Below are 56,595 nucleotides of genomic sequence, written 5' to 3' on the forward strand. Positions count from 1 at the left end.
TGCCGCGGCGGGCCGGCAGCGGGCCGCCGAGCGCCTTGCGGCGCTCCATCAGGTAGGTGTGCTCCGGCGACCCCTCGGGGAAGCGGATGAACGGGATCTCGGCGATCTGGTCGTCGTTGAGGTCGATGCCGAAGCGGTCGCGGAACTGCTTGAGCACCGCCTCGCCCATCTTCTTCTGCTGATGGGTGATGTTCTGCGCCTCACCGGCCTCGCCCATGCCATAGCCCTTGACGGTCTTGGCGAGGATGAGGGTCGGCTGGCCCTTGTGCTTCACGGCCGCGGAGTACGCCGCGAACACCTTGCTCGGATCGTGGCCGCCGCGGGTGAGCCGCCAGATGTCCTCGTCGCTCCAGTCCTTCACCAGGGCGGCGGTCTCCGGGTACTTGCCGAAGAAGTGCTCGCGGATATAGGCGCCGTTCTTCGACTTGAAGTCCTGGTACTCGCCGTCGACGCATTCCTCCATCAGGCGCGCCAGCATACCGGTGGTGTCGCGGGCGAGCAGCTGGTCCCAGCCCGAGCCCCACAGCACCTTGATGACGTTCCAGCCGGCGCCGCGGAAGTTGGCCTCCAGCTCCTGGACGATCTTGCCGTTGCCGCGCACCGGGCCGTCGAGCCGCTGCAGGTTGCAGTTGATGACGAAGACCAGGTTGTCGAGCTTCTCGCGCGAGGCGAGCGAGATCGCGCCGAGGGACTCCGGCTCGTCCATCTCGCCGTCGCCCATGAACGCCCACACCTTGCGGCCGTCGGTATTGGCGAGACCGCGATGGTGCAGGTAGCGCAGGTAGCGGGCCTGGTAGATCGCCATCAGGGGCCCGAGACCCATCGAGACGGTCGGGAACTGCCAGAAATCCGGCATCAGCCAGGGATGCGGATAGGACGAGAGACCCTTGCCGCCGACTTCCTGGCGGAAGCTCAGCAGCTGCTCCTCGGTCAGGCGGCCTTCCAGGTAGGCGCGGGCATAGATGCCCGGCGAGGAGTGGCCCTGGACGTAGATCAGGTCGCCGCCTCGCTCCCCCTCGGCGCCGTGCCAGAAATGCATGAAGCCGGTGTCGTACAGGGTCGCGGCGGACTGGAAGCTGGCGATATGGCCGCCGAGTTCCGACGAGTCCTTGTTGTTGCGCAGGATGATCGCGATCGCATTCCAGCGGATCGCCGAGCGGATCCGGTGCTCGATCGCGCGGTCACCCGGATGGGGGGGCTGCTTGTCGGCCGGGATCGTGTTCACATAGGCGGTGTTCGCCGAGTAGGGGACCGGCGCGCCCTTCTTGCGGGCCCCCTCGATGACCTGCTCGATGAGGAAGTGCGCCCGGTCCGGGCCCTCGACCTCCAGCACGCCGTCGAGCGAATCGAGCCACTCCTGGGTCTCGACCGGGTCGAGATCGCGACTGCGTTCCACGTTGTCCTCCCTTAGGTCATACTCGATCGGCGAGTCGAGCTGCCGCAGGCGTCAGCATTGTTCGTGCCACCGCTATGCTTTCGCAACCCGACTGATATTGCAAGGGTTTAGCTCATCCGGCGGCGATCGGCGTTCTGAGCATCCGCACACTTCGTTTTGCTGCGGTGCGGAAAACCGGAACCGGCTCCGAACCGGTGAGAACCGGACGTTCCGACTTGGATCAGGGCTTGGCAAGGCCCGGATCAAGGCTCGGATCGAGAATCGGACTTGGCCGGCGGCGGAGACGCGCCGAAGCCCTGCTGGAACATCTTGAGAAACATGTTCTGCATCTGGTCCGCCCCCTGGGGAAACACGGTGAACCAGCTGCGCATGATCGCGTCGGGCGAGAAGCGGTCCATCTCGGCCATCATGCGCCGCTCGACCTCGGCCATCACCGCCGCTTGCAGCGGCTCGACGTTGGGAAGACCCACGAACTGGCGTGCCTCGACCGGGGTGCAATCGACCTCGACGCGGAACTTCATCGCATTCTTTCCTCTCGGCCCCCGCACCGAGCTTAGAGCACCTTTTGGCCCGTGGGGGAACCCAAGCGGGATGCAAAAAATGCGGTGATTTCAACGACCTAGTCTAACAGACCGGAGAGCGGGCGCGCGTCGTGCGCCCGCTCTCCGGTCTACGACGAAGGTCGTATGCGCCCCCTCGGCCATTCCGGCGCCGTTGTAAAGCCGCATTGTTACGTCGCGTCGATTTTATTGCCTGCGGGGACGGCCCGAGGCTCCGATCCCCAGGATTCCAGTCTCCCATTCGCCGTCGCCCAAGGCGCCGCCGCGAGCCGGCGCTCCAGGAACGCCACCAGGGCGGTGACCCGGGCCGGCCGGGCGGCGCCCGGCGGCATCAGGAGATTGAGCCCGACCGGCGGCGGCGACCAATCCGGCATCACCCGCTCCAGCCGCCCGGCGCGCAGGTCGTCCCAGACCAGGAAATCCGGCTGCACCGCGAGGCCGAGACCCGCCTTGAGCGCCGGCGTCAAGGCGTCGGCGTTGTTCGCCCTGAGGCGCCCGGCGGGCGTCACGGCGACCTCGGCGCCGGTCGCATCGTGAAAATGCCAGCGCTCCGGGTTCGGCAGGTAGGCGTAGCCGAGGCAGGCGTGGCTGCCGAGGTCGCGCGGGTGCTCCGGCCGCCCGGCGCGGTCGAGATAGGCGGGAGCCGCCACCAGCGAGCGGCCGACGGCGCAGAGGCGGCGCAGGCGCAGGCTCGAATCGGCGAGCGCCGCGATGCGCAGGCCCAGATCGAAGCCGTCGCCGACGAGGTCGACCTGCGCGTCGCTCAAGTGCAGGTCGACGGCGACCTCCGGATGCGCGGCGAGGAAGTCGGGCAGGAGCGGCGCCACATGGGCGAGGCCGAACGACATCGGGGCGGCGAAGCGAACCAGCCCCCGCGGCGTCGCCGATTGCGCCAGGGCCTCGGCCTCCGCCGCCTCGCCGGCCGCCAGGATGCGGGCGGCACCGTCGAGGGCGAGGCGCCCGGCTTCCGTCAGCGCGAGACGCCGCGACGTGCGGTGCAGGAGGGAGGCGCCCAGGCGCCGTTCGAGCCGGCTCACCGCCTTCGACACGGTGGCCTTCGACAGGCCGAGTTCGGTCGCGGCGCGGGAGAACGAGGCGGTCTGCGCCACCCGGGCGAAGATCGCCCAGGCCTCGAAATCGGGCAGCGGCATGGTCCGTGTCCGGAAACGATGGGTTTCGATTGTTTCTATTTCTGGCCGCCGGGGCAAGTCCTAGATTGTCTCCATCGCGGCGACCCCGGCGGCTTTCCCCGCCGGCCCGCCCACCGGGAGTTCCCGACCATGACCATGACCATGACCACCGCCTCCGCCGGAATCGTCTCTGCCGGCTTGCACCACGTCACCGCCATCTCGGGGCCGGCTCGGCGGAACGTCGATTTCTATACCCGCGTCCTCGGGCTGCGGCTCGTCAAGAAGACCGTGAACTTCGACGATCCCGGCACCTACCACCTGTATTACGGTGACGCGGACGGCGCGCCCGGCACGATCCTGACCTTCTTCCCCTGGGAGCACGTCGCCCCCGGCCGGGTCGGGATCGGGCAGACCGAGGAGACGGCGTTCCGGGTTCCCGCCGGCTCGATCGGCTACTGGACGCATCGGCTGGTTGCGGCCGGCATCGCCTTCGAGGCGCCGGCCAAGGTCTTCGGCGAGACGGTGCTGCCGTTCCGCGATCCCGACGGGATGCGGCTCGCGCTCGTCGGCGTCGCCGGCGCGGAGGCCGAGCCGGCCTGGGCCGGCTCCGAGGTGCCGGCCGAGCACGCGGTGCGAGGCTTCCACGGCGTGACCCTGATGCTGCGCCAGGCTGCGCCCACCGCCCGGGTGCTGACCGAGGTGTTCGGCTGGGCCGAGACGGGACGGGAGGGATCGCTCACCCGCTACGCCGGTACGGCCGGGCTCGGCGGTCACGTTACCCTTCGGGAGGTCGGCGACTTCCTGCCCGGGCGCTCCGGCGGCGGCTCGGTCCACCACATCGCCTTCCGGGCCGCCGACGACGCAGGCCAAGCGGAGATGGCGGAGCGGGCGGAGGCGCTGGGCCTGCAGGTGACCGAGCAGCGCGACCGCAACTACTTCCGCTCGGTCTATTTCCGCGAGCCGGGCGGCGTGCTGTTCGAGATCGCCACCGACGCGCCCGGCTTTTCCGCCGACGAGCCGGCGGAGGCCTTGGGCGAGGCCTTGAAGCTCCCGGCCTTCCTCGAGCCGCACCGGGCCGAAATCGAGCGGGTGCTGCCGGTGCTGGCGTAAGCGGTAGAGGCGGCCCGGGCCAGCGCGGCCCGGGCCGCCCCACGTGCCGCCCGAGCGCGGTAACCAATGGTTAAGCAAACATGGTTACCCAATCCTTCCTGGATTTCTGGGAAGCTCGGGTCATGGTGGATCAGGACGACGTTGCCGGCGCGCCGGCTCCGGCCGGTGCGGCGGCTGCCCCGGACGACGTGGCACCCAACTCGGCCAAGGTCGAGACGGCGAAGATCGCAACGGGCAAGATCGCGACGGGCAAGAGCCGTTTCGCGGGCTTGTCCGGGTGGCCGAAGCTGACGACGACGACGCTTGCGGGGTTTCTCTGCGCCGGATGCGTCGGTGCGCTGGCGGGCGGCGCCACGGTGGCACTGATGGGGGCTGTCCAGGGTGGCGGGGCCGGCATCCCGCAGGCCGCGTGGACGCGGCTCGGCAGCCAGATCGAGGCCGGCACCGCCGAATCCGCGCGGCTCGCCACCGACCTGTCGCTCCTGCGCGACCGCACGATCCAGGCCCACGATTCCGCCGACAAGGGCCGCGCCGAGGCCGGTGCCCGTCTCGGCCAGATCTCCGAGCGCCTGGAGCGGCTGCAGCGCCAGGACGGCGACCTCGCCGGCAAGGTCGCGGCCCTGGCCGAGCGCCTGACCGCCATGGCCGAGCGCCAGGACCATGCCGACCGCGAGCAGGCCGGCCGCCTCGCGGCGCTCGTCGAGAAGCTGGAGAAGCGCCAGGGCTCCGTCGTACCAGGTCCCACCGCGCAAGCTCCCGTCTCGGCCGCGCCGGTTGCCGCCGCTCCCGTGCCCGCCCCGACGAAGCACGTCGCCGCGGCGGAACCGGTCCTGACCGGCAGCCTGCCCGACAAGCCGGCCAGCGCCGCCAAGCCCGCCGCCATCGAGGGCTGGGTGCTGCGTGACGTCTATGACGGTATGGCGATGATCGAGAACCGCAACCGCCGGCTCGTGGAGGTCGGCCCGGGCGACACGCTGCCGGGTGCCGGTCGGGTCGAGGCGATCGAGCGCCGCGGCCGATCCTGGGTCGTCGTGACCAGCAAGGGCGTGATCACCCCGCAGGCCTGGTAGACGGCAAGCTCGGGCGGTCGTGAATCAGGCGTCCTGCAGCACCGAGACCGGTTGCCCGCTCTGGGCGGGGCCCTGCTCGGGCAGGAAGCCGGCCGCGGCGCGACGGCGCCCGCGGGCCTTGGCCTCGGCCCGGGCGATCTTGGTGGGATGAAGAAGCTCGGCGAGGCGGGCGAGGCTCTCGGCGTCGTCGAGGTTTCGTGACTCGAAATCGGGCATGGTGGTCCCCCGGGCGCGCGGCCCGTGGTTGGCGGGGGGTACGCATACTCACGCTAGAGAACCAGTAACGGTGAAGAACTTGTACAGTTCCGTACCGCGCGTCACCGTGCAAGAAAAAGTTTCGGCCTACCACCCAAAGACGGTGGCACCACACGGCGACAGTGCCCAGTGTTCTAGCAGCACGCGCATGGGGTCAGGGTGCGCCAACGCACCCCGGGTATGATGCGGCGCATGACAATCTTGCGTGCATTGCAGCGAAGACGCGCGGCGGCGGATTCCGGGAGCCGGTCAAAACCGAAACGCCCGTGAGACGCCAGGCACGAAACCTTGTTCGAGTGCTTACCTCCGGGCCGGGTTCGGTGCGGTCGTCAATGACCGCCGACGCGAACCGGGGCGGCTCTCGAATACAGTCCTGCCGGATCGTTCCGCTCCCCAACCCGCATCGATGCGTGCCGGTTCCGCCGGTCCATGCCGCGCCGCTCAGGACACGATGGAGGAAGCGACGGGGAGCGGGAGCCCCTACCCACACGGGAGGAGGTGATCCTCGCCCCGCCTCGGTCATCCGACACGGAGCTGCAAACCACCGTTCGGCATTCGCAGGACCGAGGCCGCGCCGGCGTCAGCCCCGCGGTTCGGTCGCAGCACGGGCGGACTGGGCCATGCGGATCAGGTCCCGCACGGTGAGCTCGTGGTACTCGGGCGGTTCGGACTCGGCCTGTCGAATCGTGGCCTCGCGGGCCAGGATCGTGCGCTGCGTGCGCCGGGTGAATCCGGCCCGCCATGCCTGCGCCAACGCTATCATGGGTGCCCTCCCGTGATCGTCCAATAAAGGCTAACAAACCTTCACCGTACGATAAAGTCTTGACAGGAGGATTGTCGGCTCATCCGGGTCCGCGAGGGGCGCCGCCCGGACCGTCAAGCGCTTGCTGCTGCCGCGTTATTGGCGCTGAGGCGGCACGGCGCGAATCGGAAGAATTTTGTCCTGGCCTATGCTGATCCGCGCGCGACGGCCGAATCGGCGGCCGAATCAGCGTGTGTCCTCGCGCAGCAACTCGGTGTTGATGGCAAACGCCGCCATTGCCCCCTCGGCGGCCGCCACGATGGCGAGCTGGACCCGCCGTGACGCATCGCCCGCCACGTAGAGACCCGGCACGTTCGTCTCCTCGTAGTCGCCGGTCGGCACCGTGCCCTTGCGCGACAGGTCGCAGCCGAGCCGCGCGACGAGCGGGGAGGGGATGCACGGGCCGGTGGTGAAGAACAGGGCGGCGCATTCGAGCGCCGTGCCGTCGCGCAGGCGCACCGTCGAGAACCGCCCGTCCTCGCCCTCGAGCCGGGCGACCGCGCGCTCCTCGATCCGGATACCGTTCCGGGCGAGGCGGTCCCGCTCCGGTTCGTCGAGGCCGCAGGGGCCGTCGGTGAGCAGCGTCAGATCGCGGCTCCAGGCGGTGAGTTCGAGGGCGAGACCCATGCCCGCTCCCTCGGCCGTCTCGCCCGGGCCGTAGACCGCGAGCGGCCGGTCGCGGTTCTCGTAGCCGTCGCAATAGGGGCAGTGGTGGACGCCGTGGCCCCAGAACTCCGAAAACCCCTCGATGGCCGGCAGGTCGGTGCGCAGGCCGGTGGCGAGGATGATCCGGCGGGCATCGGCCCGGCGCTGGTCCTCCATCACCACCCGGAAGCCGTTCGGCGCCCGCACCGCGTCGACGGCGCGCCCGTCCCAGATCTCGACCGTGTCGTAGCCGGCGAGTTCGCGCCGTCCCTCGTCACGGAGGTCACCCGGCGCGCGGCCGTCGCGGCCGAGGAAGCCGTGCATGCGCGGCGTCACCGCGTTGCGCGGATGGCCCGCATCGATCAGCAGCACCCGGCGCCGGCAGCGCCCGAGGATGAGCGCCGCCGACAGCCCCGCCGGACCGCCGCCCACGATGATCACGTCCCGCATGTCGCCGTCCCGAAAGCCGTCACCTGCGAGGTAGACGCATCGGCGGCTCGCCGGGTTCGCCGCACGGCCAACGAAAAAGGGCGCTCGCGCGCCCTTCCTCGTCCGTCCGTGGGCCTTGAGATCAGGCCGCGGCGGTGCTGGTGGCGATGCCCTTCTCGGTGAGCAGCTGCTGCAGCTCGCCGGACTGGAACATCTCGCGGGTGATGTCGCAGCCGCCGACGAACTCGCCCTTGACGTAGACCTGCGGGATGGTCGGCCACTGCGAGAAGGCCTTGATGCCCTCGCGGATCTCCATGTCCTCGAGCACGTTCACGCCCTTGAACGGCACGCCGAGGTAATTGAGGATCTGGGCCACCTGGCCCGAGAAGCCGCACATCGGGAATTGCGGCGTGCCCTTCATGAACACGACCACGTCCTGGGACTTGATCTCGGTCTCGATGCGGCTGGTGACGTCGGTCATGGTTCTACCCCTGTGTGGGCTCTAGCTAGTGATGGTCGTTCGGGTTTTGCAAGATGGAGGCGAGGCGCAGGAGCGCCCAATCGAGGGTGAAGTCCTCGGCCACGAGTTCCTCGGGCGTGAACGGGCTGCGGTCGGGCAGGCCGACCGCCAGTTTGTCGCCCCACACCGCCAGATCGCCGGCGGCCACCGTCTTCGCGTCGCGCCAGAGGCCGTCCCAGTCGATCCGCTGCCGCATCGATCGCGTGTAGCGGCGCCTCGCCGTCGCGTGGGATGCGACGATCTCGGCCCGCCACGGGCGCGTCGACTGCGCACTCGGAGCCGACAGGTACTTGAGGACGTGAACCAGCATCACCCGCAGGGTGCCCTCGAAAGCCCTGATCTCCGACAGCCCCACCGACTCGACCTCCTCGATGATGTTGTCCCAGTCGAGGGTGTTCGAGAGGTCCGGGCGCGCCCCGAGGGCGCGCAGAGCCGCCGCCTGCTGCTCCGCCCAGGCGACGACGTCCTCGTCGTAGAGGCTCGGCCGATCCGTGCGGATCTCGTCCATGCGGCGGCTCTCCGAGGGCATCGATCCTTGAGGTATCAATCCTGCGGCACGCCCGTGGTCAGGGCAAGGGCGTGCAGCACGCCGCCCATGCGCCCCTGCAGCGCGCCATAGACCATCTGGTGCTGCTGCACCCGCGACTTGCCCTTGAACGCCGCCGACACGACGGTGGCGGCGTAGTGGTCGCCGTCGCCGGCGAGGTCGCGGATCTCGACCGTCGCGTCGGGCAGGGCCTCCTTGATCATCGTCTCGATCTCGCGGGCATCCATCGGCATCGGGGTCGTCTCCTACTCGGAATCGGGTTGCTTCGAAGATATCAGGAGCGTGTGAACCCGTTCATTCCTGCCCGCAACCTCATCCTGAGGTGTGGGCGATCGAAGATCGCTGAGCCTCGAAGGAGGGCTCCAGTTAGCTCGGAGACTTCTGGAGCCCTCCTTCGAGGTCAGTCCATCTTCGATGGACTGACACCTCAGGATGAGGTCGTGGGTGGGACAGGTTGGACGAAGCGCTCGAACGAACCCTCAGGCCGCATCGGCCGCGGGACCCGCCATGAAGCCCGGCAGCCAGCCCTCATGCGCCTTGCGCAAGGTCTCGAGGTCGACGATCTCGTCGCCCGGCAGGGTCAGCGAATCGGCGCCGGTGACGCCGATCACCGCCGCGTCGATGCCTTGAGCGCTGGCGCTGTAGAGCAGGTCGGCGACCGCGTCGGGCTCCACCGCCAGGAGGTAGCGGCCCTGGTCCTCGCCGAACAGGTAGGCGTGGCAGGCCACCGGCAGCGGGCATTCGGGGAGCACCGCGCCGATGTTGCCGGCGAGCGCCATCTCGGCCACCGCCACCGCGAGGCCGCCGTCGGAGAGGTCGTGGACGGTGTCGACGATCCCCGAGGTGATGAGCCCGCGCACGAAATCGCCGTTGCGCTTCTCGGCGGCGAGGTCGACCGGGGGCGGCGCGCCTTCCTCGCGGCCGCAGATCGTGGCGAGATACGCCGACTGGCCGAGCCAGCCCTTGGTGGCGCCGATCAGCACCAGGGCGTCGCCGTCGCGCTTGAACGCCACCGTGGCGATCTTCTCGACATTGTCGACCACCCCGACGCCGCCGATCGACGGGGTCGGCAGGATGCCCACGCCCTCGGTCTCGTTGTAGAGCGAGACGTTGCCGGACACGACCGGGAAGTCGAGGGCGCGGCAGGCCTCGCCGATGCCCTGGATGCAGCCGACGAACTGGCCCATCACCTCCGGCTTCTCCGGGTTGCCGAAGTTGAGGTTGTCGGTGATGGCGAGCGGGCGGCCGCCGACCGCGGTGATGTTGCGCCAGGCCTCCGCCACCGCCTGCTTGCCGCCCTCGACGGGGTCGGCCTCGCAGTAGCGCGGGGTTACGTCGGTGGTGAGCGCCAGGCCCTTCGGCCCGTCCTCGACCCGCACCACCGCGGCGTCGCCGCCGGGCTTCTCGACGGTGTTGCCGAGGATGAAGTGGTCGTACTGCTCGTAGACCCAGCGCTTCGAGCACAGGTCCGGCGAGCCGACGAGCCTCGTGAGCGCATCGACGTTGCGCATCGGCGCCGCCACGTCCTCCGCCTCGATCTCCGGCTGGTGGGCGTTCTGGCGGTGCGGCCGGTCGTAGAGCGGCGCCTCGTCGCCGAGCTCCTTGATCGGCAGGTCGGCGACGGTCTCGCCGCCGTGCTTGATGACGAAGCGGAGCGTGTCGGTGGTGTGGCCGATGATCGCGAAGTCGAGGCCCCACTTCACGAAGATGGCCTGCGCCTCCGCCTCCATGCCGGGCTTGAGCACCATGAGCATGCGCTCCTGGCTCTCCGACAGCATCATCTCGTAGGCGGTCATGCCCGGCTCGCGGGTCGGCACCGCGTCGAGGTTCAGCTCCACCCCGAGATTGCCCTTGGCGCCCATCTCGACCGCCGAGCAGGTCAGGCCCGCCGCACCCATGTCCTGGATCGCGATCACGGCGCCGGATGCCATCAGCTCGAGACAGGCCTCGAGCAGGAGCTTCTCCGCGAAGGGGTCGCCGACCTGCACGGTCGGGCGCTTCTCCTCCGAGGAGGCGTCGAAGGCCGCCGACGCCATGGTGGCGCCGTGGATGCCGTCGCGGCCGGTCTTCGAGCCGAGATAGACGATCGGGTTACCGACGCCCGTGGCGGCGGCGTAGAAGATCGCGTCGGTCCTGGCGAGGCCGACCGCCATGGCGTTGACCAGGATGTTGCCGTCGTAGCGGGTGTGGAAGCCCACCGCCCCGCCGACCGTCGGCACGCCGAAGGAATTGCCGTAGCCGCCGATGCCCGCGACCACGCCCGAGACGAGGTGGGGCGTGCGCGGATGGTCCGGCGAGCCGAAGCGCAGCGCGTTCAAGGCCGCGATCGGCCGGGCGCCCATGGTGAAGACGTCGCGCAGGATGCCGCCCACCCCGGTGCCCGCGCCCTGATAGGGCTCGATGAAGCTCGGGTGGTTGTGGCTCTCCATCTTGAACACGCAGGCGAGCCCGTCGCCGATGTCGATGACGCCGGCATTCTCGCCCGGGCCCTGGATCACCCACGGCGCCTTGGTCGGCAGCGTCTTCAGGTGGAGGCGCGAGGACTTGTACGAGCAATGCTCGTTCCACATCGCCGAGACGATGCCGAGTTCGGTGATGGTCGGCTCGCGCCCGATCAGCCCGACGAAGCGCTGGTACTCGTCCTCGGTCAGGCCGTGCTGGCGCACGAGCTCGGGCGTGATGGAGACGTCGTTGCGGATCATGCGGCATCCTCTCGCCGGTCGGGCGGCCCTGCTGCCCGTGCGCTTACTGCCTGACGGGGCCGAAAGGCAACTCGCGCCAGCGAGACTCAGGCCGTCTGGACCGCCGCGGCCGCATGGCGCCGCCGGCTGCGGCGCCGGCCGAGATAGAGCAGGAGCCCCGTCACCCCGAAGAGCGGCATCGCGAGCGCCGCCAGCATGAAGGCGATCCAGCCGACCGGGCCGAAGAATTTTCCCTCGTGCAGGGCGAGCATGCTGCCGGTGAGCCGCGCGCCCAAGGCCCGCTCGGCGTAGAGGTCGCGGGAGACGGGGCTGCCGTCGGGGTGGAAGCGCCACTCGTCGCGGGCCTGGAAATGGGAGGCGTCGGCTGCCACCGCCCGGATGCGGATCGTCTCGCCCTCGCGGGTGGGCGCCAGGGAGGCGGTGGCGTAGCGCCCGTTCGTCGCCGTCGCGAAGGCCGCGAAGGCGGGATCGAGGGGGACGGGCGCGCCGTCGCGCTTGCCCATCTCCCGAGGTTCCTTGCCCCGGGCCGGCGCGGCGGCGGTCGATCGGCCGGTGAGTAGGAATGTCGCCCCGTCGCGGTACCAGCCATAGGACCACCACAGGCCGGTCAGCGCCATCATCAGGTAGAGCACCAGCATCCAGGTGCCGACGACCGCGTGTAGCGACCAGTACAAAGCCCGGCCGCGGCGGTTGAGCGCCGGCTTCAGCCAGATCCGCCAGTCGCGTCGGCCCTTCGGCCAGCGCAAGTAGAGGCCCGACAGCGCGAGATAGACCAACGCCAGGGCCGAGGCGCCGGTGAGGGTGCGGCCCCAGCCGTCGCCGTTGCCGGGAAGCAGCAGCCAGCGATGCAGGCGCCGCACGGTGTCGAAGACCTCCTCGCCCCGCGCCGGCCCGAGGACCCGCCCGTCGTAAGGATCGACATAGGTCTCGGTGCCGCGCCCGGGACCGTCGGCAAGGCGCACCCGCGCCGCCCGGTCGGGCGCGCCGTTCAGGACCATCAGCGTGACCCGCCGTCCCGGCGCCTCGTCCTTGAGGCGGGTGACCAGCGCGTCCGGCGTCAGGCGCGGTCCCTCGCGGGCCGGGACGGTGACGATGCCGGGGCTCATGAGGCCCGTGACCTCGTCCTCGACGCTGAGGATGCCGCCAGTCACCCCGACCAGCATCAGCACGAGGCCGGCGGTCAGGCCGAGGAACCAGTGGAGCTGGAACAGGGCGTTCCTCACCGGCACGGCCCCGCCTCAGGCAGCAGGGGAACGTGTACGAGCGCGGCGCCGGGTCGACTCATGATTCGTATTCCCGTGCCGCGCACCGGGCCGACCGATCGCTGCCGCAAGATCGCCGGCCGATATTCCTCGTCATGCCGACGCTTATGGCCCGAACGACGAGGGTGTCAACGATTCCGCCGCAGGTCGCAGGCGAAACATCATTATAACGATTCCAGCTTGGGCGTGAGCCCAAGATCATCGGGGCTCGTTTACTTCGATCGTGAGTGCTGCTCACATGTGAAACGCGGACAGGGGCGAGCCGCCGCAGTTTCTCCTTGACGAGTCTCTCGCCTCCGCCGGACTCTCCCATCCGGCAACGCGACGCCGGCCTCCAGCCAGAGACGATCGCGGCCGAGAGGAGAGGAAGCATGACGTCCATCCGCGAGGCGCTGCGTGGCGCCGTCATCGCCGTGTCCCTGTGCGGCCCGTCCGCGATCCTGATGCTCTCCGGCCCGGCCGCCGCACAAGAGGCGGCCAAGCAGGAGGTCGTGAAGATCGCCTTCATCGATCCACTCTCGGGCGGCGGCGCGCCGACCGGCGAGGCGGGTCTGCGCCACTTCCAGTACATGGCGGAGGTGCTGAACGCGCGCCAGAAGCAGTTCCGCTTCGAGGTGCTGGCCTACGACAACAAGGTCAACCCGCAGGAGACTCTGATCGCCGCCCAGAAGGGCATCGACGCCGGCGCCCGGGTGCTGGTGCAGGGCAACGGTTCCTCGGCGGCCGCCGCGCTCACCGATTTCGTCGCCAAGCACAACGAGCGCAACCCGAGCCGCCAGGTCATCTACATCAACTACTCGGCCGTCGATCCATCGCTGACCAACGAGAAATGCAACTACTGGCACTTCCGCTTCGATGCCAATTCGGACATCAAGATGGAGGCGCTAACGAACTTTATGAAGGCGCGGCCCGAGATCAAGAAGGTGTATCTGATCAACCAGGATTACTCGTTCGGACAGTCGGTGCGCCAGCAGGCCCGCGCCATGCTGAAGGCCAAGCGGCCCGATATCGAGATCGTCGGCGACGAGGTGACGCCGTTGCAGAAGGTCAACGACTTCGCGCCCTACATCACCAAGATCCGCGCCTCGGGGGCGGATGCGGTCATCACCGGCAACTGGGCCCAGGACATCAACCTGCTGCTGAAGGCCGCGGCGGAAGCCGGGCTCCAGGCGGGCTTCTACACCTACTATGCCGGGGGCACCGGCGGCCCGACGGTGGTGCGCCAGACCGGGCTCGCCCACCGGGTGTTCGAAGTCTCGCAGGGCGCCGCCAATGAGGGCGATGCCGCCGCGCAGGAGTTCGAGGCGACGTTCCGGGCCCGCACCGGCATCGGCTCGACCTACCCGCGCGCCTTCAACGCGATGAACGCGCTCCTGACCGCGATGCAGGAGGCCGGCTCGTCCGAGGCGCGCAAGGTGGCGCCGAGGCTCGAACAGGCCCACCTCAAGCCGCATGTCGGCAGCGAGGGTTACGTGCGCCCCGACGACCACCAGTATTTCCAGACGATGTTCGTCCACTCCTTCGGCCCGATGGAGCCCGGGATGCGCTTCGACGAGGAGGGGACCGGCTGGGGCTGGAAGATGGTCGGCCGGGTCGAGACCAAGGACACGCTGCTGCCGACCACCTGCAAGATGGACCGGCCGAGCTGACACGGGGAGCGCGGGACCCTTACGGGGCCCGGTCCGCCTCCGTCAGGGCATCCAGGAAGGCGTCGAGCATGGCGGCCGCGAAAGCCTCCATGTTGGCGGCGCGGTCGCTGGCGCCGGTCTCCAGGGTGTGGCGGCGGGCGACCGGGCCGGCGACGGCGAGGCAGGTATGGCCGGCGGCATCGCCGTAGCGGTTGCCGCCCGGCCCCGCGGCACCGGTCTCGCACAGGCCCCAGACTGCGCCGTGGCGCTCGCGCACGAGGGCGGCCACGCGCTCGGCATAAGGTTCGCTGGCGCTGCGCAGGCCCGCCATCCCGGCCGCGTCGAGACCGATCAGGGCCTCGCGCGCCTGGGCGGTGTAGACCACCGCGCCGCCGAGAAAATAGGCCGAGGCGCCCGGCACCGCGAGCAGAGCCGCGGAGACGAGGCCGCCGGCGGAGGATTCGGCCACCGCGACGGTCTCCCGCCGGGCCGTCAGCCGGGCGGCGATGCGGCCGGCCCTGTCCATCAGCGCTTGCAAGCGGCGTCCTCCTGCCTCGAAGGGCGGAAGCGTAGCCGGTCGGGCCCTACTCCGCCAGCGCGCCGTCGTCGTCGGCGCCGTTCGGTGCCAGCCGCACCCAGGCGTCGAGAGCCTTGCCGATCCCGAGGCCGACGAGGCCCACGAAGCTCAGCGACAGCGCGATATGGAGGAAAAGGGACGCATCAGACATCATACTCACCCGACATGAAAGGTTTCGAGGAGAACCGCGGAGGCTACGCGCCCCCCGGTCCCGGTTCATGGGCTCCCTGTGGCTGGGAATGCGGCCGGAGGGCTCCGACCTAAGAGGGTCGGCGGCGCCGGCTTTCGGGACGACGTCATCCCGGTTGGACGGGGTGTCGCACCGCCTTTGGGCGGAACGATGGTCCCGGTGTGGCGGGACGCTACTCCTGGTGGAGACTGCCCCGGTCGCGCCGGCCGGGCGGTGCGCTCCCGCACCTCGGCCGGGGTTCGGGCCTGGATTCGGGCTGGAGCCTGGGAGGCCGTCCGGGTCGTCATGCCGCCTCCGCGAGCACGCGCTCGGCCAGCGCCAGGCCGCTCAGATAGGCGAATTCCACCCGGGGCCCGAGGCAGCCGTCGCCGGCAAAGCCGAGGCCGGTCCCCGGCGCGAACAGGCAGGGTTCGCCGACCGCCCGCTCGACCGCGGCGTAGCGCCAGCGATGGGCGGCGCAGTGGCGGATCCCGCCGAGCGGGACGATGTTCCGGAGGGCCCCGACCAGCCGCTCGGCGACATCGTCCGCCGCGCATTCGAGATGGACCCGCGACCAAGCCGGTGAGGCATGCGCGACGATCGTCCCGTCGCCGGCGCGCCCCGGCTTGCCGCCGTTCTCGGCGATCCAGGCGATCGTGGCACTGGAATCCCGGTCCTCCCGGACCGGCCCGCCGGGCAGGGGAGGGCCGTCATGGGCCAGCATCAGGGTCCAGCACGGCGCGTAGGCCACCTCCGCCACGCCAGGGAGAGCCTGGCCCGCGCTTTCGAGAAGTGCGAGGGTCTGGGGCGACGGGCAGGTCAGGAGCACGGCCGAGAACGCCGCGCCGTCCGCGAGCGCGGTGCCGTCGGCCTCCGCCAGACGCCAGGCGCGCCCGTCCCGCGCCAAGCGGCCGACGGCGCGGCCGCATTGCACGTCGAGGCCGTCGAGGAGGTCGCGTACCGGCGCGGCCATGCCGGGGGTCCCGACATGCCGGTCCGGTCCGCCCCAGGGGGCCGCGACGCCTCGCGTCGTCCAGTCCTCCACCCGGGCGATGAAGCGTGGGTCGCGGGCGGTGAAATACTGTGCGCCGTGATCGAAGCGCAGACCGTCCGGGCCGCGTCGCGTCGCCATCCGGCCGCCGGGCGCACGGCCCTTGTCGAGCACGACGATCTCTCGGCCCGCCTCGCGCAACCGACGCGCCGCCGCGGCACCGGCAATGCCCGCCCCGATGATCGCGATGGTCCCGTCCCGGCTCAATCCTGCCGCTCCCGCATTCCGGCCGCGTCCTTGGCGGTCGCTGCGTCAACGCGCGACAATTCGCGGTGGTGCCAATCAATCGCGCGAAATCTCTCACGTCAGGCGCGGAACTTTTCGTCGCCGGCTTGAGGCCTCGAACTTGCAGGCTTAAGGCCGCGCTTCGTCTTCAAGTCCGGGATTGCCGATCCGTGCCGAACCTCGAAACCGTCGTCAGCGAGATCGTCGACGAGATGCGCCAGCGGACCGATCGCGGCGAGGTGGCGCGCTACATCCCGGAACTCGCCCGGGTCGATCCCGGCCATTTCGGCCTCGCGGTGATCGGCGCCGACGGAACGGTCGCGGCGGCGGGCGATTGCGACGTGCCGTTCTCGATCCAGAGCATCTCGAAGGTCTTCACCCTGACGCTGGCGCTCGGCATGGTCGGCGACAAGCTGTGGCGGCGGGTCGGGCGCGAGCCGTCGGGCAGCCCGTTCAACTCGGTCGTGCAGCTCGAATACGAGCGCGGCATCCCCCGCAACCCGTTCATCAATGCCGGCGCCATCGCCGTCACCGACCTGATCCTGTCGGGCCACCAGCCGCGCGAGGCCTTGGGCGAGATCCTGCGCTTCATGCAGTACCTCGCGCAGGATGCGAGCATCACCATCGACGAGGCGGTGGCGGCCTCCGAGCAGCGCACGGGATTCCGCAACGTGGCGCTCGCCAACTACATGAAGTCGTTCGGGGTGATCGACAATCCGGTCGAGTACACGCTCGGCGTCTATTTCCACCACTGCGCCATCAGCATGACCTGCCGGCAGCTCGCGGTGGCGGGCCGGTTCCTCGCCCATTCCGGGCGCGATCCCAGCACCGGCCTGTCGGTGGTGCAGGCCGAGCGGGCCAAGCGCATCAACGCCGTCATGCTGACCTGCGGCCATTACGACGGCTCGGGCGAGTTCGCCTACCGGGTCGGCCTGCCGGGCAAGAGCGGCGTCGGCGGCGGCATCCTGGCGGTGGCGCCGGGGCGTGCCTCGATCGCCGTCTGGGCGCCGGGGCTGGATGCTGCCGGCAATTCCCATCTCGGGCGCATCGCCCTGGAGCGGCTGACGAAGCGCCTCGGCTGGTCGATCTTCGGGGAGTAGGGGCTCAGCCCCGGTCAGGGCTTGCGCGCGCGCTCCTCGCGGATCGCCTCGTCGTGGTAGCCGCCGCTCGCCGGCATGATCTCCGGCCCGCGCTCCCGCGCCGCCGCCCCGGGGGCCGTCCAGTCGTTGCGGCCGCCGCGGCTGCGGCCGCCGGCCGGGAAGGCGTAGATCTTGGCGGTGATGCGCGGTCCGGTGTTGCTCATCGAGGGGTCTCCCGTGAGGGCCGTCGCGTCGCCGCCGCGGCCTCTGAGATCGTAACGAAGTGTGCCCGGGGAATGCGCGGTTTGACCACGGAAAAATCAGTGGTTGGCTACAATTCGTGCATGCCTGCGCTTGCGCCGTCGCTCGACTTGGCGGGTGTGGCGCGTGCTTGGGCGTCCTGGCGCCGTGGCGCGCAACCGGGCAGTGCGGCGCGTGATCGACGACGGCGGGTGTCGTAAGGGCGCCCTCTCCGGCCCGAGCCGTCGAAAACGCCTCGTCCCGACGATCGTTCCGCCCCCGCAGGAGGGTTGGCACGGGACCTGCTAGCACGGGGATGCCGCTGGCGGGTGATGGGCGCCACGAGAAATCACGGGCTCCATCGGAACCTGATAGAGAGACGCGAGATGACCAAATACAAGCTCGAGTATATTTGGCTCGATGGTTACACCCCGACCCCGAACCTTCGCGGCAAGACCCAGATCAAGGCCTTCGACAGCTTCCCGACCCTCGAGCAGCTCCCGCTCTGGGGCTTCGACGGCAGCTCGACCCAGCAGGCCGAGGGCAGCTCCTCCGACTGCGTGCTGAAGCCCGTCCGCCACTTCCCCGACCCGGCCCGCACCAACGGCGTTCTGGTCCTGTGCGAGGTCATGATGCCGGACGGCGTCACCCCGCACCCGTCGAACAAGCGCGCCACCATCCTGGACGACGAAGGCGCCTGGTTCGGCTTCGAGCAGGAATACTTCTTCTACAAGAACGGCCGCCCGCTCGGCTTCCCCGAGACCGGCTACCCGGCGCCGCAGGGCCCGTACTATACCGGTGTCGGCTATTCCAACGTCGGCTCGGTCGCCCGTCAGATCGTCGAGGAGCATCTCGACCTCTGCCTGTCCGCCGGCATCAACCACGAGGGCATCAACGCCGAGGTGGCAAAGGGCCAGTGGGAGTTCCAGATCTTCGGCAAGGGCTCCAAGCGGGCCGCCGACGAGATGTGGATGGCGCGCTACCTGATGCAGCGCCTTTGCGAGAAGTACGAGATCGACATCGAGTACCATTGCAAGCCGCTCGGCGACACCGACTGGAACGGCTCGGGCATGCACGCCAACTTCTCGACCGCCTACATGCGGGAAGTCGGCGGCAAGGCGTATTTCGAGAAGCTGATGGCGGCCTTCGGCGATGCCCGTGAGGACCACATCGCCGTCTACGGCCCGGACAACCACATGCGGCTGACCGGCAAGCACGAGACCGCCTCGATCCACACCTTCAGCTGGGGCGTGGCCGATCGCGGCGCCTCGATCCGCGTGCCCCACAGCTTCGTCAACAACGGCTACAAGGGCTACCTCGAGGATCGCCGCCCGAACTCGATGGGCGACCCCTACCAGATCGCCTCGCAGATCCTGAAGACCATCTCGACCGTCCCGACCGAGGTCTCGGCCGCGGCCTGAGCCTTTTCGAGACTGGTTTGAGTGAACGAGCGGCGCGGGCCTTGAGGCCCGCGCCGTTTTTCTTGGAGTCTGCTTGAGCGGCTGTGCGCATGAACCCTCCCCCCTCTGCGGAGCAGGCCGGGAGAGGGGACGCCGCTTCCGGAAATGGCTGAACCGTTCTGAAGGGCGCATCCTGGAGTAGCGTCGCGCTGCCCCTCTCCCGGCCCCTGCTGACGCAGGGTCCACCCTCCCCCGCAGAGGGGGGAGGGTTCATGCGCATAGCCGTCTCCGACCCAATCAGGCAGGCGCCTCACGCCGCCTCCATCGCAGGCTCCTGCGCCACCGTCCCGTTCCCAGGCCCGCCATGCTGCCTGAGCGGCCGGTTGCCGCTCAAGCGCCGCAGCAGCACGTAGAAGACCGGGGTCAGGAACAGCCCGAAGGCGGTCACCCCGATCATGCCGGAGAACACCGCCACGCCCATGGCGCGGCGCATCTCCGAGCCGGCGCCGGTCGCGGTGACCAGCGGCAGCACGCCCATGATGAAGGCCATCGAGGTCATCAGGATCGGCCGCAGGCGCAGCCGGCTCGCCTCGATCGCCGCCTGCACGGGAGTCCGGCCGGAAAATTCGAGTTCCCGGGCGAATTCCACGATCAGGATCGCGTTCTTGGCCGACAGGCCGACCAGCACGATGAGGCCGATCTGGGTGAAGACGTTGTTGTCGCCCGAAGACAGCCAGACGCCGGTCATCGCCGCGAGCAGCCCCATCGGCACGATGAGCAGGATCGCGAGCGGCAGGGCCAGGCTCTCGTACTGCGCGGCGAGCACCAGGAAGACCAGGAGCAGGGCGAGCGGGAAGACCCAGACGCCCGAATTGCCGGCGATGAATTCCTGATAGGTGAGGTCGGTCCACTCGAAGGCAAAGCCCCGCGGCAGGGTCTCGGCGGCGATCCGCGCGGCGGCCGCCTGCGCCTGGCCCGACGAGAAGCCGGGAGCGGCGCCGGCATTGATGTCGGCGGACAGGAAGCCGTTGTAGCGCATCGCCCGCTCGGGCCCCGCGGTCTGGCGAACGCGCAGCAGCGTCGAGAGCGGCACCATCTCGCCCGAGCCGGCCCGCACTTTGAGCAGGCCGACATCGTCGGAGCGGGCGCGGAACGGCGCATCGGCCTGGACCCGGACGGAGTAGGTGCGGCCGAACCGGTTGAAGTCGTTGACGTAGAGCGAGCCGAGATAGATCTGCAGCGTGTCGAACACGTCGGTGACCGGCACTTTCAGCTGGCGCGCCTTGGTCCGGTCGATGTCGGCGAAGAGCTGCGGCACGTTCATCTGGAAGCTGGAGAACAGGCCGGCGAGTTCCGGCGCCTGCGCGGCCTTGGCGAGGAAAGCCTTCGTCGCCTCGTTCAGCGCCTCGTAGCCGAGGCCGGCCCGGTCCTCGATCTGCAGCTTGAAGCCCCCGATGGTACCGAGCCCGTTGACCGGCGGCGGCGGGAACATGGCGATGAAGGCTTCCGGGATCGCGGCGTATTTCTTGTTCAACGATTGCGCGATGGCGGCGCCGCTCAAGCCGGGACCCTTCCGCTCCTCGAAGGCTTGCAGGGTCGAGAAGACGATTCCCGAATTCGACGAGTTGGTGAAGCCGTTGATCGACAGCCCCGGGAAGGCGACCGCGCTCTCGACGCCGGGTTCCTTGAGGGCGATCTCGCTCATCTTGCGGATCACCTCCTCGGTCCGGTCGAGGGTGGCGCCGTCGGGCAGTTGCGCGAAGCCGACGAGGTACTGCTTGTCCTGGCCCGGCACGAAGCCGCCGGGGATCTGGCGAAACAGCAGCGCCGTCACCCCGACGAGGACGAGGTAGATCGCCATCATCGCGCTCTTGCGCGAGATGACGCCGCCGACCCCGCGCCCGTAGCCGTCCGAGGCCCGGCCGAAGGCGCGGTTGAACCGGCGGAAGAACCAGCCGAGCAGGGTGTCGAGGATGCGGGTCGGCCGGTCCTTCGGCGCGTGGTGATCCTTGAGCAGCAGGGCCGAGAGGGCGGGAGACAGGGTCAGCGAGTTGATCGCCGAGATCACGGTCGAGATCGCGATGGTCAGCGCGAATTGCTTGTAGAACTGGCCCGTCAGCCCGCTGATGAAGGCGAGCGGCACGAACACCGCCACCAATACCAGCGCGATGGCGATGATCGGGCCCGACACCTCCCGCATCGCCTGGTAGGAGGCGTCGCGGGGCGACAAACCGGCCTCGATGTTGCGCTCGACGTTCTCCACCACGACGATCGCATCGTCGACGACGATGCCGATGGCGAGCACGAGGCCGAACAGGCTGAGCGCGTTGATCGAGAAGCCGAAGGCGTGCATCACCGCGAAGGTGCCGACGATCGAGACCGGCACGGCGAGAAGCGGGATGATCGACGCCCGCCAGGTCTGCAGGAACAGGATCACCACCAGCACGACGAGGGCCACCGCCTCGAGCAGGGTGTGGATCACCGCCTCGATCGAGGCGCGCACGAACTGCGTCGGGTCGTAGACGATCTGGTAGTCGACCCCCTCCGGCATGGTCTGCTTGATCTCCGCCATGGTGCGGCGGACCGCGTCGGAGATCTGGATCGCGTTCGAGCCGGGCGATTGCGAGATCGGAAGCGCCACCGCGGACTTGTTGTCGAGGAGCGAGCGGAGCGCATAATCCGCCGCGCCGAGCTCGATCCGGGCGATGTCGCGCAGGCGCGTGATCTCGCCGTTCTCGCCGGTCTTGACCACGATGTCGCCGAACTGCTCCTCGCTGGTCAGCCGCCCCTCGGCATTGAGCGAGAGCTGCAGGTCGAGGCCTGGGATCGCCGGCGAGGCGCCGATGGTGCCGGCCGCCGCCTCGACGTTCTGGGCCTGGATCTCGCGCACCACGTCGCCTGCCGACAGGCCGTGCTCGGCCACTTTCTGCGGGTCGAGCCAGATCCGCATCGCGTAGTCGCCCGAGCCGAACAGCTGAACCTGGCCGACGCCGTCGAGGCGGGCGAGGCGATCCTTGATGTTCAAGACCGCGTAGTTGCGCAGATACGTCATGTCGTACCGGCCGTTCGGCGAGACGAGGTGGACCACCATTGTCAGGTCGGGCGAGGACTTCACCGTGACGATGCCGAGCTGGCGCACGATCGCCGGCAGGCGCGGCTCGGCCTGCGAGACCCGGTTCTGGACCAGCTGCTGCGCCTTGTCGGGGTCGGTGCCGAGGCGGAACGTGACGGTCAGCGTCATGATGCCGTCCGTCGTCGCCTGGCTCGCCATGTAGAGCATGCCCTCGACGCCGTTGATCTGCTCCTCGATCGGCGTCGCCACGGTCTCGGCGATGACCTTGGGGTTGGCGCCCGGGAAGGTCGCCCGCACCACGACGGAGGGCGGCACCACGTCCGGATATTCGGAGATCGGCATCGCGAACAGCGACAGCAGCCCGCCGATGACGATGAGCACCGAGAGCACGCCCGCGAAGATCGGGCGGTCGATGAAGAACTTGGAGAGATTCATGCCGCCCTCCGGGGGCGAAAGGGATCGCGGCAGCCGCGGTGCGGAAGCCGTTTCACGGACGAGAGAGTATGAGGTCGCGGGATCCCCTCTCCCGGCGATGCCGGGCAAGCCCGGTATCGCCGGGAGAGGAGAACTGGGATCTGTTTCATGATGCTTGAGGGCTTCAGATCAGACTGACAGCCTGTTTGATTGCTTGGCGTATTCCATCCGACCCGCGACCTCATCCTGAGGTGTCGGCGATCGTAGATCGCACACGATCAAAGATCGACCAACCTCGAAGGAGGGCTCGAGACGTCTCTGAGAGCCTGTTTGACTTGCGACGACACAATCGCGAGGGGATTTTCCATCCTACCCTCCACCTCATCCTGAGGTGCGGGCGATCGAAGATCGCTGAGCCTCGAAGGAGGGCTCCAGGGATTTCGGCGGCTTCTGGAGCCCTCCTTCGAGGTCAGTCCATCTGCGATGAACTGATACCAACGGCCCTAAACTTTGACCTTCGCCCAGTCGCGCGCTGTGATTGAGGTCACGAGGTCCGGGTTGTTGGCGAAGAAGTTCCAGGCGTCGCAGCAAGCCTCGACGATCTGCCTGTAGTCACGGAACACCCGATTGGCGAGCTTGTTCTGGCGCACGTATTGCCAGACCAGTTCCATCGGGTTCAGCTCCGGCGAGGACGCCGGCAGATGCAACAGCGTGATGTTGTCCGGCACCGCCAGGCCACGCGGTCGGCGTGTCTTGGCGGTGCCGTGATAGCCGGCCCCGTCCAGCACCAGGATCGCGTGTGCGCCCTCGGCCACCTGCTTGCTGATCTCGGCCAAGTGCAGCGACATCATCGCGGTGTTGACCGTCGGCAGCACCAAGGCCGCGCTGGTCGCGCGCGCCGGGCAGGCCGCGCCGAACACGTACGCCCACTTGTAGCGTTGGTCGCGGGGCGCCCGCGGGCGCGTGCCCTTGCGCGCCCAGACCCGCGTCAGCGTGCCCTGCTGGCCGACGCGCGCCTCGTCCTGAAACCAGATCTCGAGCGGCTTGGCGCGGACGGGTTCGGGCAGGACCTCTGCCACGCGCGCGGCGAAGTTTTTTTAAATGCTTCCTGGATCTCCTCGTCGGCCTTGGGATGCTGCGGGCGCACCGAAAGCCGCACGAAGCCAAGCTCCGCCAGGTGCTTGCCAACGGTGCGCTCGTGCATCTCGACCCCGAACAGATCCTTGATCCGCGCCTGAAGGTCGACCCGGCGCCAGCGCACCACGCCATCGGTGTCGACGTCCGGCCCCGCCTCGACCAGCGCGGCCAACTGCTGCTTCTGGTCGGTCGTCAGCTTGGCGGCCCGGCCTGGCGCCTTGCGGTCGCTCAGACCTTCAAGCCCCTCGGCGTTGTAGCGGTGGACCCAATCGCGCAGGGTCTGGCGGTCCATGCCGCAGGAGCGGGCCGCCGTGGTGCGATCGGCACCCTCCAGCACCAGCGCGAGCGCCAGCATGCGACGCGCCGCCGGAATGCTCGGCGCCTTGGACGATGCTGCGCGCAACGCCTCAGCGCTCAGATCCGTGCGGGTGATGGCGATCCCGGTCATGGCACGCTCTCCTGATCCGTGAACCGAATCAGAACTGGAACCCGCGCGCAACACGCCGAGTCAGCCTCACCGGCCGTTGGTATGACACCTCAGGATGAGGTCGAGGGTGGGATAGCAAACACCTGCGATGCTGCTCTCGCAATTCAAACAGGCTCTGAGATAACCCTCACCGTTGCGCCAGCTTCCCCGTCCCCGGCTCCTGCATCGGCCGCGCGCCCATCGCCACCGGCGACGGGCTGACGAGGCTGCCCGGGCGTATCCGCTGCAAGCCGTTGACGACGATTCGCTCGCCCCCCGACAGGCCGGAGGTGACGACCCGCAGGCCCTCGACCGTCCGGCCGAGGGTGACGGCGCGGAACTCGGCCCGGCTGTCGGCCCCGACCACCAGCACGAAGCGCTTGTCCTGGTCGGTGCCGACCGCCCGCTCGTCGACGAGGAGCAGCCGCTCGGGGGCCGCCTGGCCGAGGCGCAGGCGGGCGAACTGGCCGGGAATGAGGTGCCCGTCGGCATTGGCGATCGTTGCGCGCACCCGCACCGTGCCGCTGCGGCCATCGACCTTGTTGTCGATGAACTGGAGGTGCCCGGTCGCGCGCTCGCCGTCGGCGGTCGCCATCTCGACCGGGATGCGGTCCAGCCGGCCGCGCCGGCCGGAGGGCTCGGCGATCGAGCCGAGCGCCTTCAGCACCACCGCCTCGTCGGCGTCGAAACTCGCATAGATCGGATCGACCGAGACGAGGGTCGTCAGCACCGCCGCTCCCGCCCCCGTCGCCACGAGGTTGCCGGGGGTGATCTCCCGGCGCCCGACCCGGCCGCCGACCGCGGCCCGCACCTGCGTGTAGTCGAGGTTGAGGCGCGCCGCCGCCAGGGTCGCCTTGGCGGCATCGAGATTGGCCTTGGCTTCCTTGAAGGCGTTCGCCCGCACGTCGAGGTCGCGCGCGGTCACGATGCGCTGGTCGGAGAGGCGCTGCCCGCGCTCGTAGTCGCTCGCCGTCAGGGCCAGGCGCGCCTCGGCGCCGGCCACCTGCGCTTCCAGGCGCTGGACTTCCGCGGCGTAGGGCGCGGGGTCGATGGTCACCAGGAGGTCGCCGGCCTTTACCAGCGCGCCTTCCGCGAAATGCGTCGCCTGCACGGCGCCGCCGACCCGGGCGCGCACGTCGATCCGCTCGACCGCCTCGAGCCGGCCCGAGAATTCGTCGAACAAAACCACGTCGCGGGGCTCGACCGTCGCAACCGGCACCGGTACCGCCGGCTCGGCCGGCGGCGTCGCGGCGGCGGCCTGCCCTGAGGACAAGCGCGGCAGCGGCAGGTAAGGAGTGGAGGCCCCGGCGAGCAGCGCGAGGGCGAGGCCGGCCGCGACGAGGAGCGGGGGACGGGAGGGGACGACAGAAGGCTCGGGATTCACGACCGGCTCCGACATCTGTAAGGTTCGTTACACATGTCGACGTGGACGCCGGCCGTCAAGCGACTTATCTATCAATCGATATAAAAAGTGGAGCCGGCGGACGATGACGATGGGGCGGCCCCGGGCCTTCTGCACGGAGAAGGCCCTCGACGAGGCGATGGAGGTGTTCTGGCGCCACGGCTATGACGGGGCGACGCTGGCGATGCTGACCAAGGCGATGGGCATCAAGCCGCCGAGCCTCTACGCCGCCTTCGGCAGCAAGGAGGGCCTGTTGAAGGCCGCCCTCGACCGCTATGCCGAGCGCCGCTCCGCGCACATGCGCTACGTGCTGGCCGGCGCGACCGCCCGCGACGTGGCCGAGCGCTTCCTGTCGAGCATCGCCGAGAGCCACACCGATCCGGCGAACCCGCCCGGCTGCCTGCTGGTCCAGGGGGGGCTGGCCTGCGGCGCCGGTTCCGAGAACATCCCGTTCGAGCTCGCCGCCCGCCGCGCCCAGACCGAGGCCGAACTGCGTGAGCGCTTCGTGCGGGCGAAGGCCGAGGGCGACCTGACCACGGGCGACCTGACCACGGGCGACCTGGCGGACGACGCCGACCCGGCGGCGCTCGCCCGCTTCCTGTCGACGGTCGCCTCGGGGATGGGGGTACTGGCCTCCTCGGGCGCCGACCGCGAGGCGTTGCGCGAGGTGGCCCGCGTGTCGCTCGGGGCGTTCCCGCGGGGCGATGCGACGACCGGTCCGGATTGACCGGAATCCGACGTGGCCGCACGGGCCGCCGAGTCCGGAGCCTGCCCATGGAACGAATCCCCGTTCGTCACGGGAAAATGCATCTAAATCAAAGACCTGGAGCAGCACCCACTGACATCGTGATCGCACGCCGTTCTCGTCGTCGCGACCGATTCCGTTCGATCAGCCGTGACCGGCCCCTGCCCGAGGTGATTGCGCTGACGGCTCAGCGTCTTCGGTCGGTAGCGGGGTTAAGTATTCGGCATAACTGCCGTGGGGTCAGCTTTTTACAAAAAATTATTTCGCCTCTGGTTTCGTGTCTGCCCGGGGGCATCCGCCCCACCCCCTACAGGCCCAGTGCCAAGCCCTCAAGGCAAGCAGTGCGTCGCGAGCTGGATCACCGCATGTTTTCCATGTCCAAGCTGGCCGTCAGGCTGCCCTCGACCATCGTCGGTCTCGCGCTCGTCAGCGCGACGGTCATGGGCGGCCTGAGTTGGTATTCGGCCAAGAACAGCCTCGTCTCTGCCGTCCAGGACCGGCTCGCGCTGTCCGCGACGGCGACCGGCCACGGCATCGCCCTGGTCGCCGATCAGGCCAGGACCGATTTCACCGCCGCCGCCGGTCACCCGCAGGTGGCCTCGAACTTCACCGACCTGATCGAGAACCTCGATCCGGGCAAGCCGGACTATGCCGGGATCCTGGCGGCCTTCCGGGCCCCGCCGAGCCCCGAGGCGCGGCTCGCCTTCGACGGCACCACGACCAACACCATGTATGGCCGCCGGCACGTCAAGGTGCAGGAGGTGGCCCGCAAGCTCCTGAGCCAGCCCGGTCACGCCGACCTGCTGTTCCTCGATCCGAACGGACGCATCGTCTACACGGCGACGAAGGGCGACGACTTCGCCGCCTCGGTCACCGACCCGGCCCTGCGCGACACCGGCCTCGCCCGGCTGTTCGAGCAGATGAAGGGGGCCGGGCCCGACGCGGTGTCGTTTGCCGACTTCTCCGCCTATCCGGTCGGCGGCACGCCCGCGGCCTTCATCGGCAAGGCGATGAGCCGGCGTGCCAACGTCGCCATGGGCACCGCGCAGGCGGTGGAGCGGGCCGGCTACATCGTGATGCGGATGTCGCCCGCCCTGTTCGACGCGACCCTGGCGCAGCGCGCCGGCCTCGGCGAGACCGGCCAGGCCCTGGTGGTCGGTGCCGACGGGCTCCTGCGCGGCAAGCCGCCGCTCTCGGCAGGCGTCGCGGCCGGCATGCCCGCAAGCGCGCTCGGCATCGCCCCGGACCGCCTCGCCGCGAAGGCGCCGTTCTCCTACGCGGCGTCCGACGGCCGCCACATGGCGGTCGCCGCCACGGTGCCGGTCCTCGGCGCCCCCTGGACCATGCTGGCGGAGCAGTCGGAGGCCGAGGCGCTCCGGGCGGTGGACGAGCTGTCCCGCCTCCTCGTGATGATCGGGCTTGCCGTGCTCGCCGGCACGGCGGTGCTCGGGCTCCTGATGTCGCGGGCGATCGTGCGTCCCCTCGCGGCGCTCACGACGGCGATCAAGGCGCTGGCCGCCCGCCAGACCCTCGACGAGGTGCCCGGCCACCGGCGCCGCGACGAGATCGGCGACATCGCCCGGGCCGTGGTGATGATCCGCGACGTGTCGCTGGAAGAGGCGGCCCAGCAGCTCCAGACCACCGAGGCCGCGCGCCTGCGCGAGGAGCAGGCCCGCCGCAGCATGCTGCGCGACCTCGCCGACCGGTTCGAGGTCTCGGTCGGCGGCATCGTGGCGCGGGTCTCGGGCGCGGCCGAGGGTCTGAGCGGGGCCTCCGGTGCCGTGACGCGGGCGGTCGACGGAACCGCGTCCCGCTCGGTCAGCGTCGCGTCCACCGCCCGGCAGACCAGCGGCAATGTCGGCGCCGTCGCGGCGGCAGCGGAGGAGTTGGGCGCGACCGTGGCGGAGATCGGCCGGCAGGTCGTGCAGGCCGCCGGCATGTCGGCCGAGGCGGTGGCCCAGGCCCAGGCCGCCGGCGGGACGATGGCGGACCTGTCCGCGGCGGCCGCCCGCATCGGCGACGTCGTCGGCCTCGTCTCGCAGATCGCCAGTCAGACCAACCTGCTGGCGCTCAACGCCACCATCGAGGCGGCCCGCGCGGGCGCGGCCGGACGCGGCTTCGCGGTGGTCGCGGCGGAGGTGAAGGAACTCGCCGGCCAGACGGCACGAGCCACCGACGAGATCGGCCGCCACGTCGCGGCGATCCAGTCCACCAGCCAGGGCGCCGGGGAGGCGATCGCCGGCGTCACCGCGCAGATCGAGGCGATGAGCCAGGTCACCACCGGCATCGCCTCGGCGATCGAGGAGCAGGGCGCGATGACCCACGAGATCGTGCGCCAGATGGCCGAGGCGACCGACGGCACCTCCGCGATGACCCGCGACATCGCCGAGGTCGCCGATGCCGCCGAGACGGCAGGCCGTGCGGCCTGCGAGGTGGCGCAGGTCTCCGACGACCTGTCGGACCAGTGCGCCCGCCTGCGCCAGGAGGTCGACGGCTTCCTGGCCAGCGTGCGGGCGGCCTGACCGGGGCCGGCGGGCCGAGGATCATGGGACGGGTGGAGGCGACGCCCGGGCACGACGCCCGAGGCGCCGCTTCATCGTGTCGGACCAGGCATTGGGCCGAGGCGATCATCTATGGTCCCTGCGGCAAGACCGTGAACCGGGCCGCTTTTGACCGCCCCGAAGCCCGGAAATCCAAGCATCTGGAGCGCTGATCATACGAAATCAGGAAGATCACTTCCAGATTTCGTATGATCAGTCCGCGCGGCGCCTGAGCAAAGCCGCTTTCCGCATCGCAAAGCGATCAATCGGAAACCGTATGAGTTGCACACCGGCTTCGCGGTCCCTGGCGAACGAAACCTGTGGCATGGTGAGGGCGCCGTCGGCGGAGAGATCGGTTCGTCTTTGGTGTGCCAGACCCCGCGTATCAGTTGGATCCGGGCTCCTCTTCAGTCCCCTCGCTTGCGTCACGGGCCGGTCCTCGGGCCAGCCCCGGAGCGCGTCATTTAGATTTGATCTCACGGGAGCCTGCGCCGGCGGCCTGACGGCAAGGAGATCGTGATGAAGGTCCTCTACCCCCGCTGCGCCGCCCTCGATGTTCACAAGGACACCGTCGTCGCAGCCATCCGTCTGGCCGAGAGCAGCGAGGTTCAGCGTGAGGTGCGTACGTTTGCCACCACCACGCCCGCTCTGCTCGACCTCTCCGCCTGGCTCGACGAGCACGCCTGCACCCATGTCGCCATGGAGGCGACCGGCATCTACTGGCGCCCGGTCTGGCAGGTCCTCGACGCCGACAGCCGCACCCTGATCCTGGCCAATGCCGCCCATGTCAAGAACGTGCCCGGCCGCAAGACCGACGTCGCCGACGCGGTCTGGCTCTCCGACCTGCTCGCCCACGGCCTGATCCGCGCCAGCTTCGTGCCCGAGGCTCAGACCCAGGCGATGCGCGACCTGCTGCGCACCCGCAAGCAACTGGTCCGCGAGCAGGCCAGCCACGTCCAGCGCATCCAGAAGACCCTCGAGGAGGCCAACCTCAAGCTCGCCTCGGTGCTCACCGACATCATGGGCCAGTCCGGTCGCGCCGTGCTCGACGCGCTGGTCAAGGGCGAGCGCGATCCGGCTGGGCTGCAGGCGCTGGTCAGCCCGCGGGTGAAGGCGGCGCCCGAGGCGATCCGGGCCGCGCTCACGGGCCGGATCGGGGATCACCACCGTTTCCTGCTCGGTGTGCATCTACGCCAGTACGACGGGTTGGGGCGAGCGATCGCGGAGATCGACGCGCAGGTGGAGCGCGACCTCGGCCCTTTCCGGGAAGCGGTGAAGCTGCTGGTGACGATCCCGGGCATCAGTGACCTCACCGCGCAGGTGATCCTCTCCGAGATCGGCCCCGACATGAGCCGCTTCCCGACCGCCGGCCATCTGATCTCCTGGGCCGGGCTGTGCCCGAGGAACGACGAGAGCGCGGGCAAGCGGCGCTCGACACGGCTGCGCAAGGGGGCGCCCTGGCTCAAGACGGCGCTGGTCCAGGCAGCCTGGGCCGGGATACGCAAGAAGACGAGCTACATCAGGGCGCAGTTCCAGCGTCTGCGAGGCCGGCGTGGTCCCAAGAAGGCGATCTGCGCCGTGGCAGCTTCGATACTAACGGCGATCTCAAACCCGTAGAGCCAGTTTCTATTTAGGGATTGCTGGGGTTGCAGAACCAACAGCGCAGAGAAGCCTTCCATCCCATTCGCGACCTCATCCTGAGGTGTCGGTCCATCTCGATGGACCGACACCTCAGGATGAGGTCGTGTGTGGGACGGACTACGCTGATCAGACAAGCAAGATCTGACAGAAGATCCCCCTACGCCAGCCGCCAGTCGATCGGTTCCAGCCCGTTCTCCTCCAGCCATGCATTGGCCCGCCCGAACGGCCGGCTGCCGCGGAAATCCGCCTTGCGGTTGAGGGGCGAGGGGTGACCGGCCTCCAGAACCAGATGCTTGGTGCCATCGATCAGGGCGGCGCGCTGGCGGGCCGGTGCGCCCCAGAGCAGGAAGGCCACCGCCGGGCGCTCCGCCGAGACCGCTTGGACCGCCTGATCGGTCAGCGCCGACCAGCCGAGCTTCATGTGGGCGCCGGACTTCCCCGCCTCGACGGTGAGCGCCGCATTGAGGAGCAGCACGCCCTGGCGCGCCCAGGGGGTGAGGTCGCCGGAGGTCGGCACCGGGGAGCCGGTCTCCTCCGCCATCTCGGCCAGGATCACCTTGAGCGAGGCCGGCAGCCGGCGCCTGCCGACATACGAGAAGGCGAGGCCGTGGGCATCGCCCGGTGTCGGGTAGGGGTCCTGCCCGAGGATCACCGCCCGCACCCGGTCGAGCGGCGTCAGCGTCAGCGCGTTGAAGATGTCGTCCGGCGCCGGCAGCACCCGGGCGCCGGCGGTCCTGCGGGCATCGACCGCCTCGGCGACCCGCTCGGCGCTGCCGTCCTGGAAGAAGGGCAGGGCGAGCCAGGGCGACCCGGAGGCCTGGAAGCGGGCGAGCGCGCCCGCCACGGAATCGTCTGTCGGCATCGGACCTCAGGAGCGGCGGAGGAGGAGGCGCCCCGTCTCGATCGTCAGCGGCGCGTGGGCGCGGATGTAGGACATCACCACGTTGGCGACGAGCGTGCCGTCGGTGGCGCCGACCAGCGTCCGCCCCTCGGCCAGCATCCCGTAATCGTTGCCGCCGGCGAGCATGAAGTTGTTGGCCGCGACCGTGTAGGACCGGGCCGGATCGAGGGCTGTGCCGCCGACGCGGACCTCGACGACCCGTTTCCCGATCGCAGCGGCGGGATCGACCGTGACGGTGATCCCGGAGACTTGCGGGAAGCGCCCGGCGGAGCGGCCGAGTTCCGAAAAGCCGTTCTCCAGGGCGGCGAGCACCTGGGCGCCCGAGATCTTGACCAGCACCGAAGTGTTGCCGAAGGGGAGTTCCGTCAGCACGTCGCGGCGGGTCAGCGCGCTGTCGGCCGGGTAGGTTCGGTTGCCGCGGATGCCGCCGCCGTTCATCAGGCCGATCTCGGCCCCGGCGGCGTGGCGCAGCGCATCCGCGACGAGGTCGCCGAAGGCGGCCTCGCCCCGGCGCACCACCTCGATGCGGGTGTCGAGGGCGTTGGTCACCCGGCCGAGCGGCACGTCGAGCTCGCGGGCGAGGTCGCCTTCCAGGCGGTTGACCACCGCCAGCACCTCCGGGTCGGGCTCGATCTCGGCGGTGTCGTGGATGCGGAAGGCGGCGGTCCAGGTGAGCGCCGTGCCGGTCCCTTCGGCCTTGATGTCGATGGCAGTGACGTATTCGGCATCATGGCCGGATTCGGCGAAGACCGTGCGGCCGTCGTAGCGGAGCGCCAGGTCGTGGTCGTGGCCCGAGAGCACGATGTCGGCGTGCCGGCTCGCCACCAGGGCCTCGTCGGTCGCCCGGTCGGTGTGGCAGACCGCCAGCACCATCTCGGCGCCTGCCGCCCGCAAGGACGCCGCCTCGCGGGCGAGGGTCGCGACGGCGGGGCCGAATGTCCAGTCGCCCGATTGAGACTTGGCCGGGGTCTCGGGCAGCGCGATGCCGACCACCCCGAGCTTGATCCCGCCGACGGTGAGAATCGTCGATTCGCTGGTGCCCGGCACCGGCGAGCCGTCGGGCCGGCGCAGGTTGGCGGCGAACACCGGAAAGTTCGCGGCCCGCATCCGCTCCAGATAGATCGTCTGGCCGAAATCGAACTCGTGGTTGCCCGGCACGAACACGTCCGGCTTGATGAGGTTGGTGAGTTCGATGATGTGGCGGCCCTTGTCGATGCCCGACATCAGCGAGGGCGAGAGGGTGTCGCCGGCATGGCAGACCAAGACTGGTCGGCCTTTCGCCCGCTCGGCCTTGACCACGGCCGCGAGCTTCGGGAAGCCGCCGCGGCCGTCGACCGGCCCCATCCGGTAGATGTCGTTGACGAGGACCAGGGTGAAGTCGGTATCCGGCGCCCGGGCGGCGGCCCGCCCGACCGTCAAACCGGCGAATCCGGCCCCGAGGCCGAGGGCGAGGGTCTGGCGGCGGCTCGGCGAGGTCATGCAGGGTCTCCGGCGGGGGCGGGATGCCCGGGGCGCGGGCGCCACTGTCCCATGGCAATCTTGACCGGCGAATGTCTCGGGGAAACATCTCGTGCGCAAAGCGGTGCAGCGTCGCGACGCGTTGGTTCGGGCGGTCTTTGCGCTATGTAGACGGCACCCGACGCGAAGACAGACGGGCCCGGGCGCGCCAACCTCCGGGCCGACAAGCAGACCGGACGATCATGAACGAGGTGACCCCGAACGCCGCGCTCGCCCGCGGCGCCACTCCCGTGGGCCAGACCGGTGCCGGCGCTCTGCCGACCGGCCACCCGGCCGTGCGATGGGGCCGGATCGGCGTGCTCCTGATGAATCTCGGCACGCCCGAGGGCACGAGCTACTGGCCGATGCGCCGCTACCTCAAGGAATTCCTTTCCGACCGGCGGGTGATCGAGGTGCCGCGCGCGGTCTGGTGGCCGCTCCTCAACCTGGTGATCCTGACCAAGCGCCCGGGCCCGAAGGGGCGCGACTATGCCTCGGTCTGGAACAACGAGCGCGACGAGGGCCCGCTCAAGACCATCACCCGCGGCCAGGCCGAGAAGCTCCAGGCGGCGATGGGCGACCGCGTCGTGGTCGACTGGGCGATGCGCTACGGCAAGCCCGAGGTCGACAAGCGCATCCAGGCGCTGCTCGATCAGGGCTGCGACCGGATCCTGCTGGTGCCGCTCTATCCGCAATACGCCGCTGCGACCTCGGCCACCGCCTGCGACCAGGCGTTCCGGGCCTTGATGAAGATGCGCTGGCAGCCGACCGTGCGGGTCTCGCCGCCCTATCACGACGACCCGGTCTATATCGAGGCGGTGGCGAGCGCGATCCGCCGCGACCTCGCCGCCCTCGACTTCGAGCCCGAGGTCATCCTCACCTCGTTCCACGGCGTGCCGAAATCGTACCTGATGAAGGGCGATCCCTATCACTGCCAATGCGTGAAGACCGGCCGCCTGATCCGCGAGGCGCTCGGCTACTCGCCGGAGCGGATGCGCACCACCTTCCAGTCGCGCTTCGGCAACGAGGAATGGCTGAAGCCCTATACCGACGAAACCGTGAAGGAGCTGGCCGCCCAGGGCGTGAAGCGCCTCGCCATCGTGGCGCCGGGCTTCACCGCCGATTGCCTCGAGACCCTGGAAGAGCTCGACGGCGAGAACCGGCACTATTTCGAGGAAGGCGGCGGCACCCACTTCGCCTACCTGCCCTGCCTCAACGACGGAGCCGAGGGCATGCGGGTGATCGAGCACGTCGTCGCCCGCGAGTTGAAGGGCTGGCTCGACTGAGCGGTGGATGGCCCGCCGCGGCCGTCGCGGCGGCCCCGCGCCCGGGTTAACGTCGGGCGATCATGTCCGCGCCTGCCACCTTCCTCCTCGGCACCCTGCCGACCCCGATCGGCACGATGCTGCTGGTCTTCGACGAGGATGCGACCTTAAGCGCCCTCGACTGGTCGGACCACGAGGCGCGGATGCGGCGCCTGCTGCGGCTGCATTACGGCACCGCCTTCACCCTCAGGGACGCCGCCCTGCCGCCGGCGATCCATGATCCGCTCGCGGCCTATTTCACCGGCGATCTCGGCGCCATCGACGGGCTGGCGGTCCGCCACAACGGCACGGCCTTCCAGCGCGAGGTCTGGACCGCGCTCCGCACCATCCCGGCTGGCACGACGACGAGCTACGGTGCCCTGGCGCAGCGTCTCGGCCGGGACAAGGCGGTGCGGGCGGTGGGGCTCGCCAACGGCGCCAACCCGGTCGGCCTCGTGGTGCCGTGCCACCGGGTGATCGGGGCGAATGACAGCCTTACCGGCTATGGCGGCGGGCTCCATCGCAAGCAGTGGCTGCTAGTCCATGAAGGTGTGACGCTCGGCGGGCGGCAGGGGCGGCTGGATCTGGGGTGACGCCGAGTGCCCCCCTAGAGCGGTTCGGGACGCCGGAGGAGGTCGCGGCGGTGGCGGCGATGCTGGCCTCGGACGAGGCCGCCTGCATGACGGGGGCCGAACTCACTCTCGCTGGCGGGGTCGGCGGCGAGCCCGGGGTGACATCGCTTCAGGATCCCCGAGGCGAGCCGCCCGGTCGGTCAGGAAGGGCCGGCAGACCGTCCTCGTACGGATTGATGAACGCGATGCCCATCGGTGCGAAATCCTTGGCGTTGCGCGTCATCAGGCGCAAGCCGCGCGTTTCGGCCGTCGCCGCGATGGCAGCATCGGCGAAACCCGGTGAGGCTCCGGCCATTCGCGCTCGCGCGGAGAGAAGTCCTGCAAGGTGCGCCGCGTCACGGTCGAGTGGCAGGATGCGGCTCCCGTACAAGTGCTCCACGGCCGCCAGCCACGTGCGAAGCCGGGCCGCCTTTCGATGCTCGCCCTTCAAGGTCGACCGCTCCACGCCGTCCGCGATCTCGCCGGTGGTGACGACGGAAATCCAGAGGTGCGCCGTCGCGGCTTTCAGCCAGCCCGCGAGGTCGTCGAATGCAAGGCCCGGCTCTTTCGTCGGCGCCCCTTGCGACAGGATATTGGTGTCCAGCAGGTACATCAGAAATCGATGTCGCGTAGCGGGGTCTTGTCACGCTCGGGAAGATCACCGTCGCGCAGCCCCGAGGACGCGAGAAGCTCTCCAAAGCTCGGCACGGTCGAGAGTCGCTGCCATTCCGCGAAAGAGAGGACGACGGCTTCGGGCCGTCCGTGCCGGGTGATGATGCTCGGCTCGCCGCGAACAGCATCATCGACGACGGCGGACAGGGTGGCCTTGGCATCCCGCAACTGAATCTCGCGCATCATACCCTACTGTGACTACATTGGTCATACCTTATACCAATGGCCCAAGATGCTGACGCATCGGGCCATTGATCCATCTCGAATTTTCGATTTCAAGCCAGAGGCTTGGCGAAAATTCGAGAGCGGAACCAAAGGTCGTTTCCAACGACCGTTGGTATTATGCGATGAAGTCGGGTCTGCAAGGCCGCGTGAAGGTGGCGGCCCCCAACGGAAAAGGGGCCGCCTCGCGGCGACCCCCTTCCGTCTTCTCAGGACCGGTTGGCCGGACTTAGAAGTCCATGCCGCCCATGCCGCCGCCCGGCATCGCCGGAGCAGCGCTCTCCTTCTTGGGGGCGTCGGCGACCATCGCCTCGGTCGTCACCAGCAGGCCGGCCACCGAAGCGGCGTCCTGCAGGGCGGTGCGCACGACCTTGGCCGGGTCGACGATGCCGGCCTGGATCATGTCGACGTACTCTTCGGTCTGGGCGTTGAAGCCGTAGGTCTCCGAGTCGCCCTTGTCGCCGATCTTGCCGACCACGATCGAGCCCTCGACGCCGGCATTGCTGGCGATCTGGCGGATCGGGGCCTCAAGGGCCTTGAGGACGATCTTGATGCCGGCCTGGACGTCGGCGTTGTCGCTCGAGAGAGCGGCCACGGCCTTCTTGGCGCGCAGGAGCGCGGTGCCGCCGCCGGGGACGATGCCTTCCTCGACCGCCGCGCGGGTGGCGTGGAGGGCGTCGTCGACGCGGTCCTTCTTCTCCTTGACCTCGACCTCGGTCGCGCCGCCGACGCGGATCACCGCGACGCCGCCCGCGAGCTTGGCCAGACGCTCCTGGAGCTTCTCGCGGTCGTAGTCCGAGGTGGTCTCCTCGATCTGCGCCTTGATCTGCTGGACGCGGGCCTGGATGTCGTCCTTCTCGCCGGCGCCGTCGATGATCGTGGTGTTCTCCTTCTCGATGCGGACGCGCTTGGCGCGGCCGAGCATCGGGAGGGTCACGTTCTCGAGCTTGATGCCGAGGTCCTCGGCGATCATCTGACCCTGGGTCAGGATCGCGATGTCCTCGAGCATGGCCTTGCGACGGTCACCGAAGCCCGGCGCCTTCACGGCCGCAACCTTCAGGCCGCCGCGCAGCTTGTTGACGACGAGGGTGGCGAGCGCCTCGCCCTCGATGTCCTCGGCGACGATCAGCAGCGGCTTGCCGGTCTGGACGACGGCCTCGAGCACCGGCAGCATCGCCTGGAGCGACGACAGCTTCTTCTCGTGGATGAGGATATAGGGATCCTCGAGCTCGGCGATCATCTTCTCCGCATTCGTGATGAAGTACGGGGAGAGGTAGCCGCGGTCGAACTGCATGCCCTCGACGACGTCGAGCTCGGTCTCGGCGGTCTTCGCCTCCTCGACCGTGATCACGCCCTCGTTGCCGACCTTCTGCATGGCATGGGCGATCATCTCGCCGATGTCCTTGTCGCCGTTGGCCGAGATCGTGCCGACCTGGGCGATCTCCTCCGAGGCCGACACCTTCTTGGCGCGGCTCTGGATGTCCTTCACGGCGGCCTGGGTGGCGAGGTCGATGCCGCGCTTCAGGTCCATCGGGTTCATGCCGGCGGCGACGTACTTGGCGCCCTCGCGGACGATCGCCTGGGCCAGCACGGTGGCGGTGGTGGTGCCGTCACCCGCGATGTCGTTAGTCTTCGAGGCCACTTCGCGCACCATCTGGGCGCCCATGTTCTCGAACTTGTCGGCGAGCTCGATCTCCTTGGCGACGGTCACGCCGTCCTTGGTGATCCGCGGCGCGCCGAAGCTCTTCTCGATCACGACGTTGCGGCCCTTGGGGCCGAGCGTGACCTTCACCGCATCCGCCAGGATGTCGACGCCGCGCAGCATCTTCTCGCGGGCGTCGGAGGCGAAACGAACGTCTTTCGCTGCCATGGTGATTCCTCACTGTCGATCGGTGTTTCGGAAAAAACCCTCCGGCGTCGGCTTCCCGTGCGGGGCGCCGCCGTCAGGCCTCAAGGCGTCTCAGGGGTGTGGGCTTACGCCAGCACGCCCATGATGTCGGACTCCTTCATGATGAGGAGGTCCTTGCCGTCGATCTTGACCTCGGTGCCCGACCACTTGCCGAACAGGACGCGGTCGCCGGCCTTGACGTCGAGGGGGGTCAGCTTGCCGGACTCGTCGCGGCCACCGGGGCCGACGGCGACGATCTCGCCCTCTTGCGGCTTCTCCTTGGCGGAATCCGGGATGATGATGCCGCCCTTGGTCTTCTCCTCGCTCTCGATGCGACGGACGACGACACGGTCGTGCAGCGGACGGAATTGCATGTGCTGCCCTCTTGCTTCGCAGAACGCATTGCGGTTGGTGCTGGCGCCGAAGCCACCTGCCCAACCCGGGCATTAGCACTCCCATGAGGTGAGTGCTAAGGCTGGCGTGGAGATAATCGGGCCGCGCGGACGAGTCAAGGCGCTGGCCTGTGGCTTGCGCGGCACAATTCCGACGGGCGACCCCCGTCGCGCGAGGAGCCCATCCGGTCATGATCACGCTTCACGGCGCCGCGGGCGTGGTTGCCGAAGGGCATGCCTGCGCGGCCCATCCCCTTCCGGCCCACGGCACCTGGCTCGACCTCGAGGATCCAAGCGAGGCCGAGACGGCGTTGGCGGAAACCGCCACCGGGCTGAAGGTCCCGTCCCGCGCGGCCTTGAGCGAGGTGCAGAATTCCCGCCGGCTCAACCGGCGCAAGGACGCCTTCTATCTCAGCACCCCGATGATCTCGTTCCGCGACGACGACCTGACGATCCGCCCCCTCGGCTTCGTGCTGACGCCGGAGCGGCTGCTCACCGTCCGGTTCCAGCCGCTCGCCGCCTTCGACACCGTCAAGGAGCGCCAGGCCGAGCGGGACGGACCGGCCTCCAGCGTCGAGACCTTCCTGGCGCTCAACGAGGAGCTGATCGACTGCATGGCCGACACCCTCGAGACGATGAGCGACGAACTCGATTCGCTCTCGACCCGGATCTTCACCTTCGACACCAGCGCCAACGGAAACGGCCGGCGCGAGGGGGCGGCGCCCAAGAACTTCGCACCCAAGCGGCGCGACCTCGCCCTGCGGCGCCTGCTCCGCGCCATCGGCCGGCGCGGCAAGGCCCTGGCGAAGCTGCGCGCCTCGCTGCTCGGCCTCGGCCGCATCCTTCCTTACGTCGCCGGCGAGGCGGAGACCTGGTTGAAGCCCGAGGAGAAGGCCCGGTTCGAAAGCCTGCGCCTCGACGTCGCCTCCCTCGACGAGTTCGAGACCCGGCTCTCCGAGACGGTGCAGTTCCTCCTCGACGCCACCCTCGGCCTCATCAACATGGAACAGAACAACACCTTCCGGGTGCTCACCGTGGTCTCGGTGATCGGCATCCCGCCGACCCTGATGGCCTCGGTCTACGGGATGAACTTCAAGCACATGCCGGAGCTGGACTGGGCCTGGGGCTATCCCTACGGGCTCGCCGTCATCGGGCTGAGCGCGCTGGTGCCGGCGATCTACTTCAAGCTGAAGGGGTGGTTCTGAGGCCCGCTCACCGTCGTGCCGCCAGCGCCGACCCGGCGAGGATCAGGCCGGCGCCGGCGAGCGTCGCGACCCCCGGCACCTCGCCGAAGGCGACGTAGCCGAGGCCGATCGCCCAGAGGAGGGCGGTGTACTCCATCGCGGCGAGCCGCGATGCCTCGGCCCGGGCATAGGCGCGGCTGAGCACCAGGTGCCCGGCGACTCCGAGCACGCCGACGAGGACGAGGAGCGCCCAGTCGGGGGCCGCCACCGGCGTCCAGGTCCAGGCGGCGGGGGCGGCCAGCATCGCGGCGGGACCGGCATTCTGGATCGCCACGATGGTGACCACCGGGTCGTGGCGGGCGCGGGCGCGCAGCAGCACCATCGAGAGCGCATAGGTCAGCGCCGAGGCGAGGATGGCGGCGATGCCCCAGGCGGAGCCCCCCTCCCGCGGCCCCTGCGCGCCGACCTGACCCGCCACCACGATCCCGACGCCGAGGAAGCCGACGGCCAGGCCGGCCCAGACGGGAGGGCGCACCCGCTCGCGCAGCAGCAATGCGGCGAACAGCGCGATGAAGACCGGGCTCAGGAACGAGAGCGCCAGCGCTTCGGCCAGCGGCAGCACCGACAGGCCGTGGAAGAAGCAGAGCGCCGTCGCCACCACCAGCACGGCCCTGAGGCCGTTGGTGCGCCAGGTCTCGGCGGAGGGCCAGCCGGGGCGAAGCACCGCGAGCAAAGCCGCCATGACGAGCGTGCCGACGAGGTAGCGGGAAAAGGCGATGCCGGTGACGCCGTAGCGGTCGGACAGGCCCTTGATGGTGGCGTCCATCAGCGACAGGAGCCCGATGCCGAGGGCGGCGAGCAGGATCGCGGAGGCGGGGGAGGGGCTGGGGCGCATGGTCTAAGCCGGATGGCCTGGCCGAGCGCGCGGCGCAAGGGCCGGCAGCGGCCAAGCGTCGAGGCGTTTCCTTAAGGGGTCCGACCCATCCTCGCTTCCGATCCGCGTCGCCCGAAGGAAGCCCGACCGATGCTGCATGAGGGTCCCGTCTCCCCTGAGCGGGGGCGGCGGTGAGAATCGTCCTCGTCGCCGACCACGCATACATCAATGGCGGCCAGGCCAAGGTGTCGCTCGAGAGCGCGATCGGGCTGTCCCGCCGCGGCCACGAGGTCGTGCTGTTCGCCGCCGTCGGCCCGGCCGATCCGCGGCTTGCCGCGGCGGGGGTGCGCACGGTGCTCCTCGACCAGACCGACGTGACGCAGGCCCGCTCGCTCGCCCGGTTCGGGGTGCAGTGGCTGTGGAACGCGCCCGCCGCCGCCCGGCTGAAGGACCTGATCGGCGAGACCGATCCGCGCGACACGGTGGTCCACGTCCATGCCTGGGCGAAGGCCCTGTCGCCCTCGATCGGACCGGTGCTGCGGGGCAGCGCCGCCCCGGTGGTCTACACCGCGCACGAATACTATCTCGCCTGCCCGAATGGCGGCTTCTACGATTATCCCGTCGCGGCGACCTGCCACCGGGTGCCGAACGGGCCGGCCTGCCTGACCCACAATTGCGATTCGCGCACCTATCCGCGCAAGCTCCTGCGGGTCGCCCGCCATGCCCTGATGCGCCGCACCGGCCTCGTCCAGGGCATCGACGCGATGATCACCATCAGCCGGCTCCAGCGCGAGGTGCTGGCGCCCTACCTGCCGGCGGAGACCCGTTACTTCGACGTGCCGAACCCGGTCGATGTCGAGCCCCTCGGCCACCGGGCGGGACCGCCGGGCGACTTCGTGTTCGTCGGCCGGCTCTCACCCGAGAAGGGGCCGGGGATCTTCGCCGAGGCCGCGCGCCTTGCCGGAACCCGGGCGGTCTTCGCCGGCGACGGGCCGGCACGGGCGGAGCTGGAGGCGCGCTATCCGGAAGCCTCTTTCCTCGGCTGGCAGAACCCGGACCAGGTCAAGCAGGTCCTGCGCGGCGCCCGCGCCCTGGTGTTCCCGTCGGTCTGGTACGAGGGCCAGCCGCTCACGGTGCTCGAATCGTTAGGCCTCGGCACTCCGGTGATCGTCAGCGACGTCTGCGCCGGCCGCGAGGCGGTGCGCCACGGCGAGAGCGGATTGTGGTTCCGCTCGAACGACCCGCGCTCGCTCGCCGAGGCCATGGGGCATCTCGCCAACGACGCCACGGCAATGCGGATGGGGCGGGCGGCCTACGACCTGTTCTGGGCCGACCCGCTGACGCTGGAGCGCCACCTCGATGGGCTGGAGCGAGTGTATCGCGAGGTGGCGGGGCAGGAGGGGCGTGTGGCGCCGATCGCGCGGGCGGCGGGGTAGGGGTTTCCGTTCCCTCGCAATCTGACGGAGGGCGCGGGTTTCCCCCTTCCCCGCAGAGGGGGAGGGAAAACGCCCGCTCCATACTGGCACCATTTTTCCCGTCGCAATCAGCGGAAACCACACCGCCTCCCGGCCCCTCGAACGAGCACCCACTGCAATGGCGGTCATCGCGGCCTTCGTGGTCAACGCGGTCCTCAACCTGGCCCTCGGCCTGCTCATCGCGCAGATCCTGGGGCCGGCGGATTTCGGCCGCTTCGCCCTCGGTACGGCCGGCGCCGTGGTGCTCAACATCCTGCTGTTCGAGTGGCTGCGCCTCTCGGCGACGCGCTTCTACTCGGCCCGGGTGCGGGAGGCGGAGCCGTGGATCCGCGCCATGCTCGACCGGGCCTATGCGGCGACCGCCCTCGGCCTTTCGGGTGCGGCGCTGCTGGCGCTGGCCGGCCGGCCCCTCGTCGGCGAGCCGGCCCTGCTCGCCGCCGCCGCGGCCGGGGCGGCGGTCGGCATCGGGCTGTTCGACTACCAGGCGGCGCTCGCCCGCGCCCGCTTCGTCGGCGGGCTGTATCTGCGCCTCGTGCTGATCAAGAACGGCCTCGCCCTGGTGCTGATGGTCGCCACTGCCTGGACGACGCGGGATGCCGCCGCGGTGATGCTCGCCGGGGGCCTGAGCCAGTTCCTCGCCGCCTTCCTCATCCGCCGGGCGCTTGCGGACCCGCCCACGTCCCACGACGCGGCCCGCCGCCGCGAGACGCTGCGGCTGTTCATGGCCTACGGCCTGCCGGTGGTCGCCGCCAACGTGGTCTATCAGCTGATGCCCTTCGCCAATCGCTCGGCGGTCGCGGCCGCCGCGGGCTTCGCCGAGGCGGGCTACTTCTCCCTCGCCGCGGATATCGGCGGGCGGATCTTCAGCACGCTGGGCGCCGCCCTCGACCTGCTGCTGTTCCAGATCGCCGTGCTGGCCGCCGAGACCCACGGCCACGAGGCCGGCGAGGAGCAGGTCGCCCGCAACGGCGCCGTGGTGCTGGCGCTGATCCTGCCGAGCGCCGCCGGCTTCTGGGCTCTGGCCCCGGCACTCGAGGCGATCGCCGTGCCGGCGGCCTATCGCGGCCATTTCGTGGATTACACGCTGCTGCTGCTCCCGGGCCTCGTCGCCCTGGCGCTGATGAATTTCGCCCTCAATCCGATCTTCCAGATCCGCCGCCGCACCCTGCCGCTCGTGGCGGCAGGCCTCGTCGGGGCGCTGGTCAACCTCGCGGCGGCCCTCGCGCTCGCTCCGCCCTTCGGCTCCCACGGCATCGCCGCGGCGCAATCGCTGGGCTTCCTCGCCGCGATGCTGTTCCTCGGGGTTCGCGCCCTCACCGGACCGGGCCGCCTGCGGATGGCCTGGCGCGATCCGCTCGCCGTCGTGCTCGCCACCGTGGCGATGACGGGCGCGATCCTTCCCTTGCGCGGGCTCGACCCCTGGCTCGCCCTGCCGGCCTGCATCGCCGTCGGCGGCCTCGTCTACGGCGCCCTGGTCTGGCGCTTCGACATCGCGGGGTTGCGGACGGCGGTGGTCGCGCGGTTCGGGCGGGCGGTGCCGGCGGAGTAGGGGCGCGGGCGAAGCGATGGCAGCCCGATCTGCCGTCGGCGCCTCCGCTTGCAACCCGCCCCGGTTGCCCGCAATGATCCGCCCCCCGACCGCGCCACCCGGCGCGATCCCGCCCAGCGAGTGAGCGCCGCGATGAGCATCTACCAGCCCCGGAGCGAGGCGGAGGCCGCCGCCCTGATCGGCGCGGCGGCGGCGCGGCGCGAGCGGCTGCGGCTCGTCGGCGGCGGTACCCGGGCGGGGATCGGGCGGCCCGCGCAGGATGAGGCCACGTTCTCGGCGGCGGGGCTCACCGGCATCACCCTGTACGAACCGGCCGAGCTCGTCATCGCGGCCCGGGCCGGGACGCCGCTCGCCGAGGTCGAGGCGCGGCTTGCCGAGGGCGGCCAGATGCTGCCCTTCGAGCCGATGGATCACCGCGCGATCCTCGGCACCGCCGGCGAGCCGACGATCGGCGCGATCGCGGCCGGCAACATCTCGGGCCCGCGGCGGATCGCCGGGGGCGCCGCCCGCGACAGCCTGATCGGCGTGCGCTTCGTCAACGGGCGTGGGGAGGCGGTGAAGTCCGGCGGCCGGGTGATGAAGAACGTCACCGGGCTCGACCTCGTGAAGCTGATGGCCGGGTCGTGGGGCACGCTCGGCTTCCTCACCGAGGTCACCTTCAAGGTGCTGCCCGTCCCCGAACGCACCGCCACCCTGGTGCTCGCCGGCCTCGACGATTCCCGCGCGATCGAGGCGATGAGCCTCGCCCTCGGCTCACCCTTCGAGATCACCGGCGCCGCCCATCTGCCGGAGGGGATCGACGGACCCGCCCGCACATTCCTGCGCATCGAGGGATTTTCCGCCTCCGTCGATTACCGCCTCGGCCGGCTGACCCGCCTGCTGCGCGGCTTCGGCGCTCCCGACACGATCGAGGGCGAGGCCGCCGCCACGCCATGGCGCAGGGTGCGCGACGTGCTGCCCTTCGCCGGCGGCGACGAGGCGGTGTGGCGCCTCTCGACCGCGCCGAGCCGCGGTCCCGCGGTGGCGGCCGCCGTCGCGGCGGCCCGGCCGGCGCGCTGGTTCTACGATTGGGGCGGCGGCCTCGTCTGGCTCGCGACGGCGGCGACCGGCGATGCGGGCGCTGCCGACGTGCGGGCGGCCCTCGGCGGCGCCGGCCACGCGACGCTGGTGCGGGCGCCCCATTCCATCCGGGCAGCGGTGCCGGTCTTCGAGCCCCTGCCCGAGCCGCTGATGCGGATCACCGCCGGCCTCAAGGCCGCGCACGACCCCGCCGGCCTGTTCAATCCGGGGCGGATGTACGCGGGGATTTGAGCCGATGAGGAGCCGCCGGTCATGAGCGTCATCTCGCATGTTTGCCTCGGCACCGCCGACCTCGCCCGCGCCTTTCCCTTCTACGCCGCGTTGTTCGACGAGCTCGGCCTGAAACTCCGCTTCAACGAGCCGGACCAGGGTTGGGCCGGCTGGATGCCCCGCGACGCCGACCGGCCCCTGCTGATCGTCGGCCGACCCTGGAACGGAGAGGCGCCCGATCCGGGCAACGGCCCCATGACCGCGCTGACGGTCCGCTCCCGGGCGAGCGTCGACCGCTGCCACGCCCTGGCGCTGGCGGCGGGCGGCACCTGCGAGGGACCGCCCGGACTGCGGCCGCACTACCATCCGGCCTATTACGGCGCGTATTTTCGCGATCTCGACGGCAACAAGCTCTGTGTCGTGTGCCACGAGCCCGACGAGGATGGGCGGTAAGGGGATGCGGAGAGGCCCGGTCCGCTGCTACGGGGGACCGGCCGCGACATCTCTGCAGCGGACCTGATCCTCTCTCATGCGTTCCTGCCCTCGATGACGTTCCGCCTCGCCCACCTCACCGATCCCCATGTCGGGCCGCTCTCCCGCCCGCGCCTGCGCCAGCTGATGAGCAAGCGCGCCACCGGCTGGGTCAACTGGAGCCGCGGCCGCAAGCTCACCCACGACATGGAGATCCTGGCCGCCCTGGTGGCCGATCTGCGCGCGAGCGCCCCCGACCACATCGCCTGCACCGGCGACCTGTGCAACATCGGCCTGCCGAGCGAGTGGGAGACCGCCCGCACCTTCATGGAGGGGCTGGGCGAGCCCGGCTTCGTCAGCTTCGTGCCCGGCAATCACGACGCCTATGTCCGCGGCTCGCTGAAGGGGCTCCTCGACGCGGTGGCTCCCTGGACCCGGGACGATGCCGGCCGCGACAAGGCGTTTCCTTACTTGCGCCGGCGCGGGCCCCTGGCGCTGGTCGGACTGTCCTCGGCGATCCCGACCGCGCCCTTCGTGGCGACCGGGCGCCTCGGCTCCGACCAGATCCGGGCCGCCGAGCGGATGCTGGCGGCGCTCGCCGCCGAGCCCGAGCGGCCGTGCCGGGTGGTGATGATCCACCATCCGCCGCATGTCGGCGGCGCCAAGGCGGGGCGCAACCTGACCGACGCCCACGCCTTCGAGGCGATGATCGGCCGGGTCGGTGCCGACCTCGTGCTGCACGGCCACAACCATGTCGGCTCGGTCGCCTTCCTGATGGCCCCGGGCGGGCGGCGCGTTCCGGTGATCGGCGCGCCTTCGGCCTCGGCCCGGGGCGGGACGCTCAAGCATTGCGCCGGCTACCACCTCTACGAGATCGAGCGCACCGGCTCCGGCTTCTCCCTCACCGCCACGTTGCGCGGCATCCTGCCGGACGGGGCCCTGGGCGATCTCGGCACCCTGACGCTCCGGGGCTGAGACCGGTCTGCTTCGAAATCGCGTGTGATGTCCCGGCTCGACGGAGCCGTCTCGACGCCCCCACCGCGACGGCGGGTCGGGACCGGATCTCGACGTTGCGTGCTGCTCTGCTTGAGCCTGCGTGAGTGCTGGGCCTGGGAAAGTGTTTTGCGGTTTTTCCCGTTTCGAGCTAAGGTCATGCCGCTGTAAAAGAGGCGCACGCTGATTCGACGGGAGGCGAATTTGGTGTTCGTTCGGCAAAACGTCTGCGAGATGGGGTCGGATTGGGCCGATCCGATCCTGTGGTATGCCCGTGCCGTCGCGGAGATGAAGAAGAGGCCGCTGGCCCATCCGCTGGCCTGGCGTTTCTACGGCGCGATCCACGGCTTCGACCGGACGCTCTGGACGGAACTGGATCAGCTGGCACCGTCCGATACGCTCCCGAATTCCGACCTGATCGAGAAATTCTGGAATCAGTGCCAGCATGGCAGCTGGTATTTCCTGCCGTGGCATCGGGGTTATCTCTGGGCCTTCGAGGCCGTGGTCCGCGACGTGGTGCACGGCCTGAAGGGACCCGCTGACTGGGCGCTGCCCTACTGGAATTATTTCGGGCCGAACCAGAACGCATTGCCGCCCGCCTTCGCGTCGCAGGACTGGCCGGACGGGAAGGGCGACAATCCGCTCTTCGTGCAACGGCGCTACGGCCCCTACGGGGACGGCAACGTCTTCGTCCTGCTCGACGTGGTCGACCTCGACGCCCTGGATAAGCCCCAGTTCACGGGCGTCGCCAATGGCGGCGATCCCGGGTTCGGCGGCGTCGATACCGGATTCTCGCATGGCGGCCCGGTGCACGGGGGCATCGAATCGCAGCCGCACGATCAGGTGCACGGCCTCGTCGGCGGGCGCCGGAAGGGAACGATCTCCCCCGGCCTGATGTCCAAGCCGGCCACGGCCGGCCTCGACCCGATCTTCTGGCTGCATCACGCCAACATCGATCGGCTCTGGCAGGTCTGGCGCCGGCGCGCCCCGGGCCACGCCGATCCGAGCGCGGCGGCGTGGACCGGCGGTCCGGCGACGCTCGGCCAGCGTCCCTTCGTGATGCCCGTGCCAGGCGCTCAGGGCGGCTGGACCGACTGGAGCTTCACCCCCGGCCAGACCGAGAGCACGACGGAACTCGGATACGAATACGACGATGTCTCGACCGGCGAGGTCGCGGCGGCTGCCCTTCGCTCCGAGCCCCTCGCGCAGGTCGCCGCGGCGAGCGCTCCCCGGGGTGGCGCCGGCCGGGGGAGTACCGGCCAGGGGAGCACGGGCAAGGGGAGCACGGGCAAGGAGAGTTCGGCCATGGCCGCTGGAAAGACAGTCGAGCTGATCGGGGCGAGCCAGGCCGCGATCCCTGTCGTCGGGGCGCAGGCGCAGGCCTCCGTCGCCCTCGAGCCGGAGGCGCGCAAGCGAGTCTCCGCCGGGCTGGCGGCCTCGGCCCGGGGCGTCTCGCCTCAAGCCGCTTCCGCCCAGAACGCTTCTCCCCAAGGCGCCGCGCCCGCCCGACCCGAGCGCGTCCTGCTCAACCTCGAGAACGTCCGCGGCCACACGGATGCGGTGGTGTTCCGGGTCTATGTCGGCCCCCAGGGGACCGATCCCTCCGGCAGGCCGGAATGCCTGGCGGGCAGCGTCGGCCTGTTCGGCGTCACCGAGGCGAGCGAGCGGGACGGTCCCCACGGCGGCAGCGGCCTGACCTACGTCCTCGACATCACCCCGATCGTCGAGGCGATGCACCTGAACCGGGATCTCGAGGCCGACAAGCTCGACGTGCGCATCGTGCCGGTGGACTCCGTGCCCGAGGAAGCGAAGATCACGATCGGGCGGGTCGGCGTGTTCCGCCAGGGCCGCTAGGGCGCGTCACGATCGGGCGGCCAGCGCGAATTTCTCCAAGTCCTCGTTGAGATCGGTCCCATCGACGAGCCGGTATCCACATCGTCGGACAATGCTCCAAGGGGGATGCCATGACTCCTGCCGCCCGCGAGCGATGGGGCATCCGGGGCCCGGTCCTTGCGGTCAGTGCCGCCGCCTGGGCGCTGCTGGCTGCGGCACCGCCCGGATGGACCCTGCCGGAATCCTGCGCCGCCGCCTGGCGACCGCCATCGTCCGACGACGTCATCCTGGCCCTTTCGCTCAATCCGCCCGGATCTCTCGCGGCGGCCTGGATCCTGATGCTCGCGGCGATGATGGGGCCGATCCTGGTTGCGCCCCTCGGCCACCTGCGCGGCCGCAGCCTCGCTTCCCGGAGAGGCCGCTCCCTCGCCCTCTTCCTCGCCGGCTACGCGGCGGCCTGGAGCGTCGCGGGGATCGGCCTGGCGGCCCTGGCCCTGACCCTGCGGCTGAGCGCGCCCAGCGTGGCGCCGGTGCCGGCCCTCCTCGCAATCCTGGTCTGGCAGGCCTCGCCCGCCAAGCAGACCTGCCTCAACCGCTGTCACGATCGACCCGCCCTGTCCGCCTTCGGCGTCGCGGCGGATCGCGACGCCGCGCGGTTCGGGCTGGTCCACGGGGTGTGGTGCGTCGGGTCCTGCTGGCCGCTGATGCTGGCGATGCTGCTGCCTTCCGACGGTCACCTCGTCGCGATGATCGCGCTGGCCGGGTGGCTCCTGGCCGAGCGCGTGGCGCCCGCGGTTCCGCCGGGGTGGCGCTGGCATCCCTGGCGCGGCGGTCCGGTCCTGCGCATCGCCGCCGGGTTCGCGGCCGCCGCATGGTCGCGGCTCGCGACGCGGGTCGCATCGCCCCCGTCGCTCGTCGCGGCGCCGATCCCGCCGCCCGGAAATGCCCCCTGACGTCAGGTATCCGGTTTTTCGGGACCCGCGGCCGATCCGGCCTCTCGCGTAGCCCCGATGAGCAACCCCGGCGCCGTGAACGGCTCGGCGTTGCCCGGACGGCGGCGGCGGGGCGGCGGCTCTTGCCGGGGCCGGCGGTCGCCCCTGCACGGTCCGCCGCCCGACGCCTCCGGTTCAGCGGAAGAGCGAGAGGATGTTCTGGCTCGACGAGTTGGCGATCGACAGCGCCTGCACCGCCAGCTGCTGCTGCGTCTGCAGCGCCTTCAGCTTCGTCGATTCCTCTTCCACGTCCGCGTCCACCAGGATGCCGATCGTGCGGTCGTTGGCCTTCATCAGCGTATCGACGAAGGTCGATTGACCGTCGATCTGCGTCTTGTTGGCACCCAGCTTCGTACCCGCATCCGTCACCTTGCCGATCGCCTTGTCGACGGCCGTGATGATGTTCTGGAGGTCCTGGTCGCCGCTCGTGCCCACCAGCGTCGAGATGTCGAGATTGGCGACCGAGTACGACCCGCCGCTGGAATAGGTGCCGACCGCAGTGTCGAGGATGCCCTGGGCCTGGGTGGTGCCGGCATCGGTGCCTGCGGCGTTGCGGGCGACCACGGTGCCGCCGGCGACCGCGTTGGTGGTCGCGTTCGCCAGGCCGAACGACGCATCCGCGGCGCTGACGATGATCGAGGCGGTCGAGGACGAGTTGGTCAGCGTCAGCTTGCCGCCGGCGAACGACGCCGACACCGTGCTGGCCGTCGCCGCGCTCAGGGTCGCGTTGAGCATCGCCGCCACGTCGGTGCCGTTGACCGACGTGTTGCTCGCCGAGGTCGCCGCACCGCCGAGCGCCGTGAAGCTCGCCGCGTTGAGGGTGATCGTCTTCGAGGTCGTGCCGTCGCTGATCGTAATCGCCTTCGAGCCCGACGACAGGTCGATGTTGCTGAAGGCGGTGCCGGTCACGATCGCCTGTTGCGCGCCCGCCGTCACCGTGCCGAAGCCGATATCGATCACCTTCTTGTTCGCCGACGGGTTGGCGAGCTGCACGTTGAGGGTCGTGGCCGCACCGGTGCCGGTGGTGGTGAAGTTGAGCCGGCCCGACGAATCGAGGCCCGCCGTGACCTTGCCGGCGAGATTGCCGTTGGCGGCGATCTGGTTGTTGAGGGCGGAGATGAACTCGCTGGTGGTGACCTGCGTCAGGTCCTTGGCGGCCGACTTGAGGGTGGCGGCGTTGAGGGTCAGGGTGCCGGCGACGCCGCCGACCGTCACGGAGAGCGAGACCTCGTTGGGGCCCGAGAAATCCGCCGTGCCGGTGCCCGAGCCGAACCCGGCGGTGCCGGTCAGCGAGGTCGAGGACAGCACCTGGGCGTTGGTCGCGGAGGTGGTGACGCTGGTCGAGTTCGCATCGTAGAGCTTGATGCTCTGCACGTTCACGGCGATCTGCGAGAAGGTGATCGTGCCGTTCGACGAGCGGGCGAAGCCCCCGACCACGTTCTGCGTCGCCTGGTAGGCGCTGTTGCTGGCCGATGAATTGACCGAGAGCCAGTTCTGGCCGCTGGCATTCGAGGAATCGGCGGTGGCCTTCATCTTCGACTGGATGGCGGCGATCTCGACCTGCACCTTCGAGCGGTCGACGCCCGGGGTCATCGCGGTCTGCAGCTTGGCCCGCATGTTCTGCAGGTCGTCGAGGATGCTGTTGAGGCCGTTATAGGCCGTATCGACCGACGAGGAGCCGAGGCCGAGCGAGTCCTTGACCGCACCCAGCGAGGCGTTGTCGGTGCGCACCGTGGTGGCGATCGACCAGTAGGCGGCATTGTCGGCGGCGGACGAGACGCGCTGGCCGGTCGAGACCCGGTTGCTGGTCGTGTCGAGCTGGTCGTTGATGCTCTTGAGGGTGGTGAGCGCCGTCAACGCGGCGGTGTTGGTCAGGAGGCTGGTCACGGCTGGGGCTTCCAGTGCTTCACGGGGGCAGGAGTGTTCGGTTCACATCCGTGGATCAGGCATCCGGGCTTTTACCGGCAGGGCGGGCCGACATCATGTCTTGGATCCGATGGGTCCATCCGCCAAGCTTGCGTTCATTCTGAACGTTGCCGGAGTTTTTCTCCGGACACATGTATATGATAGCTAAAAAAGATTTTTATCGCGTTAATACCATAAGAAATGAATGTGAAATATTCGGAATTACTATGTTATTTCTAGGTTGTACGAAGCGGGACCGCGACCGGGCGAACGATCTCGCGATGCGCAGACCGACGCCGCGAGGCGGCACGGCGCGACGAGGGGCCGGCCTCCGGGGCCGGAAGCCCGGCCCCTCGCGCAGCCGCACCATTTCGACGGGGGGGGCGGCATTGCCCCGTCGACGGCACCGGATCGTGTCGGGGCCTGCCCTGACCGGCCCGGCCGCTTCGACGAGCTGGTCTACGTGCCGGTGCCGACCATCGCCCGGCGCCGCCACATCCTCGGCATCCACACCCGCGCCATGCCGCTTTCCGACGATGTCGACTTCGACGGGCCGGCCTGATCGCCTTGCGCGAGAACCTGTCGAGCGAGCGGGTGACACAGGCGCATTTCGACGCGGCACTTCACGAAGCCCGGTCCCCGGTGACGCCCGAGATGGAGCAGGATTACGAGACGATGCTGCGCGCCCTCGAGCAGGAGGGCCCGCAGCGCCAGCCGATCGGCTTCGTGCCGCGCAGGCAGGCGGCGGAATAGAGCCGTCCTGGCCGGGCTGGCCTGTGGCGCTTATGCACCACGGGCCGGCCGGCGATTGTTTCCGCCCTGTTTTCGCCACAGCCCGGCGGCCAACCCGTTCGACGTTAACCGAACGGGAGGGGACGATGACCCGTCAGACCGCGCCGCGGCGCTTCGCAAGATCGAGCTTCACGAGGTCGATCCTGGCGGCGACCGCACTCCTGGCCCTCGCCGTGCCGGCCCAGGCGATCGGCCTGCTCGACCGCGGGCCGATCGCCGACTTCCTGACGGTCTTCCGCCAGCAGGGCGTGCCGCGCCAGACCATCGGCTGGAACAGCCCCTACAAGCCCGGCACGGTGGTGATCTCGACCAGCCAGCGCCGGCTCTACTACATCCTGCCGAACCAGGAGGCGGTCCAGTACGGCGTCGGCGTCGGCCGCGAGGGCTTTTCCTGGTCCGGCACCAAGACCGTGACGATGAAGAAGGAATGGCCGGCCTGGCGCCCGCCGGAGCAGATGATCAAGCGCCGCCCCGACCTGCCGCGCTACATGGCCGGCGGCAACGACAACCCGCTCGGGGCGCGCGCGCTCTATCTCGGCTCGTCGCTCTACCGCATCCACGGCTCGAACGAGCCGGAGACCATCGGGGCGGCGGTGTCGTCGGGCTGCATCCGCATGACCAACCGGGACGTGATCGATCTCTACGACCGGGTGAAGGTGGGGACGAAGGTGGTGGTGCTGCCTTAAAAGAATATTTTTCGGTCGCCTGCGCTCGGAGGGCCGGAAAAATCCTATCCTCTCACCTCATCCTGAGGTGTTCGTCGATCGAAGATCGACTGACCTCGAAGGAGGGCTCCAGGAATCGCCGAGGCTTCTGGAGCCCTCCTTCGAGGCCGCTACGCGGCACCTCAGGATGAGGTTGTGATTGGGAGGGAAGTGTTCACGGGCCCTGTGATCAAACAGCCGCGTCCTCCGGCTCCGGCAGCGCCATCACCCGGGGCGGGTGCCCGGTCGCGTCGAGGAAGCGGATCAGGTCACCCGGCGCGACCGACGTGGTGGCGCCGTTGTGGAGCGGATGGAAATTGACCGGGTCGTGCGCCATCAGCCCGGCATCGAGGATCACCGAGACGGTGCCGTCGCGGTCGTTGATGAGCCCGAACGGCGTCACCGAGCCGGGGCGCACGCCGAGCCGCTCGTAGAGCAGGTCGGCCGACCCGAAGGACAGCCGGCCGCGGGCGCCGAGCGGCCCGTGCAGGCGCTTGAGGTCGATCCGCGCCTCGGCTTCGGCGACGACGAGGAACAGCCGGCCGTTCTTGTCCTTGAGAAACAGGTTCTTCGAGTGCCCGCCCGGCATCCCGGCCTTGAGGTCGCGGGATTCCGCCACCGTGTGCACGGGGACGTGCTCCACGGTGGCGTGCGCGATCCCGAGGCCGTCGAGAAAGGCGAACAGCTCCTCCGGGGTCGCCGCACTCATGCGGCGAGATGACGGGCGAGCGCCGCCGGGTCGACGTTGCCGCCCGACAGGATCACGCCGACGCGCTTGGCCCTAACCGGCACCGCGCCCTCGAAGGCCGCGGCCGCGGCGAGGCACCCGGTCGGCTCGACCACGAGCTTCATCCGCTCGACGAAGAACCGCATGGCGGAAACGAGCTGCGCATCCGTCGCCGTCACGATGCCGGCGGCCTCGCGCCGGATGATCGGGAAGGTGTGCCGGCCGAGATGCGTCGTCAGTGCTCCATCGGCGATCGAGACCGGGACCGGGATGCGCACCACCTCGCCCTTGGCGAGCGATTGCTGGCCGTCATTGCCGGCCTCGGGCTCGACGCCCCAGATCTCGACCTCCGGCGACAGGGCCCGGGCCGCGAGGCACGAACCGGCGAGCAAGCCGCCGCCGCCGAGGCAGACGAGCAGGACGTCGAGGGGGCCGACCTCCTCGATCAGCTCCTTCACGGCGGTGCCCTGGCCGGCGATCACGTCCGGGTGGTCGTAAGGCGGGATCACCGACAGGCCGCGCGCCTCGGCGAGGCGCCGGCTGACCTCCTCGCGGTCCTCCTTGTAGCGGTCGTACACCACGATCTCGGCGCCGTAGCCGCGGGTGGCCGCGACCTTGATGGCGGGAGCGTCGTGCGGCATCACGATCACGGTCGGCACGCCCTGGAGCGCGCCCGCATACGCGATCGCCTGGGCGTGGTTGCCCGACGAGAAGGCCAGCACCCCGCGGCTGCGCTGCTCGGGCGAGAGCGCCGCGATGGCGTTGCAGGCGCCCCGGAACTTGAAGGCGCCGGCCCGCTGCAGCGGCTCGGCCTTGAAGAACAGGGTGGCGCCGGTCCGCGCATCCGCCGTGCGGGAGGTGAGCACCGGAGTGCGGTGGGCGATGCCCTCGATGCGGCCGGCAGCGGCCTCGACATCGGCGAAAGTGACGCTCATGTCAGCGATTCTCGAAGTTGGGCTTACGCTTCTCGACGAAGGCCTTCATGCCTTCCTTCTGGTCGTGGGTGGCAAACAGCCCGTAGAAGACCCGGCGCTCGTAGCGGATGCCCTCGGTGAGCGTGGTCTCGAAGGCGCGGTCGATGCTCTCCTTGGCCACCATCACGGCGGGCAGCGACATCGACGCGATGGTCTCGGCCGCCTTCATGGCCTCGGCCATGAGATCGGCCGCCGGCACGACGCGGGCGACGAGGCCGGAGCGCTCGGCCTCCGCCGCATCCATCATCCGGCCGGTGAGGCAGAGTTCCATCGCCTTGGCCTTGCCGACCGCGCGGGTCAGGCGCTGGGTGCCGCCGGCGCCCGGGATGACGCCGAGCTTGATCTCGGGCTGGCCGAACTTGGCATTGTCGGCGGCGAGGATGAAGTCGCACATCAGCGCCAGCTCGCAGCCGCCGCCGAGCGCGTAGCCCGCGACCGCGGCGATGATCGGCTTGCGGCGCCGGCCGACCTTGTCCCACTCGCCGAACGGATCGGCCATGTAGAATTCGGGATGGGTGCGGTCCTGCATCTCGCGGATGTCGGCGCCGGCGGCGAACGCCTTCTCCGAGCCGGTGATGACGATGCAGCCGATGCCGTCGTCGCGCTCATAGCCGTCCAGCGCGTGGTTCAGCTCGGCGATCAGCGCATTGCACAGCGCGTTCAGCGCCGCCGGACGGTGCAGGGTGACGAGCGCCACCCGCCCGCGCGTCTCGACCCGGATGTTTTCGTAAGCCACGGCGTTCTCCCGATCGTCTCTCCCGCTTGGCTAGGGGAGGGCGAAGCGGGGCGCAAGCGGCTCGGCGGGAGGGCAGGGCTGCCGGGGGATATCCCCCGTCTCCTCACCCTCGACGTCGTCCCGGGGCCGCGCAGCGGAACCCGGGATCCATATCCGCCGACGATTCAGGATGAAGCGGAACGGGATACGCCTCGTTCTGCACCGCCAGCGGTGATTGATACCGGGCTCTCGCCTGCGGCGAGCCCCGGGACGACATCGAGGGTGTCGGGTCCGTGGGAGAAAACGTTCACGCCGGCGGCGGCGGATCCGGGGCCTCCACCACCTCCTGCCTCTGAAGCTGGAGGGCGACGAACCAGCACAGGGATGCCCAGGCGGCGCCGATGCACCAGCCGGCGAGTACGTCGCTCGGCCAGTGCACCCCGAGATAGATCCGGCTGATGCCGACCAGCAGCGTGGTGACGACGCCGAGCCCCATCACGAAGGCCTTGACCTTGCGCGAGCGCTCGACCCGGGCGAGCAGGATCGCGAGCGTCAGGTAGGCGATGGCCGACAGCATGGCGTGGCCGCTCGGGAAGCTCGCCGTGAAGGTCTCCATGCCGTGCGGCACCAGCTCCGGCCGCGGGCGATGGAAGAACAGCTTGAGTCCCGTCGACAGGATCTCGCCGCCGCCCACCGCCACCGCGACGAACAGGGCGGCGCGCCGCCGGGCCGTGATGGCGAGGTACAGAATCACGCAGGCCGTGACGTAGACGATGCCGAACACGCTGCCGAAGGCGGTGATGTCCCGCATCGTCTCGGGCAGCCAGGACGGGCCGATCGGCTGGGCGAGATCGCCCGGCACCCGGAGCGCCAGCAGGAGGCGATCGTCGAAGCCGAACGAGCCGCCCTCGCGGATCTCGTCGGCGAGCTTGAAGAAGCCGAAGCCGAACAGGCTGACGGCGAGCAGCGAGGCGAGCGGCCCGATCTCGTTGAGGCGGAAGCGCAGCCACATCGCCGTGGCGTGGCGCCGGAACGGAATCGCGACCATCAGGCGCCCCCGCACGGAAACCGGCCGCGGGCCTCCCACGGCCCACCGAGATAGCGCCAGAGCAGGAGCCCGGTGCCGGTGATCTCCCGGGGCACGAAACCGGCCTCCAGTTCGCGGTGCAGGGCGCGTGCCTCCTCGGGCGCGACCTTGTTCTGCACCGTGACGTGGGGCCGGTAGCCCTGCCGGTCCTGCGGCGTCAGCCAGTGTTCGAACGTGGCGGCGAGCCGCCCGCGCAAGCGCGACAGGCGCGGGGATTCGAGGGCATAGGCGACGCCGCGGCCGATGAAGCGCAGGGATGCGACCTGGACCGGGATCGGGCCCTCCGCCCGCATCTCCGCGGCCAGGGTCTCGACGATGCCGCGCTCCTCCTCGCCGGGCAGGTGATGGAAGAGCGTGACATGGGCCGGAATCTTGTTGAGGGCGGCCGGAAAGTGGCGGCGGCGCTCGCCGTCGAACTCCGCGAAGGCGGCCTCGTCGAGCTCCAGGGTGAGGATCAGGGGGTGTTGCGTCATCCTCCCGGCGAAATGGCGCGCGGGACCGGAATGGCCAGGGCGGAACGGCCAGGATCGGCGGCGCTGTTCAGCTCGGGCACTTCCCGCTACACGCCCCGCATGCGCGACAGCACCGACATGGTCCATCTCGGCCGGGACGGATGGCTCTTCCTGACCGGCGGCACCAACCGGGTGCGGCAGCAATACCGGGCGAGCCTGCCCGTCGCCTGGCGGCTGTGGCGCTGGCGCCGGCTGATCGAGGCCCGCACGGCGAAGGCGGCCTCCCTGGGCCTGCGCGCCTTCCACGTCGTGGTGCCGGAGAAGCTGAGCGTCTACGACGACCGCCTCGACGGGCTCGCCCTCGACCCCGCCCTGTCGCCGGCCCGCCGCCTCGGCGCGCGCCTCGCCCGCTCGCCCGCCGCGCGGGCCTGGATCGACCTCGTCGGGCCGTTGCGGGCGGCGCGCGACGCCGAGCCGCCGCTTTACCTGCGCACCGACACCCATTGGAGCCAGGAGGGCTGCCGCCTCGCCTACGGGGAGATCATGCGGGCGCTCGGCGCCGTGCCGCCGCCGGACCTCGCGAGCCGGCCGTTCCACGACCATGACGGCGTGCGCGACCTCGGCGGCAAGCTCGATCCGCCCCGGCGCGAGACGATGCGGGTCTACGAGATGCAGCGCGACGCCGTGCGGATCTTCGCCAACCCGCTGGTCGAGGGCCACGAGGCGCGCGGCACCGCCGCCGACCTCCATGTCGGCGCCCACGTGGTCTTCCGCAACGACAGCCCGGCCGCCGATCCGCGCACGCTGATGCTGTTCGGCGATTCCTGCTCGCATTTCCACCCGATCTTCCTGACCGGGCTGCTGGCCGAGAGCTTT

General features: G+C 69.9%; 51 protein-coding genes and 1 pseudogene (2 of these 52 cut by a window edge). 21 read left to right on the plus strand and 31 right to left on the minus strand.

Annotated elements, in window-relative coordinates:
- The 3 genes from aceE to HBB12_RS18400 form a co-directional block, all read right to left on the minus strand.
- Positions 1-1,396 carry the 5' portion of a pyruvate dehydrogenase (acetyl-transferring), homodimeric type gene (gene aceE / locus HBB12_RS18390; RefSeq protein ID WP_236990669.1) on the minus strand. It extends 1,262 nt beyond the left edge of the window, so the window shows 1,396 of its 2,658 coding nt (coding positions 1-1,396); the start codon lies at positions 1,394-1,396; its stop codon lies off the left edge, out of view.
- Between the two features lie 242 nt (positions 1,397-1,638).
- Complete coding sequence (locus HBB12_RS18395; RefSeq protein WP_236990670.1) at positions 1,639-1,917, minus strand: DUF6489 family protein; 279 nt, start codon at positions 1,915-1,917, stop codon at positions 1,639-1,641.
- Between the two features lie 209 nt (positions 1,918-2,126).
- The gene (locus tag HBB12_RS18400; RefSeq protein WP_236990671.1) at positions 2,127-3,107 is read right to left on the minus strand and encodes a LysR family transcriptional regulator; all 981 of its coding nucleotides are present in this window, start codon (positions 3,105-3,107) and stop codon (positions 2,127-2,129) included.
- 129 nt (positions 3,108-3,236) lie between these two features.
- Here HBB12_RS18400 and HBB12_RS18405 point away from each other — a divergent pair, with 129 nt between their 5' ends.
- Together HBB12_RS18405 and HBB12_RS18410 are read left to right on the plus strand one after the other, a co-directional pair.
- Positions 3,237-4,196, plus strand: a complete 960-nt coding sequence (locus HBB12_RS18405; protein WP_442919291.1) for a ring-cleaving dioxygenase — start codon at positions 3,237-3,239, stop codon at positions 4,194-4,196.
- 122 nt (positions 4,197-4,318) lie between these two features.
- Positions 4,319-5,266 (plus strand): hypothetical protein, encoded by a 948-nt coding sequence (locus tag HBB12_RS18410; RefSeq protein WP_236990672.1) that lies wholly within the window; start codon positions 4,319-4,321, stop codon positions 5,264-5,266.
- A 24-nt stretch (positions 5,267-5,290) separates the two neighbouring features.
- On the opposite strand, the gene HBB12_RS18415 is transcribed toward HBB12_RS18410, so the two are convergent.
- From HBB12_RS18415 to HBB12_RS18450, 8 genes are all read right to left on the minus strand, one after another.
- The gene (locus tag HBB12_RS18415; RefSeq protein WP_236990673.1) at positions 5,291-5,482 is read right to left on the minus strand and encodes a hypothetical protein; all 192 of its coding nucleotides are present in this window, start codon (positions 5,480-5,482) and stop codon (positions 5,291-5,293) included.
- Positions 5,483-6,101: 619 nt separating this feature from the next.
- Positions 6,102-6,284, minus strand: a complete 183-nt coding sequence (locus HBB12_RS18420; protein WP_236990674.1) for a hypothetical protein — start codon at positions 6,282-6,284, stop codon at positions 6,102-6,104.
- A 225-nt stretch (positions 6,285-6,509) separates the two neighbouring features.
- Positions 6,510-7,418, minus strand: a complete 909-nt coding sequence (locus HBB12_RS18425) for an NAD(P)/FAD-dependent oxidoreductase (protein WP_236990675.1) — start codon at positions 7,416-7,418, stop codon at positions 6,510-6,512.
- Between the two features lie 121 nt (positions 7,419-7,539).
- Positions 7,540-7,878 carry a Grx4 family monothiol glutaredoxin gene (gene grxD / locus HBB12_RS18430; protein ID WP_236990676.1) on the minus strand — a complete coding sequence of 113 codons (339 nt, stop codon included), beginning with the start codon at positions 7,876-7,878 and terminating at the stop codon, positions 7,540-7,542.
- Between the two features lie 25 nt (positions 7,879-7,903).
- Positions 7,904-8,425, minus strand: a complete 522-nt coding sequence (locus HBB12_RS18435; RefSeq protein ID WP_236990677.1) for a DUF29 domain-containing protein — start codon at positions 8,423-8,425, stop codon at positions 7,904-7,906.
- 35 nt (positions 8,426-8,460) lie between these two features.
- Complete coding sequence (locus HBB12_RS18440) at positions 8,461-8,697, minus strand: BolA family protein (RefSeq protein WP_236990678.1); 237 nt, start codon at positions 8,695-8,697, stop codon at positions 8,461-8,463.
- 246 nt (positions 8,698-8,943) lie between these two features.
- Entirely contained in the window at positions 8,944-11,166 is a 2,223-nt protein-coding gene (purL, locus tag HBB12_RS18445; protein WP_236990679.1) for a phosphoribosylformylglycinamidine synthase subunit PurL, read from the minus strand.
- Positions 11,167-11,252: 86 nt separating this feature from the next.
- Positions 11,253-12,395 (minus strand): PepSY-associated TM helix domain-containing protein, encoded by a 1,143-nt coding sequence (locus HBB12_RS18450; protein WP_236990680.1) that lies wholly within the window; start codon positions 12,393-12,395, stop codon positions 11,253-11,255.
- A 476-nt stretch (positions 12,396-12,871) separates the two neighbouring features.
- On the opposite strand from HBB12_RS18450, the gene HBB12_RS18455 reads away from it, so the two are divergent.
- Positions 12,872-14,077 carry a branched-chain amino acid ABC transporter substrate-binding protein gene (locus tag HBB12_RS18455; protein WP_442919369.1) on the plus strand — a complete coding sequence of 402 codons (1,206 nt, stop codon included), beginning with the start codon at positions 12,872-12,874 and terminating at the stop codon, positions 14,075-14,077.
- A gap of 19 nt (positions 14,078-14,096) precedes the next feature.
- On the opposite strand, the gene HBB12_RS18460 is transcribed toward HBB12_RS18455, so the two are convergent.
- The 3 genes from HBB12_RS18460 to HBB12_RS18470 form a co-directional block, all read right to left on the minus strand.
- Positions 14,097-14,594 (minus strand): CinA family protein, encoded by a 498-nt coding sequence (locus HBB12_RS18460; protein ID WP_236990681.1) that lies wholly within the window; start codon positions 14,592-14,594, stop codon positions 14,097-14,099.
- A gap of 46 nt (positions 14,595-14,640) precedes the next feature.
- Positions 14,641-14,784, minus strand: coding sequence for a hypothetical protein (locus HBB12_RS18465; protein ID WP_203156991.1), 144 nt, complete (start codon positions 14,782-14,784; stop codon positions 14,641-14,643).
- A 322-nt stretch (positions 14,785-15,106) separates the two neighbouring features.
- Positions 15,107-16,060 (minus strand): NAD(P)/FAD-dependent oxidoreductase, encoded by a 954-nt coding sequence (locus HBB12_RS18470; RefSeq protein WP_236990682.1) that lies wholly within the window; start codon positions 16,058-16,060, stop codon positions 15,107-15,109.
- A gap of 188 nt (positions 16,061-16,248) precedes the next feature.
- On the opposite strand from HBB12_RS18470, the gene HBB12_RS18475 reads away from it, so the two are divergent.
- Positions 16,249-17,178, plus strand: coding sequence for a glutaminase (locus tag HBB12_RS18475; protein WP_236990683.1), 930 nt, complete (start codon positions 16,249-16,251; stop codon positions 17,176-17,178).
- A 14-nt stretch (positions 17,179-17,192) separates the two neighbouring features.
- Here HBB12_RS18475 and HBB12_RS18480 read toward each other — a convergent pair whose 3' ends face one another.
- The gene (locus tag HBB12_RS18480) at positions 17,193-17,381 is read right to left on the minus strand and encodes a DUF2735 domain-containing protein (RefSeq protein ID WP_236990684.1); all 189 of its coding nucleotides are present in this window, start codon (positions 17,379-17,381) and stop codon (positions 17,193-17,195) included.
- Between the two features lie 402 nt (positions 17,382-17,783).
- On the opposite strand from HBB12_RS18480, the gene HBB12_RS18485 reads away from it, so the two are divergent.
- Entirely contained in the window at positions 17,784-18,818 is a 1,035-nt protein-coding gene (locus HBB12_RS18485) for a glutamine synthetase beta-grasp domain-containing protein (protein WP_236990685.1), read from the plus strand.
- A 289-nt stretch (positions 18,819-19,107) separates the two neighbouring features.
- Here HBB12_RS18485 and HBB12_RS18490 read toward each other — a convergent pair whose 3' ends face one another.
- The 3 genes from HBB12_RS18490 to HBB12_RS18500 form a co-directional block, all read right to left on the minus strand.
- A complete protein-coding gene (locus tag HBB12_RS18490) occupies positions 19,108-22,305 on the minus strand; it encodes an efflux RND transporter permease subunit (RefSeq protein WP_236990686.1) in 3,198 nt (1,065 codons plus the stop codon).
- Positions 22,306-22,787: 482 nt separating this feature from the next.
- Positions 22,788-23,869 (minus strand): IS630 family transposase gene (locus HBB12_RS18495; protein WP_236987631.1). Its coding sequence is split into 2 segments (ribosomal slippage): positions 22,788-23,383 and positions 23,383-23,869, totalling 1,083 coding nucleotides; the frame shifts between segments, so codons are not numbered across the junction.
- Positions 23,870-24,035: 166 nt separating this feature from the next.
- Positions 24,036-25,286, minus strand: a complete 1,251-nt coding sequence (locus HBB12_RS18500; protein ID WP_236990687.1) for an efflux RND transporter periplasmic adaptor subunit — start codon at positions 25,284-25,286, stop codon at positions 24,036-24,038.
- Between the two features lie 88 nt (positions 25,287-25,374).
- On the opposite strand from HBB12_RS18500, the gene HBB12_RS18505 reads away from it, so the two are divergent.
- The 3 genes and pseudogenes from HBB12_RS18505 to HBB12_RS18515 all read left to right on the plus strand — a co-directional run.
- Complete coding sequence (locus HBB12_RS18505; RefSeq protein WP_236990688.1) at positions 25,375-26,016, plus strand: TetR/AcrR family transcriptional regulator; 642 nt, start codon at positions 25,375-25,377, stop codon at positions 26,014-26,016.
- Between the two features lie 383 nt (positions 26,017-26,399).
- Positions 26,400-28,556: a methyl-accepting chemotaxis protein gene (locus HBB12_RS18510; protein ID WP_236990689.1), complete on the plus strand. Its 2,157-nt coding sequence runs from the start codon at positions 26,400-26,402 to the stop codon at positions 28,554-28,556.
- Between the two features lie 537 nt (positions 28,557-29,093).
- Positions 29,094-30,176 (plus strand): annotated as a pseudogene (locus tag HBB12_RS18515) (IS110 family RNA-guided transposase); the annotation flags it as partial.
- A 196-nt stretch (positions 30,177-30,372) separates the two neighbouring features.
- Here HBB12_RS18515 and ung read toward each other — a convergent pair.
- Together ung and HBB12_RS18525 are read right to left on the minus strand one after the other, a co-directional pair.
- A complete protein-coding gene (gene ung / locus HBB12_RS18520; RefSeq protein ID WP_236990690.1) occupies positions 30,373-31,077 on the minus strand; it encodes a uracil-DNA glycosylase in 705 nt (234 codons plus the stop codon).
- Positions 31,078-31,083: 6 nt separating this feature from the next.
- A complete protein-coding gene (locus HBB12_RS18525) occupies positions 31,084-32,595 on the minus strand; it encodes a bifunctional metallophosphatase/5'-nucleotidase (protein ID WP_236990691.1) in 1,512 nt (503 codons plus the stop codon).
- A gap of 221 nt (positions 32,596-32,816) precedes the next feature.
- On the opposite strand from HBB12_RS18525, the gene hemH reads away from it, so the two are divergent.
- Both hemH and HBB12_RS18535 read left to right on the plus strand, forming a co-directional pair.
- Entirely contained in the window at positions 32,817-33,899 is a 1,083-nt protein-coding gene (hemH, locus tag HBB12_RS18530; RefSeq protein ID WP_236990692.1) for a ferrochelatase, read from the plus strand.
- A 62-nt stretch (positions 33,900-33,961) separates the two neighbouring features.
- On the plus strand, positions 33,962-34,510 hold the full coding sequence (locus HBB12_RS18535; protein WP_236990693.1) for a methylated-DNA--[protein]-cysteine S-methyltransferase: 549 nt from the start codon (positions 33,962-33,964) through the stop codon (positions 34,508-34,510).
- 148 nt (positions 34,511-34,658) lie between these two features.
- Here the strand turns inward: HBB12_RS18535 and HBB12_RS18545 are convergent, their stop codons facing one another.
- The 4 genes from HBB12_RS18545 to groES all read right to left on the minus strand — a co-directional run bounded on the left by HBB12_RS18545 (position 34,659) and on the right by groES (position 37,684).
- Positions 34,659-35,141, minus strand: a complete 483-nt coding sequence (locus HBB12_RS18545) for a PIN domain-containing protein (RefSeq protein ID WP_236990694.1) — start codon at positions 35,139-35,141, stop codon at positions 34,659-34,661.
- Positions 35,141-35,383, minus strand: coding sequence for a type II toxin-antitoxin system Phd/YefM family antitoxin (locus HBB12_RS18550; RefSeq protein WP_236990695.1), 243 nt, complete (start codon positions 35,381-35,383; stop codon positions 35,141-35,143). Before HBB12_RS18550 ends, HBB12_RS18545 begins: the two co-directional genes overlap by 1 nt.
- Positions 35,384-35,651: 268 nt before the next feature.
- Positions 35,652-37,292, minus strand: coding sequence for a chaperonin GroEL (gene groL, locus HBB12_RS18555; RefSeq protein ID WP_236990696.1), 1,641 nt, complete (start codon positions 37,290-37,292; stop codon positions 35,652-35,654).
- A 104-nt stretch (positions 37,293-37,396) separates the two neighbouring features.
- Positions 37,397-37,684, minus strand: coding sequence for a co-chaperone GroES (groES, locus tag HBB12_RS18560; protein ID WP_048428985.1), 288 nt, complete (start codon positions 37,682-37,684; stop codon positions 37,397-37,399).
- A gap of 209 nt (positions 37,685-37,893) precedes the next feature.
- On the opposite strand from groES, the gene HBB12_RS18565 reads away from it, so the two are divergent.
- Positions 37,894-38,907: a magnesium transporter CorA family protein gene (locus HBB12_RS18565; RefSeq protein WP_236990697.1), complete on the plus strand. Its 1,014-nt coding sequence runs from the start codon at positions 37,894-37,896 to the stop codon at positions 38,905-38,907.
- A 7-nt stretch (positions 38,908-38,914) separates the two neighbouring features.
- Here HBB12_RS18565 and HBB12_RS18570 read toward each other — a convergent pair whose 3' ends face one another.
- Positions 38,915-39,781, minus strand: a complete 867-nt coding sequence (locus HBB12_RS18570) for a DMT family transporter (RefSeq protein ID WP_236990698.1) — start codon at positions 39,779-39,781, stop codon at positions 38,915-38,917.
- A gap of 170 nt (positions 39,782-39,951) precedes the next feature.
- Between HBB12_RS18570 and HBB12_RS18575 the strand changes: the two genes are divergently transcribed.
- The 7 genes from HBB12_RS18575 (at position 39,952) to HBB12_RS18605 (ending at position 48,324) form a co-directional block, all read left to right on the plus strand.
- Positions 39,952-41,196, plus strand: coding sequence for a glycosyltransferase family 4 protein (locus tag HBB12_RS18575; protein WP_236990699.1), 1,245 nt, complete (start codon positions 39,952-39,954; stop codon positions 41,194-41,196).
- Positions 41,197-41,353: 157 nt separating this feature from the next.
- Positions 41,354-42,784, plus strand: coding sequence for a lipopolysaccharide biosynthesis protein (locus HBB12_RS18580; RefSeq protein WP_236990700.1), 1,431 nt, complete (start codon positions 41,354-41,356; stop codon positions 42,782-42,784).
- A 132-nt stretch (positions 42,785-42,916) separates the two neighbouring features.
- A complete protein-coding gene (locus HBB12_RS18585) occupies positions 42,917-44,095 on the plus strand; it encodes an FAD-binding protein (protein WP_236990701.1) in 1,179 nt (392 codons plus the stop codon).
- Positions 44,096-44,116: 21 nt separating this feature from the next.
- Positions 44,117-44,527, plus strand: a complete 411-nt coding sequence (locus tag HBB12_RS18590; RefSeq protein WP_236990702.1) for a VOC family protein — start codon at positions 44,117-44,119, stop codon at positions 44,525-44,527.
- Positions 44,528-44,620: 93 nt separating this feature from the next.
- Entirely contained in the window at positions 44,621-45,520 is a 900-nt protein-coding gene (locus HBB12_RS18595; RefSeq protein ID WP_236990703.1) for a metallophosphoesterase family protein, read from the plus strand.
- Between the two features lie 225 nt (positions 45,521-45,745).
- On the plus strand, positions 45,746-47,392 hold the full coding sequence (locus HBB12_RS18600; RefSeq protein WP_236990704.1) for a tyrosinase family protein: 1,647 nt from the start codon (positions 45,746-45,748) through the stop codon (positions 47,390-47,392).
- Positions 47,393-47,502: 110 nt separating this feature from the next.
- Complete coding sequence (locus tag HBB12_RS18605) at positions 47,503-48,324, plus strand: DUF2182 domain-containing protein (RefSeq protein WP_236990705.1); 822 nt, start codon at positions 47,503-47,505, stop codon at positions 48,322-48,324.
- A 174-nt stretch (positions 48,325-48,498) separates the two neighbouring features.
- On the opposite strand, the gene HBB12_RS18610 is transcribed toward HBB12_RS18605, so the two are convergent.
- Positions 48,499-50,250, minus strand: coding sequence for a flagellin N-terminal helical domain-containing protein (locus HBB12_RS18610; protein ID WP_236990706.1), 1,752 nt, complete (start codon positions 50,248-50,250; stop codon positions 48,499-48,501).
- A gap of 585 nt (positions 50,251-50,835) precedes the next feature.
- Between HBB12_RS18610 and HBB12_RS34520 the strand changes: the two genes are divergently transcribed.
- Positions 50,836-51,021 carry a hypothetical protein gene (locus HBB12_RS34520; protein ID WP_442919292.1) on the plus strand — a complete coding sequence of 62 codons (186 nt, stop codon included), beginning with the start codon at positions 50,836-50,838 and terminating at the stop codon, positions 51,019-51,021.
- Between the two features lie 125 nt (positions 51,022-51,146).
- Positions 51,147-51,746: a L,D-transpeptidase gene (locus HBB12_RS18620; RefSeq protein WP_236990707.1), complete on the plus strand. Its 600-nt coding sequence runs from the start codon at positions 51,147-51,149 to the stop codon at positions 51,744-51,746.
- Positions 51,747-51,954: 208 nt separating this feature from the next.
- Here the strand turns inward: HBB12_RS18620 and HBB12_RS18625 are convergent, their stop codons facing one another.
- The 5 genes from HBB12_RS18625 to HBB12_RS18645 form a co-directional block, all read right to left on the minus strand.
- A complete protein-coding gene (locus HBB12_RS18625) occupies positions 51,955-52,473 on the minus strand; it encodes a prolyl-tRNA synthetase associated domain-containing protein (protein ID WP_236990708.1) in 519 nt (172 codons plus the stop codon).
- Complete coding sequence (locus HBB12_RS18630; RefSeq protein ID WP_236990709.1) at positions 52,470-53,426, minus strand: threo-3-hydroxy-L-aspartate ammonia-lyase; 957 nt, start codon at positions 53,424-53,426, stop codon at positions 52,470-52,472. The genes HBB12_RS18625 and HBB12_RS18630 overlap by 4 nt, the downstream gene beginning before the upstream one ends.
- Before the next feature lies 1 nt (position 53,427).
- Positions 53,428-54,201 carry an enoyl-CoA hydratase gene (locus HBB12_RS18635; RefSeq protein ID WP_236990710.1) on the minus strand — a complete coding sequence of 258 codons (774 nt, stop codon included), beginning with the start codon at positions 54,199-54,201 and terminating at the stop codon, positions 53,428-53,430.
- A 286-nt stretch (positions 54,202-54,487) separates the two neighbouring features.
- Positions 54,488-55,228 carry a phosphatase PAP2 family protein gene (locus HBB12_RS18640; protein WP_236990711.1) on the minus strand — a complete coding sequence of 247 codons (741 nt, stop codon included), beginning with the start codon at positions 55,226-55,228 and terminating at the stop codon, positions 54,488-54,490.
- On the minus strand, positions 55,228-55,740 hold the full coding sequence (locus HBB12_RS18645; protein WP_236990712.1) for a 2'-5' RNA ligase family protein: 513 nt from the start codon (positions 55,738-55,740) through the stop codon (positions 55,228-55,230). Before HBB12_RS18645 ends, HBB12_RS18640 begins: the two co-directional genes overlap by 1 nt.
- 99 nt (positions 55,741-55,839) lie before the next feature.
- On the opposite strand from HBB12_RS18645, the gene HBB12_RS18650 reads away from it, so the two are divergent.
- On the plus strand, positions 55,840-56,595 hold the 5' portion of the coding sequence (locus tag HBB12_RS18650; RefSeq protein ID WP_236990713.1) for an alginate O-acetyltransferase AlgX-related protein. Its footprint extends 180 nt past the window's final position; only the first 756 of its 936 coding nucleotides appear in the window; the start codon lies at positions 55,840-55,842; its stop codon lies beyond the right edge, outside the window.

It is taken from the genome of Methylobacterium sp. SyP6R (assembly GCF_019216885.1).
GTDB lineage: Bacteria > Pseudomonadota > Alphaproteobacteria > Rhizobiales > Beijerinckiaceae > Methylobacterium.

Coding starts and splice junctions, on each gene's coding strand:
- HBB12_RS18395 (WP_236990670.1), bottom strand. CDS start 1,917: ATGAAGTTCCGCGTCGAGGTCGATTGCACCCCGGTCGAGGCACGCCAG.
- HBB12_RS18400 (WP_236990671.1), bottom strand. CDS start 3,107: ATGCCGCTGCCCGATTTCGAGGCCTGGGCGATCTTCGCCCGGGTGGCG.
- HBB12_RS18405 (WP_442919291.1), top strand. CDS start 3,237: ATGACCATGACCATGACCACCGCCTCCGCCGGAATCGTCTCTGCCGGC.
- HBB12_RS18410 (WP_236990672.1), top strand. CDS start 4,319: ATGGTGGATCAGGACGACGTTGCCGGCGCGCCGGCTCCGGCCGGTGCG.
- HBB12_RS18415 (WP_236990673.1), bottom strand. CDS start 5,482: ATGCCCGATTTCGAGTCACGAAACCTCGACGACGCCGAGAGCCTCGCC.
- HBB12_RS18420 (WP_236990674.1), bottom strand. CDS start 6,284: ATGATAGCGTTGGCGCAGGCATGGCGGGCCGGATTCACCCGGCGCACG.
- HBB12_RS18425 (WP_236990675.1), bottom strand. CDS start 7,418: ATGCGGGACGTGATCATCGTGGGCGGCGGTCCGGCGGGGCTGTCGGCG.
- grxD (WP_236990676.1), bottom strand. CDS start 7,878: ATGACCGACGTCACCAGCCGCATCGAGACCGAGATCAAGTCCCAGGAC.
- HBB12_RS18435 (WP_236990677.1), bottom strand. CDS start 8,425: ATGGACGAGATCCGCACGGATCGGCCGAGCCTCTACGACGAGGACGTC.
- HBB12_RS18440 (WP_236990678.1), bottom strand. CDS start 8,697: ATGCCGATGGATGCCCGCGAGATCGAGACGATGATCAAGGAGGCCCTG.
- purL (WP_236990679.1), bottom strand. CDS start 11,166: ATGATCCGCAACGACGTCTCCATCACGCCCGAGCTCGTGCGCCAGCAC.
- HBB12_RS18455 (WP_442919369.1), top strand. CDS start 12,872: ATGCTCTCCGGCCCGGCCGCCGCACAAGAGGCGGCCAAGCAGGAGGTC.
- HBB12_RS18465 (WP_203156991.1), bottom strand. CDS start 14,784: ATGTCTGATGCGTCCCTTTTCCTCCATATCGCGCTGTCGCTGAGCTTC.
- HBB12_RS18480 (WP_236990684.1), bottom strand. CDS start 17,381: ATGAGCAACACCGGACCGCGCATCACCGCCAAGATCTACGCCTTCCCG.
- HBB12_RS18485 (WP_236990685.1), top strand. CDS start 17,784: ATGACCAAATACAAGCTCGAGTATATTTGGCTCGATGGTTACACCCCG.
- HBB12_RS18490 (WP_236990686.1), bottom strand. CDS start 22,305: ATGAATCTCTCCAAGTTCTTCATCGACCGCCCGATCTTCGCGGGCGTG.
- HBB12_RS18500 (WP_236990687.1), bottom strand. CDS start 25,286: ATGTCGGAGCCGGTCGTGAATCCCGAGCCTTCTGTCGTCCCCTCCCGT.
- HBB12_RS18505 (WP_236990688.1), top strand. CDS start 25,375: ATGACGATGGGGCGGCCCCGGGCCTTCTGCACGGAGAAGGCCCTCGAC.
- HBB12_RS18510 (WP_236990689.1), top strand. CDS start 26,400: ATGTTTTCCATGTCCAAGCTGGCCGTCAGGCTGCCCTCGACCATCGTC.
- ung (WP_236990690.1), bottom strand. CDS start 31,077: ATGCCGACAGACGATTCCGTGGCGGGCGCGCTCGCCCGCTTCCAGGCC.
- HBB12_RS18525 (WP_236990691.1), bottom strand. CDS start 32,595: ATGACCTCGCCGAGCCGCCGCCAGACCCTCGCCCTCGGCCTCGGGGCC.
- hemH (WP_236990692.1), top strand. CDS start 32,817: ATGAACGAGGTGACCCCGAACGCCGCGCTCGCCCGCGGCGCCACTCCC.
- HBB12_RS18535 (WP_236990693.1), top strand. CDS start 33,962: ATGTCCGCGCCTGCCACCTTCCTCCTCGGCACCCTGCCGACCCCGATC.
- HBB12_RS18545 (WP_236990694.1), bottom strand. CDS start 35,141: ATGTACCTGCTGGACACCAATATCCTGTCGCAAGGGGCGCCGACGAAA.
- HBB12_RS18550 (WP_236990695.1), bottom strand. CDS start 35,383: ATGCGCGAGATTCAGTTGCGGGATGCCAAGGCCACCCTGTCCGCCGTC.
- groL (WP_236990696.1), bottom strand. CDS start 37,292: ATGGCAGCGAAAGACGTTCGTTTCGCCTCCGACGCCCGCGAGAAGATG.
- groES (WP_048428985.1), bottom strand. CDS start 37,684: ATGCAATTCCGTCCGCTGCACGACCGTGTCGTCGTCCGTCGCATCGAG.
- HBB12_RS18565 (WP_236990697.1), top strand. CDS start 37,894: ATGATCACGCTTCACGGCGCCGCGGGCGTGGTTGCCGAAGGGCATGCC.
- HBB12_RS18570 (WP_236990698.1), bottom strand. CDS start 39,781: ATGCGCCCCAGCCCCTCCCCCGCCTCCGCGATCCTGCTCGCCGCCCTC.
- HBB12_RS18580 (WP_236990700.1), top strand. CDS start 41,354: ATGGCGGTCATCGCGGCCTTCGTGGTCAACGCGGTCCTCAACCTGGCC.
- HBB12_RS18585 (WP_236990701.1), top strand. CDS start 42,917: ATGAGCATCTACCAGCCCCGGAGCGAGGCGGAGGCCGCCGCCCTGATC.
- HBB12_RS18590 (WP_236990702.1), top strand. CDS start 44,117: ATGAGCGTCATCTCGCATGTTTGCCTCGGCACCGCCGACCTCGCCCGC.
- HBB12_RS18595 (WP_236990703.1), top strand. CDS start 44,621: ATGACGTTCCGCCTCGCCCACCTCACCGATCCCCATGTCGGGCCGCTC.
- HBB12_RS18605 (WP_236990705.1), top strand. CDS start 47,503: ATGACTCCTGCCGCCCGCGAGCGATGGGGCATCCGGGGCCCGGTCCTT.
- HBB12_RS18620 (WP_236990707.1), top strand. CDS start 51,147: ATGACCCGTCAGACCGCGCCGCGGCGCTTCGCAAGATCGAGCTTCACG.
- HBB12_RS18625 (WP_236990708.1), bottom strand. CDS start 52,473: ATGAGTGCGGCGACCCCGGAGGAGCTGTTCGCCTTTCTCGACGGCCTC.
- HBB12_RS18630 (WP_236990709.1), bottom strand. CDS start 53,426: ATGAGCGTCACTTTCGCCGATGTCGAGGCCGCTGCCGGCCGCATCGAG.
- HBB12_RS18640 (WP_236990711.1), bottom strand. CDS start 55,228: ATGGTCGCGATTCCGTTCCGGCGCCACGCCACGGCGATGTGGCTGCGC.
- HBB12_RS18645 (WP_236990712.1), bottom strand. CDS start 55,740: ATGACGCAACACCCCCTGATCCTCACCCTGGAGCTCGACGAGGCCGCC.